At 38.5% G+C, this 57,671-nt stretch carries 51 protein-coding genes and 1 pseudogene (2 of these 52 only partly in view); 18 read left to right on the top strand and 34 right to left on the bottom strand.

The annotated features are described in order from the left end of the window. The 4 genes from EA772_RS00940 to EA772_RS00925 all read right to left on the bottom strand — a co-directional run. A protein-coding gene (locus tag EA772_RS00940; RefSeq protein ID WP_124910830.1) for a PAS domain-containing protein crosses the window boundary here: on the bottom strand, positions 1-1,964 show its 5' portion. 1,159 nt of this gene lie to the left of the window's left edge; 1,964 of the gene's 3,123 nt are visible here — the first part of the coding sequence; its start codon is at positions 1,962-1,964; the stop codon falls past the left edge of the window. Between the two features lie 302 nt (positions 1,965-2,266). Beyond that, on the bottom strand, positions 2,267-3,349 hold the full coding sequence (locus EA772_RS00935) for an AI-2E family transporter (RefSeq protein WP_124910829.1): 1,083 nt from the start codon (positions 3,347-3,349) through the stop codon (positions 2,267-2,269). Positions 3,350-3,576: 227 nt separating this feature from the next. Then, on the bottom strand, positions 3,577-4,146 hold the full coding sequence (gene infC / locus EA772_RS00930) for a translation initiation factor IF-3 (protein ID WP_010599961.1): 570 nt from the start codon (positions 4,144-4,146) through the stop codon (positions 3,577-3,579). A 197-nt stretch (positions 4,147-4,343) separates the two neighbouring features. Beyond that, entirely contained in the window at positions 4,344-4,637 is a 294-nt protein-coding gene (locus tag EA772_RS00925) for a hypothetical protein (RefSeq protein WP_010599962.1), read from the bottom strand. Positions 4,638-4,803: 166 nt separating this feature from the next. Between EA772_RS00925 and EA772_RS00920 the strand changes: the two genes are divergently transcribed. The 3 genes from EA772_RS00920 to EA772_RS00910 all read left to right on the top strand — a co-directional run bounded on the left by EA772_RS00920 (position 4,804) and on the right by EA772_RS00910 (position 7,693). Beyond that, the gene (locus tag EA772_RS00920; RefSeq protein ID WP_124910828.1) at positions 4,804-4,947 is read left to right on the top strand and encodes a DUF2256 domain-containing protein; all 144 of its coding nucleotides are present in this window, start codon (positions 4,804-4,806) and stop codon (positions 4,945-4,947) included. Between the two features lie 384 nt (positions 4,948-5,331). Then, complete coding sequence (locus tag EA772_RS00915) at positions 5,332-5,565, top strand: hypothetical protein (protein WP_010599964.1); 234 nt, start codon at positions 5,332-5,334, stop codon at positions 5,563-5,565. An 85-nt stretch (positions 5,566-5,650) separates the two neighbouring features. Continuing rightward, positions 5,651-7,693, top strand: a complete 2,043-nt coding sequence (locus tag EA772_RS00910; RefSeq protein ID WP_124910827.1) for an ATP-binding protein — start codon at positions 5,651-5,653, stop codon at positions 7,691-7,693. A gap of 247 nt (positions 7,694-7,940) precedes the next feature. On the opposite strand, the gene EA772_RS00905 is transcribed toward EA772_RS00910, so the two are convergent. Together EA772_RS00905 and EA772_RS00900 are read right to left on the bottom strand one after the other, a co-directional pair. Beyond that, on the bottom strand, positions 7,941-8,141 hold the full coding sequence (locus tag EA772_RS00905; protein WP_124910826.1) for a hypothetical protein: 201 nt from the start codon (positions 8,139-8,141) through the stop codon (positions 7,941-7,943). 4 nt (positions 8,142-8,145) lie between these two features. Further along, entirely contained in the window at positions 8,146-8,760 is a 615-nt protein-coding gene (locus tag EA772_RS00900; protein WP_246834015.1) for a DUF3667 domain-containing protein, read from the bottom strand. A 461-nt stretch (positions 8,761-9,221) separates the two neighbouring features. On the opposite strand from EA772_RS00900, the gene EA772_RS21950 reads away from it, so the two are divergent. The 3 genes and pseudogenes from EA772_RS21950 (at position 9,222) to EA772_RS00890 (ending at position 10,442) form a co-directional block, all read left to right on the top strand. Then, positions 9,222-9,506 (top strand): hypothetical protein, encoded by a 285-nt coding sequence (locus EA772_RS21950; RefSeq protein ID WP_162097939.1) that lies wholly within the window; start codon positions 9,222-9,224, stop codon positions 9,504-9,506. Then, positions 9,437-9,766: pseudogene (locus EA772_RS00895) on the top strand (OmpA family protein); the annotation flags it as partial. The gene EA772_RS21950 and the pseudogene EA772_RS00895, both read left to right, overlap by 70 nt. Positions 9,767-9,986: 220 nt before the next feature. Further along, entirely contained in the window at positions 9,987-10,442 is a 456-nt protein-coding gene (locus EA772_RS00890; protein ID WP_124910824.1) for an NUDIX domain-containing protein, read from the top strand. On the opposite strand, the gene EA772_RS00885 is transcribed toward EA772_RS00890, so the two are convergent. Continuing rightward, a complete protein-coding gene (locus EA772_RS00885) occupies positions 10,439-11,536 on the bottom strand; it encodes a DNA alkylation repair protein (protein ID WP_124910823.1) in 1,098 nt (365 codons plus the stop codon). The two genes, EA772_RS00890 and EA772_RS00885, sit on opposite strands and share 4 nt — an antisense overlap. Positions 11,537-11,700: 164 nt before the next feature. Between EA772_RS00885 and EA772_RS00880 the strand changes: the two genes are divergently transcribed. Further along, positions 11,701-12,543 carry an NAD(P)-dependent oxidoreductase gene (locus tag EA772_RS00880; protein ID WP_124910822.1) on the top strand — a complete coding sequence of 281 codons (843 nt, stop codon included), beginning with the start codon at positions 11,701-11,703 and terminating at the stop codon, positions 12,541-12,543. 25 nt (positions 12,544-12,568) lie between these two features. On the opposite strand, the gene EA772_RS00875 is transcribed toward EA772_RS00880, so the two are convergent. Beyond that, positions 12,569-13,930: a hypothetical protein gene (locus EA772_RS00875; RefSeq protein WP_124910821.1), complete on the bottom strand. Its 1,362-nt coding sequence runs from the start codon at positions 13,928-13,930 to the stop codon at positions 12,569-12,571. A 189-nt stretch (positions 13,931-14,119) separates the two neighbouring features. Here EA772_RS00875 and EA772_RS00870 point away from each other — a divergent pair, with 189 nt between their 5' ends. The 3 genes from EA772_RS00870 (at position 14,120) to EA772_RS00860 (ending at position 17,304) form a co-directional block, all read left to right on the top strand. Further along, complete coding sequence (locus tag EA772_RS00870; protein ID WP_010600913.1) at positions 14,120-14,509, top strand: BlaI/MecI/CopY family transcriptional regulator; 390 nt, start codon at positions 14,120-14,122, stop codon at positions 14,507-14,509. A gap of 26 nt (positions 14,510-14,535) precedes the next feature. Continuing rightward, a complete protein-coding gene (locus EA772_RS00865; protein ID WP_124910820.1) occupies positions 14,536-16,377 on the top strand; it encodes a M56 family metallopeptidase in 1,842 nt (613 codons plus the stop codon). 84 nt (positions 16,378-16,461) lie between these two features. Next, positions 16,462-17,304 (top strand): alpha/beta hydrolase family protein, encoded by an 843-nt coding sequence (locus tag EA772_RS00860; protein ID WP_124910819.1) that lies wholly within the window; start codon positions 16,462-16,464, stop codon positions 17,302-17,304. A gap of 1 nt (position 17,305) precedes the next feature. Here the strand turns inward: EA772_RS00860 and EA772_RS00855 are convergent, their stop codons facing one another. From EA772_RS00855 to EA772_RS00835, 5 genes are all read right to left on the bottom strand, one after another. Beyond that, on the bottom strand, positions 17,306-18,589 hold the full coding sequence (locus EA772_RS00855) for a gluconate:H+ symporter (RefSeq protein ID WP_124910818.1): 1,284 nt from the start codon (positions 18,587-18,589) through the stop codon (positions 17,306-17,308). A gap of 27 nt (positions 18,590-18,616) precedes the next feature. Next, on the bottom strand, positions 18,617-18,799 hold the full coding sequence (locus EA772_RS00850) for a hypothetical protein (RefSeq protein ID WP_124910817.1): 183 nt from the start codon (positions 18,797-18,799) through the stop codon (positions 18,617-18,619). 40 nt (positions 18,800-18,839) lie between these two features. Then, positions 18,840-19,382, bottom strand: a complete 543-nt coding sequence (locus EA772_RS00845; protein ID WP_124910816.1) for a lipocalin family protein — start codon at positions 19,380-19,382, stop codon at positions 18,840-18,842. Positions 19,383-19,806: 424 nt separating this feature from the next. Then, the gene (locus EA772_RS00840) at positions 19,807-22,341 is read right to left on the bottom strand and encodes an ABC transporter permease (RefSeq protein WP_124910815.1); all 2,535 of its coding nucleotides are present in this window, start codon (positions 22,339-22,341) and stop codon (positions 19,807-19,809) included. Further along, positions 22,334-23,023: an ABC transporter ATP-binding protein gene (locus EA772_RS00835; RefSeq protein WP_116170713.1), complete on the bottom strand. Its 690-nt coding sequence runs from the start codon at positions 23,021-23,023 to the stop codon at positions 22,334-22,336. Before EA772_RS00835 ends, EA772_RS00840 begins: the two co-directional genes overlap by 8 nt. Before the next feature lie 98 nt (positions 23,024-23,121). Here EA772_RS00835 and EA772_RS00830 point away from each other — a divergent pair, with 98 nt between their 5' ends. From EA772_RS00830 to EA772_RS00815, 4 genes are all read left to right on the top strand, one after another. After that, complete coding sequence (locus tag EA772_RS00830; RefSeq protein WP_124910814.1) at positions 23,122-23,805, top strand: arylesterase; 684 nt, start codon at positions 23,122-23,124, stop codon at positions 23,803-23,805. Between the two features lie 258 nt (positions 23,806-24,063). Continuing rightward, positions 24,064-25,536 carry an ankyrin repeat domain-containing protein gene (locus EA772_RS00825; RefSeq protein ID WP_124910813.1) on the top strand — a complete coding sequence of 491 codons (1,473 nt, stop codon included), beginning with the start codon at positions 24,064-24,066 and terminating at the stop codon, positions 25,534-25,536. A gap of 4 nt (positions 25,537-25,540) precedes the next feature. Then, positions 25,541-26,026, top strand: coding sequence for a DUF2271 domain-containing protein (locus tag EA772_RS00820; protein ID WP_168187451.1), 486 nt, complete (start codon positions 25,541-25,543; stop codon positions 26,024-26,026). Between the two features lie 14 nt (positions 26,027-26,040). After that, positions 26,041-28,230 (top strand): PepSY domain-containing protein, encoded by a 2,190-nt coding sequence (locus tag EA772_RS00815; protein WP_124910812.1) that lies wholly within the window; start codon positions 26,041-26,043, stop codon positions 28,228-28,230. A 93-nt stretch (positions 28,231-28,323) separates the two neighbouring features. Here the strand turns inward: EA772_RS00815 and EA772_RS00810 are convergent, their stop codons facing one another. The 4 genes from EA772_RS00810 to EA772_RS00795 all read right to left on the bottom strand — a co-directional run bounded on the left by EA772_RS00810 (position 28,324) and on the right by EA772_RS00795 (position 33,104). Next, a complete protein-coding gene (locus EA772_RS00810) occupies positions 28,324-29,355 on the bottom strand; it encodes an FAD:protein FMN transferase (RefSeq protein WP_124910811.1) in 1,032 nt (343 codons plus the stop codon). A 54-nt stretch (positions 29,356-29,409) separates the two neighbouring features. Next, a complete protein-coding gene (locus EA772_RS00805) occupies positions 29,410-30,534 on the bottom strand; it encodes an alpha/beta hydrolase-fold protein (protein ID WP_124910810.1) in 1,125 nt (374 codons plus the stop codon). A gap of 71 nt (positions 30,535-30,605) precedes the next feature. Continuing rightward, positions 30,606-32,012, bottom strand: a complete 1,407-nt coding sequence (gene dacB / locus EA772_RS00800) for a D-alanyl-D-alanine carboxypeptidase/D-alanyl-D-alanine-endopeptidase (RefSeq protein WP_168187450.1) — start codon at positions 32,010-32,012, stop codon at positions 30,606-30,608. Between the two features lie 102 nt (positions 32,013-32,114). Next, entirely contained in the window at positions 32,115-33,104 is a 990-nt protein-coding gene (locus EA772_RS00795; protein WP_010600928.1) for an aspartate-semialdehyde dehydrogenase, read from the bottom strand. 49 nt (positions 33,105-33,153) lie between these two features. Here EA772_RS00795 and EA772_RS00790 point away from each other — a divergent pair, with 49 nt between their 5' ends. Then, positions 33,154-34,173, top strand: coding sequence for a lamin tail domain-containing protein (locus EA772_RS00790; protein WP_124910808.1), 1,020 nt, complete (start codon positions 33,154-33,156; stop codon positions 34,171-34,173). 104 nt (positions 34,174-34,277) lie between these two features. Here EA772_RS00790 and EA772_RS00785 read toward each other — a convergent pair whose 3' ends face one another. The 14 genes from EA772_RS00785 to EA772_RS00720 all read right to left on the bottom strand — a co-directional run bounded on the left by EA772_RS00785 (position 34,278) and on the right by EA772_RS00720 (position 50,706). Beyond that, entirely contained in the window at positions 34,278-35,150 is an 873-nt protein-coding gene (locus EA772_RS00785; protein WP_168187449.1) for a sugar phosphate isomerase/epimerase, read from the bottom strand. Between the two features lie 9 nt (positions 35,151-35,159). Continuing rightward, complete coding sequence (locus EA772_RS00780) at positions 35,160-36,050, bottom strand: hydroxypyruvate isomerase family protein (RefSeq protein ID WP_124910807.1); 891 nt, start codon at positions 36,048-36,050, stop codon at positions 35,160-35,162. A gap of 2 nt (positions 36,051-36,052) precedes the next feature. Continuing rightward, positions 36,053-37,294 (bottom strand): nucleoside permease, encoded by a 1,242-nt coding sequence (locus tag EA772_RS00775; protein WP_029204528.1) that lies wholly within the window; start codon positions 37,292-37,294, stop codon positions 36,053-36,055. A 106-nt stretch (positions 37,295-37,400) separates the two neighbouring features. Beyond that, entirely contained in the window at positions 37,401-38,081 is a 681-nt protein-coding gene (locus EA772_RS00770) for a DUF1080 domain-containing protein (RefSeq protein ID WP_010603044.1), read from the bottom strand. 81 nt (positions 38,082-38,162) lie between these two features. Beyond that, on the bottom strand, positions 38,163-39,620 hold the full coding sequence (locus EA772_RS00765) for a Gfo/Idh/MocA family protein (protein WP_116170724.1): 1,458 nt from the start codon (positions 39,618-39,620) through the stop codon (positions 38,163-38,165). A gap of 29 nt (positions 39,621-39,649) precedes the next feature. Further along, positions 39,650-40,033: a c-type cytochrome gene (locus EA772_RS00760; protein ID WP_124910806.1), complete on the bottom strand. Its 384-nt coding sequence runs from the start codon at positions 40,031-40,033 to the stop codon at positions 39,650-39,652. A 12-nt stretch (positions 40,034-40,045) separates the two neighbouring features. After that, on the bottom strand, positions 40,046-41,104 hold the full coding sequence (locus tag EA772_RS00755) for a sugar phosphate isomerase/epimerase (protein ID WP_124910805.1): 1,059 nt from the start codon (positions 41,102-41,104) through the stop codon (positions 40,046-40,048). Between the two features lie 8 nt (positions 41,105-41,112). After that, the gene (locus EA772_RS00750) at positions 41,113-42,270 is read right to left on the bottom strand and encodes a Gfo/Idh/MocA family protein (protein ID WP_124910804.1); all 1,158 of its coding nucleotides are present in this window, start codon (positions 42,268-42,270) and stop codon (positions 41,113-41,115) included. An 80-nt stretch (positions 42,271-42,350) separates the two neighbouring features. After that, a complete protein-coding gene (locus tag EA772_RS00745) occupies positions 42,351-44,051 on the bottom strand; it encodes a GMC oxidoreductase (RefSeq protein WP_210405064.1) in 1,701 nt (566 codons plus the stop codon). 24 nt (positions 44,052-44,075) lie between these two features. Continuing rightward, entirely contained in the window at positions 44,076-44,660 is a 585-nt protein-coding gene (locus EA772_RS00740) for a gluconate 2-dehydrogenase subunit 3 family protein (RefSeq protein WP_010602251.1), read from the bottom strand. A gap of 278 nt (positions 44,661-44,938) precedes the next feature. Further along, positions 44,939-45,844: a TIM barrel protein gene (locus EA772_RS00735; protein ID WP_124910802.1), complete on the bottom strand. Its 906-nt coding sequence runs from the start codon at positions 45,842-45,844 to the stop codon at positions 44,939-44,941. A gap of 48 nt (positions 45,845-45,892) precedes the next feature. Further along, positions 45,893-48,823, bottom strand: coding sequence for a TonB-dependent receptor (locus tag EA772_RS00730; protein ID WP_124910801.1), 2,931 nt, complete (start codon positions 48,821-48,823; stop codon positions 45,893-45,895). 193 nt (positions 48,824-49,016) lie between these two features. Then, a complete protein-coding gene (locus EA772_RS00725; protein ID WP_124910800.1) occupies positions 49,017-50,039 on the bottom strand; it encodes a FecR family protein in 1,023 nt (340 codons plus the stop codon). Positions 50,040-50,145: 106 nt separating this feature from the next. Then, the gene (locus EA772_RS00720; protein ID WP_010602247.1) at positions 50,146-50,706 is read right to left on the bottom strand and encodes an RNA polymerase sigma factor; all 561 of its coding nucleotides are present in this window, start codon (positions 50,704-50,706) and stop codon (positions 50,146-50,148) included. A gap of 194 nt (positions 50,707-50,900) precedes the next feature. Here EA772_RS00720 and EA772_RS00715 point away from each other — a divergent pair, with 194 nt between their 5' ends. The 3 genes from EA772_RS00715 to EA772_RS00705 all read left to right on the top strand — a co-directional run bounded on the left by EA772_RS00715 (position 50,901) and on the right by EA772_RS00705 (position 53,067). Further along, positions 50,901-51,845, top strand: a complete 945-nt coding sequence (locus EA772_RS00715) for an NAD-dependent epimerase/dehydratase family protein (protein ID WP_124910799.1) — start codon at positions 50,901-50,903, stop codon at positions 51,843-51,845. Between the two features lie 78 nt (positions 51,846-51,923). After that, the gene (locus EA772_RS00710; protein WP_010602245.1) at positions 51,924-52,652 is read left to right on the top strand and encodes a YebC/PmpR family DNA-binding transcriptional regulator; all 729 of its coding nucleotides are present in this window, start codon (positions 51,924-51,926) and stop codon (positions 52,650-52,652) included. Positions 52,653-52,845: 193 nt separating this feature from the next. Continuing rightward, on the top strand, positions 52,846-53,067 hold the full coding sequence (locus EA772_RS00705) for a hypothetical protein (protein WP_124910798.1): 222 nt from the start codon (positions 52,846-52,848) through the stop codon (positions 53,065-53,067). Between the two features lie 49 nt (positions 53,068-53,116). Here EA772_RS00705 and EA772_RS00700 read toward each other — a convergent pair whose 3' ends face one another. The 3 genes from EA772_RS00700 to EA772_RS00690 form a co-directional block, all read right to left on the bottom strand. Continuing rightward, entirely contained in the window at positions 53,117-53,899 is a 783-nt protein-coding gene (locus tag EA772_RS00700; protein WP_124910797.1) for a prolyl oligopeptidase family serine peptidase, read from the bottom strand. Between the two features lie 188 nt (positions 53,900-54,087). Next, positions 54,088-56,385, bottom strand: coding sequence for a beta-glucosidase BglX (gene bglX, locus EA772_RS00695; protein WP_124910796.1), 2,298 nt, complete (start codon positions 56,383-56,385; stop codon positions 54,088-54,090). A 77-nt stretch (positions 56,386-56,462) separates the two neighbouring features. Beyond that, a protein-coding gene (locus EA772_RS00690) for a glucoamylase family protein (protein ID WP_124910795.1) crosses the window boundary here: on the bottom strand, positions 56,463-57,671 show its 3' portion. The gene runs 159 nt beyond the window's last position; only the last 1,209 of its 1,368 coding nucleotides appear in the window; its start codon lies off the right edge, out of view; the stop codon is at positions 56,463-56,465.

Below are 57,671 nucleotides of genomic sequence, written 5' to 3'. Positions count from 1 at the left end.
AAACGTTCTTCGGGTACGCCATCTCTAAGAATATATACCTTATTTTCAACTCCATAATAAGGCGTTTTGGTGCGCAGTACATCTTTTAAGAGATCGATAAAAGGCTGATTTTCAAGTTCTGGCAGGATGTCGACAAACTTCTGCCCTTCAACAGCATCTGTTTTGCCCCAAATCTCGAGCATTTTTTCATTGGCACTTTCAACAATTAAATCGGCAGTTTTAAATACGTTTATGGCAACGGGTGCGTGCTGAATTAATGACCGAAATTTCCGTTCGCTGCGCTCCAGGCTATCAACCATGGCAGCCATTTTTTTTGTAGAGCTGATCTGTTCGGTTACATCAATCAGCACACCGCTTAAGCGAATGGCTTGCTTTTCTTTATTAAAAATTGCTTTGCCTTTTGCCCGAACAACTCTTCCATCTGTTTCACCAGGCAATTGAATCACATAGTTGGTGTCATAATATCCTCCAGATTCATAATTTAAAGCATTCTGGATGGCGTTAACTACCCGCTCACGGTAAGATTCATGAATCACATCGGTAGCCTGAGTTAGCTCAATTTCATCTCTGGGCTGTAGGCCAAACCATAATTTTGTTAAGTTGTTCCCCGAAAAACGACCAGTTTCCGGATTAAGATCAAATGTACCTAAGCCGGCAGCGTCAATTGCCAGTTCCAGTTCATCCTGACTAATCTTTAGCTTTTCATAAAGTGCTGATAATTCAAAATTAAATCTGGCCTGCTCCTCATTGGATGCAGTTAATTCCTCATTAATGGCAACCATTTCTTCATTAATGGCGGCAAGGTCTTCATTTAGTTTTTGTTTTTCTTCTGCTGCAATCTCCAGGGCTTGTTTCGCCAATACCACATCGGTAACATCAGCGGCGGTATTCATTACGCCATAAATTTCACCAGCCGCATTTCTTAAGGGCGTAAAAATATAGTTGAAGTAAAAGATTTTCGGTACGCCGTTTACTATTAATTCTAAGCGCTGATTTCTGGCCTCAAAAACAACACCCGTGGTAAAAACCTGGTCGAGTTGCTGAAATACGGCCTGGTTGGTAAGCTCTGGTAAAACATCCGCATAGCGCTTTCCAATCACATCATCACCTTTTCCCCAAACCCCTATAATGGATGGATTGGCGAAAGTAATTCTCATTTCCTTACCTGTGTAAACTCCAATTGGGAATGGCGCATTTTCAATAATACTCCTGGTACGAAACTCACTTTCAGCAAGCTCAGTTAAGGTTTGTTCCAGTCTCCTTCTGTTTCGAACTAATTCCTCATTCGTTGCCGCAAGTTCCTCGTTTGAAGCCAAAATTTCTTCATTCGAAGCCTCCAATTGCTGGTATAGCTGTTCAATTGTTTTTACACGTTCTGCAACCCTGCCTTCCAAAACCTCGTTTAATTGCTGGAAGCTTTCTTTGCTCAACTGCAATTCTTCATTTGTGGTATTAAGCTCCTCCATTGAAGCAGCGAGTTCTTCATTTATCGAAGCCAACTGAAAATTTAATTGTTGTTCATGATCTAAAGCCTTTTGCTTTTCTTCGCGATCTGCTGCGATATTAAGGGCCCGGTTGAGTTCGGTCACATTTGTGGTCGTGTGGAGAATATAATCCGTTTTGCCATTTTTATCTTTTACGGCCTGATAGATAAAATCGAAATAGAAAGTTTGCATTTCGCCACTTACAAATAACGCTGCGGGTGTATTTTTGCTTTCATAACTGATGCCGCTACGCCAAACCTCTTGCAGTATGCCAATAAAAGGCTGTCCAACAATTTCTGGTAGCGCCTGGGCGATAGTTTTGCCAATCACCGACCGCTCTTTTCCCCACAATGCAATCATTGCATCATTGGCAAATTCGATATAAATTTCCTCACCAGAATAAATAGCAGTAGCATTAGGAGACTGGCTAAGAATATCCACTATTTTCGTTTCTGTAAACCGTGTCGGCAAAGGCTTCATTACTATATTATTTTTATACTAAATGGATTTCACGAATAAAGGTAACGGTATCAGCTTGATTTTGGTTTGCCAAAAAGTAAGATTTTAATTATTGCAGATGAGCCGTATCAGTCTTTTTAATGTAATAGGAAATAAAATTAAGCAGGCAATTGCGTAATATCCCCTCCATGAAACTCATCCTCCATGTACTGCTCGCTCATCATTTATCATATCGCTATCGACGCAGCCATTAATGGTTATTGAATATTGCAATTATTATGACGAATTATGTCGGATAAGTAACAGCCGCGTTCACTTATGGGTTAAGGGTAAATAATGTCGTGTGTTCGTTTTTCAAGTTGCGGATCATCTGGGAACTTGCTGATATAAAATTCTTCGTAATACGCTTTAATAATTGCAGCCAAAGGTGTGGCAAGTAATGCACCTGTAAGACCAAAAGCTGTTCCCATTGCTAGCAACAGGAAAAGAGACGACATGGGGTGGATGTTCATTGTTGAGGAACGAAGTTTAGGCATCAGAAAATCGGATACCAGCTCGTTCAGTAACAAAAAGAAAACCAGGCACCATAAAGCCGTTGCCGGACTAACCGAAAGTGCTACAAGTGTAGGTGGGATAGCCATGATGTAAAAACCTATTTTAGGAATGAGCTCTGAAAAAAAGGCCAGTGCTGCCCATACCAGTGCACCAGGAACATTCATTAAGGTTAAGAAACCGTAAACCAATACCGCTTCAATCGCTCCACCAATTAGGTTCGATTTCATCCAGCCCACCAACATTACCGAAGTATGCTTCATGGCATTTTCGGCTTTTTCCCGTTGCTTGATTGGAAATACAGTTAAATATAATTCTACTATAGGCTTCGGGTTCCCCACAAAAAAAACCACCATACAGATAAAAACAATGAACACGAAAATTCCACCGATAACAGAGAATGAGAAATTGCCAATCCCCATAACGGTATTGCCCACAGAAGGCATCGCAGATGTGATGGATGAGCCACCTTCTCTGACCTCTTTTCGCAGTTCAGGAAATTTGCTGAGCAGATTATCGAGGTATCCGGAAACACTTGCATAATATTTTGGAAGGTTGCCAATCAACACATCCAGCTGATTACTTAAGTGGGGTACCACCATCCAGCCGAGTAGAAAGGTAATTCCAAAGATGATTAAAAAAACAATCAGGCTGGCTACCCAACGCTTCATGCCTTTCTGCTCGAGTCGGCTTACCGGTGCGTTGATAATCACACCAAGTACAATTGCAAAAATTCCAAGTAGTACAACACTAAGAATTTTATATAGAAACCAAAGCAGGATGATTAATCCGGCAGTGTAAAGGATAATTGAGGTTACTGTTCGAAAGATACCCTCATTTGTTTTAATGTTCATGCCATGAAATAACTTAGTTAGGCATAAAATGTTTGTACGATTTAAAAGGATTAAATTATTTATCCGAAAAAAAACGGCATCATCATAACATACGATTTATGCCTGTAGTCTATCGCCTGGTGATTTTGTGTTACATTATCCTGGTTTTTTAGGCTCCCTTACCAGAAAATATTTTAATCTGAAAAGGGAGCCGATGATCACCTGAATGAATGATGAAGGTTTTAAATCTAACGTTTTGCAGCTTTCGGTGCTAAGGTTAAAAACATTCGCTTGCCTTCTAGTTTGGGTAGCAATTCTACTTTGCCCACTTCTTCCAAACCCTGAGCGAATTTTAATAATAGGATTTCTCCCTGATCTTTATATACGATCGACCTGCCTTTGAAATGTACAAAAGCCCTCACTTTTTCTCCGCTTTCTAAAAATGAAACGGCATGTTTCAGTTTAAACTGGAAATCGTGTTCGTCGGTATTCGGACCAAATCGTATGTCCTTAATGATGGTTTGTTTCGCTTTACTCTTAATTTCCTTTTGCTTTTTTTTCTGCTCGTAAAGGAATTTGCTGTAATCGATAATGCGACATACAGGTGGAGTAGCATTCGGGGATATTTCAACCAGATCTAAGTCAAGTTCTTCCGCCAGCTTCAGTGCCTCTGCCAGCGGGTAAATGTTGGTTTCAACATTGTCTCCCGTTAATCGAACCTCAGGAGAGGTAATCAGCTGATTAATTTTGTGTTCTGCTTCTTTCTTTCTGAAGGGCAAGCGTGGCCCTCTGTAAAATCCTGCTTTTTTTAATGCCAAATTTGAAAAGTATTAGTGAAAAAATATAAACCAGAGCGTGGTTAATAATGATGGATTGATAATATAGGACTTTTTGAAGGGATATCCAAATGAATGGAATAATGATGACTTTTTAATACTATTGATTCCCGTCCAAACGTATAACGGTGCAAAATGTATAAACAGTCAGATATTGGGAAGTCCTATTGATTTTTGCTTTAACCTACCGCCAGTTCAGTAGTAACATTGCTTTCTATTCTCAGCGCCTCAAAAGTGATAAGAATAAATCCAGACAAAAGTAGCAGCAAAGCAAGTACACGAAGGAATTTTTCTGTTGTTTTTGTATTAACCATCCTGTCTGCACAGGTGAATCCGTTTATTCCGCTCACCTTTCTTCGTTCATTTCTGCGCCTCATGGCAATTAGGAAAATAAATGTTCCAAAAACTAAAAGTAAGATCCCGCTAATTACGGGCATTGTAGTAAAATTAAATGTTTCTTGTGTTTCAATCATAATAAAATAGACCCTTGAGGCGCTAAAAAGTTTAAAAAAAAATATATTTAATCCGCAGTGCAAAACATAATAATCCCGTTTTGGTTTGTTTTCTAATACATTTTTTTGCTCTGGATCAGTTGGCATTATCTGAAACCATTTGCAATGAAATAAAGCTGAAGAGTGAATGAAAGGTGTAAAAAAGCAAAATCTACCTGTTAAAATATGTCCAATTTGTAAACTTTCGTTTACCTGGAGAAAAAAATGGGAACGAAACTGGAACGACGTGATTTACTGCAGCGTAAAATGCAGGAATAACAAACAGTCATAAATAGCTTAAAATCAATTTTGCATTGCTGATGGAAAATTTTTAGTTAACAATAAGTAATCACTATATTTATGTCAAGCGAGCTTAAAACCTCAGTATTAAATCTAATATTATTAAACGCGATCTCTTTATAGGTATTTTATCGCTGCTAATATGGTTTTTGAGAAATTGGGGAAGCATTATTTGAGTTAGCACAGCACCAATGGATTTGCAAATCCTTATACTTATACCAAATGGAAAAAAGTCGCAACATTCATTATATTTTCATTCCGATCCTGCTTACTCGCCTGATTTAAGCACCATTAATCTTGCTGCCGATTGAAAACCATTTGCATAGTAATAGGGTTTTATGATTGTCCCGTCATCAGAATTAAAATTTAGAATCTCATGAGAACGGGAATAATTATATCATATAACCACACAGCAGGAGTTGGCTTTATTAAAGACAGCAACAAACAAAGAATCAGGTTTTACAATGAAGATAAAACAGTAGTTTTTAAGCAGTTTGATGTCGTTCAATTCGATATCAGTTTTGTGCGGAACAGTTTACAGGCCGTAAACGTGATAGGCGTAAGGGATAAAAAGGGAAATATCGTCTCTATGACAACCAATATCAATTAGCAATCTCCGTTACCACATTATTAAATTCAATTTGCATTCTCAAAAAGATGTTACTAACTTGAGTTATTCCCATTCAATTTGGTACATGCCCAATATCAAAAAATTAATCTACGTTTATCTCTTTGTTTTTGCCTCATCGGTATTGTTCGCTTGTAAAGAAACCCCGAGGGATGAACCCTTGAAAATATCTGATAAGATTTTTGACATTAAAGCCAAATCGGGCATGATGTACAAACGGGGGCAGCAAGACTCAGCTATACGGTTTTTAGATAGTGCAATAGCTAAAATTCAGTTAACCTCCGTAGAAAAGTGGAGTGTGCTGAATACCAAAACTGCCTATTTTTTAAACTTTAAGAAGAGACCAGATACTGCATTAAAACTTGCTGACAGCATGGTTAAGGTGGTAGAAGCTAAACCTGCTCTAATTAAACATTATATTTCTGCATTACTGGTTAGGGGAGATGTGTTGATGGATTTTGGATTATATGAAGATGCATTTGACGCTTATGTGCGAGCCGGTAAAATTTCAAACTCTATTTCAAAATGTTATGCGCTTTCTCCAAAGCTTGGCTTTCTACGATACAAACAAGGCTTTTTTCAGGAATCGATACCCTACTTTAAAAAGGGTTTTAACGAAACTTTAGCTTGTGCGGATACCAGCAGTTTTGAACAATCTTTTGTATCCCCTCAGGGATTACTCAATACCATAGGACTCTGTTTTGAGAAGTTAAAGCAACCTGACAGTGCATTATTCTATTATCAAAAAGCCCTGCGATTTATAGATGAACGAAGCCTGATCTTCCCTAACCGAACAGAATTTGCCCTTATGGCAAAAGGAGTGATTTATGGAAATATGGCTACGGCCCTTATGCAGAAAGGGCAGCATCAACAAACGGAGAAATTTCTGTTAAAATCCATCCAAATCAATAGTCAAAAAGGTGCTGAAAATGGCGATGCGCAAACTGCCCGGATAAAGTTAATCAACCTCTACACGCTTAGTAAACAGTATAGAAAAGCCAGATTACTGATTGAAGAGATGGAAAACGCTGATTCCTCCTTCAAAAATTTTACTTCTCAGGAATCTATCATGAAGTTCCTCTATGCCAAGTGGAAATTTTATGATACTGTACAAGACACCAAAATGGCTTATATTAACTTAGAGAGGTTTCATTTTTTAAAAGATTCAACGGAAACTGCCAATAGATCACGTCAAAATGTTGATGTTGAGCATGGTTTAAGAGATGCTGATAGAGCCCAGATGCTGGAGTTGCTGAAGAAAGATGCACAGTCAAAACAGTTTTTGATAGTGGTCGCTGGTATAGTGATCGCATTAATTTTTGTCATTCTTTTTATTGTGCTGAAAAACTTAAAACGTTCAAAGGCAAATATTGAAAGCCTGAACGCAGCAAACAACCTCGTTCAGAATCAGTATGCACAGCTCACGCAGGTCTTTAGCGTTTTAGAAAAGAGCCATGTGGAAAATGCAACGATCATGAAAGTAGTGGCGCATGATCTACGAGGGCCTGTTTCAGGAATCGTTCATGCAGCTAAATTAATCCTGGCTGATGAGGATTTGTCGGAAAATAACTTCCGGATGCTGCAATTGGTGAAAGATGCTGGGCTGAATGCCATATCATTAATTAATGAGATGTTAAATACCCACCATGGCTTAGGTGAAAAGGAACCAACGGATATAGCCAGGTTATTAAACGACAGCATGAATCTCCTGCAGTTTAAAGCTGAAGCAAAGGCACAGAAAATTTCGGTGACTGCTGATCACATTATTGTATTAGTGAATAAAGATAAAATTTCACGTGTAATCAATAATTTGCTCACCAATGCGATCAAATTTAGTGGAGAAAACGATACCATTACCATCGCCGCGGTTCAGCAAGAACAGGAAGTGGTAATCAGTATTGCCGATCAGGGGATGGGAATACCAGCGCACATGGGCAATGGTATTTTTGATATGTTTTCGGATAACCGCAGGTTGGGAACCGCTTCAGAAGAATCTTTCGGGATGGGGCTGGCCATTTCAAAAGAAATCATCGAAAGCCATGGCGGTAGGATCTGGTATACATCTATCGAAGGGGTAGGAACCACTTTTTATTTTTCGCTGCCACTATAATTTAGATCAGTAGATTTGTTCACGCACCGCTTTATAGTATGATTGCCATGCGAAGTCAAAACATATAGTTGCAAAGACGGTTCCCACTTCATATGTCATCCTGAACTTAGTCGGTGCAAAAACCCTCTCGATAGCAGAGACTTTTAAATCCAATTTTTCAAGCTAAAATCGCTGTTCCGGATGACGTCGCTTCGCCCCGTTAAAAGTTAACTTTCAAAAAAACACATACATAATACTTTGGTGGTGACTATTTTTCTTGTGTCGGGCTGACGCTTTTTTTCTTCAGCATAAAGAAAATAAGGACAATAAATGTAATTAGATAAAGCATGCCCAGGGCCGGTTTTCTAAAGCTTAAGTTTTGGAAATCAAATTCCCGGAATATGGCTAATCCGATAGGAAAGGCTAACAATGCAAAGCCAATATTGAAACCTATTTTGTTTTTTACCATATGTTTAGTGCTTGATTAGTATATCAATGGTTATGGTGATTACTGTTGAGAGGATAAGGAAGGTTAACATCCCTAGAAGGTAAGATGCTAATGCTTTCAGGTAGCTGGAAACTTTGTTTTTATTGAAAAAATTGCCAATTGCCCAAACGGTATAGCCAAGCCCGATCATACCTGCGATTTGCATCACTTTGGTATGGGTTAATCCTTCAATGATACCGAAAACTGCATAAATTAACATGCTTATACCCATTACAAAACATAGCAGTATCAGCAGTTCGAAGAAATTGTATTCGAATTTTCTAAAAAAAAGCTTAGTCCAGAATGCAATAAAAATGCCTATTAAAATATTTGCATAACCATAATGTCCCTGTACCCACTTAAAAAAAGATGTGGTTACAAGCATTTTATCTGACAGCTCTCGGTCATCCAGATTTACATAATGGTCTTCTACATGAAAAAAATTCACAGCAATGGAGTAAACCAGTGAGGTGATTACAATAAAAGCAATAGGTTTAACTAACCTGCTCCTGTTTTCATTAAGGTATCTTTTTATGGTGCGGCCGGGGTGGACAACAAGTTCCCGGATTGTATGAAAAATGCCTCTCTCAAAGTGTAACACATGTTCGATCTCATGGACAATATAATATGCATTAATCCTTTTTAGTTTTGAAGGTTGCCCGCAATCCGGGCAGTAGTTCGAGCTTATCTCGGTGTTGCAATTGATGCAGTTCATTTAATCAGTAATAGTTTGCGGTTATCCTTAATGACCAGTAAAGTTGGTAATATTATTATTCAATTTCAATTAATATTGAATAATTTTTACTTGATATTTTGTATATAAAATTCTACAAAATGGGTAAAAAACGCCCCTTATTTAACTCCTGTGAATTTTATTGTTTGCATTCGACGCTGTATCAGATAATGATATGCTTGGATTGGTTTTTGAATAAATACCGGTGATTGGATCATATATTTCATTCATAACCAAGACTCAAATCATCATTACCGCTCTTTCGTACAGCCAACTTCATTAATGAGGCTGCTGCGTCATGCTGAGGTATGATGACATTCATCAGCAGTATGAGAAAACAACTACTATTAGGTTTTATCCTCAGTATGGGGGCAGTTACTACTTTTGCACAACAAAAGGTAAAAGATGGTTCTATTACCACGGGCAATTTACCCAACAAAGATGCAATTCTCGAGTTAGAGAGCAGCAACAAAGGTTTTTTGCATACCCGTGTGCGTTTGGTACGTACTACGGATGCGGCACCATTAAGTGCCCACGTGGCCGGTATGACTTTGATAAATCGAACATCAGACCTGATGCGGCCATTGAGCTTAATAAACTCGTTAAGATTATGAAGGATAATCCAACGATCTGGATTGAATTGGGATCACACACCGATAGCCGCGGTAACGACCAATACAATAAATGGCTGGCCCAAAGCAGGGCTAATTCAGCGGTTCAATATATCATAGACCATGGAATAGATAAAAACAGGATCACTGCGAAAGGTTATGGTGAAAGCCAATTGCTTAACAAGTGTGCAAATGGCGTAAAATGTTCAGAAGCTGATCACCAGTTAAACAGAAGAACTGAGTTTAAAATCACAAAACAATAATTGCAGAAACGAAGAAATTGCAAATACAGATTAAAGGCTGTTCCGAAAGGAATAGCCTTTTTGCTTTTACTCCGTTTATGTTAAGGATGATCAGTACGTGTTTTAAAATATCATTGATGTTTGAAAACGAAAAGCAGAACAAGCGGCTCTATATTTTGTTTCATGAAAACAGACAGGTTATTGGTTTGTCGAAAGTTTATTATCCGGTTTAATTGATATCATGAGGGTTAGCGCAGGCATATTACTATTTAGAAGGAATACTACAGGGCTGGAGTTTTTTCTCATTCACCCCGGCGGACCACTTTTTGCTAAAAAAGATTTTGGGGTCTGGTCTGTTCCTAAAGGGGAATTCGATCAGGATGAAACACCGCTTGATGCGGCCATAAGAGAGTTTGAGGAGGAAGTGGGTACCCGAGTTGATGGGCAATTTATTGAATTAAACTCCATCATTCAAAAAGGGGGGAAGAAAGTTTTATGCTGGGCCCTGGAAGGTGATTTAGATCCTTCAACTCTGCACAGCAATACTTTCGAAATGGAATGGCCGCCAAAATCAGGTAAAAAGCAACATTTCGTTGAAGTTGACCGGGGCGAATGGTTTAATTATCAGGATGCCTGTAAAGCAATCAAAGACCGGCAAATTCCATTACTAGATCAGCTGATTACCATTATCGGTTAGGGCAATAGTTCGAAATTAAATATTGCGCTTTCAGCACCGTTAACAATGAGTGAAATTTGATGTTCGCCAGCATGGAATTTGCGTGTCGTAATCAACACAAATTTTTGCTTGCGCAGGATGTTTGTCTCATAACCTCCAGGATATATCCGTTCAGATATTTTAAAGACCTTTTTCGTGTTTTGTCCGTTTTGTTTTTTATAGTAAATGGCATATTCCAGTCTGATTTTCTTATCGGTTTCATTCTCATTTTTGATGCGGAATGAAAATTCCAGGCTTTCTCCAATTTTTACTTCCGGTGTATGTACAACGAAATCCGTAACGAGTATCCCTTTATCATCCAAGCCATAATGTTGCAAAATTTCCAGGTGGCCTTGCTTTAGTAAAGTTCTGCTTCCATGTTTAATAATTGCATCTGTTTCTATACTTATTCCTGACCATTTTTTTGCGATATCCAAAACTACCGTTGGATGATCCTTGGCAATATCATTCAAGCTATTGGCTACACTTCTTCGAACGTATTCTGATGGATCTTGCTTCAAGTTATTCAGGATCGGTAAAATTGAAGCAGGGTCTTTTTTAAAAAATGGAATAGCCATTGCCCAAGGTAAACGCGGACGGCTTCCTTCGCTGGCTAATCTCCGCACTTTGTGATTTTCATGATGCGACCATTCCAACATTTTCTGTATCATCTCTTGCCCGTACTTTAAAATAAAAGGACGAACCGCAAATTCACAGCTTACAAATTGCGTTACGAATTCCAGTGCTTCAACTGATTCTTCAAAATAGTCAATACCGTATGTTTCTAAATAATCTGGCAGGAACATAAACGCCAATCCATCTTCTCCAATGCCCGCAATACGCAGCTGCTGAATGGTGCTTTTGATCAGAGATATTGTGTTTGAATAATCATCAGGCATAAACTGATGCAGTACGAATGTGGTGTGCTTCATTCGTTGCTTCAATTCCATTTGCTCAAAATCAACAACATAAATATTTCTAATGAATTTTTTCTGATCAAAGCCAGGAACGGCGACCATAAGTGCGTTACACAATCTATCGTAAAAAGCCTGGGAATATAAATCTTTTAAGAGCATACTAAAATTTTAAAACACAAATTTAATCTTTGAGGCGGAAAGATTTTTTTATTGTTTTACACAAGATTTGCGCTTAATATCAATAAAGCGGGCTTTTAAAAAATACTTGGTAAACAATGAGCTTTTCTTTGATAGATTTGTTTGTCAAAATAAAAAACATAAATATGAAAATCGGATGGATTGGTTTAGGTAACATGGGAAATCCAATGGCTTTGCAGCTCATCAAAGCAGGCTATCAGGTTACCGTTTACAACAGGGACAAAAATAAAACTGCTGATCTTGAACAGGCAGGTGCTTTGATAGCAGAGACGCCCAAATCACTTCTAGATGCAGTTGATGTTGTTTTTCTGATGGTTTCGGATGATCATGCAATCAAACAAATTTTCGAATCGGAGGAGGGTTTGTTGTTGGCAGAAACCAGCGGAAAGATTATGATTAATATGAGCACAGTTTCACCGGCCATTTCAAAAGAGATGTACGAGAAAAGCAAAGAAAAAGGCCATGATTATCTCGATGCGCCCGTTTCAGGAAGTGTGAAACAGGCAGAAACCGCACAGCTGGTGATTATGGTTGGTGGAGATGCCGATGTTTATGAAAAAGTCAAACCCTTTTTGGAAAAACTGGGCAAGCTAAACATCAGGGTAGGAGATATTGGAGCTGGAAACCAGGCGAAACTGGCTATTAATTCCTTATTGGCGGTATATACTCAGGGTTTAGCCGAAACGGTGTTATTTGCCAATCAAAATGGAATCAAAACCGATGATCTGCTCAATTTGATCAGCAATGCGGCCATTGGAAATACCTTTACCAAAATTAAGGGCGACGCCATTCTAAATGATCAATACAAAGCCGCATTTGCCTTAAAGCACATTGTAAAAGATTTAAGGTTAGCCAAAACCGAAGGTATTTCATCGCCATTGGCTCAAACCACCTTGAAAACCTTTGAAAATGCCGAAGCAAAATATGGGGAAGAAGATTTAATCGCCGTGTTTAAAGCTTTAAAGTAAGCACTCAAAAACCGGGTTCAACTGATTACATTTTCATTAGGTTAGGGTAAATTCTAATAAAAGCTTGAGCACCAACCGGATATTTTCCATAAAGCTGATCCATCATGGGGTTGGCTTTATAGAAAGTTACCTGAGCACCAATTGCGGTTTTAAATTTATTTAAACTTAAAACATCATAATTTAAACCTAGGGTTAAGCCATTAACGCCGAAAAGCCGTTGTCCATAAAATTCTTCATTAAGTGCAAGTTCTTCGGCTGATTTTTGTACCCATTCATAACGGGTATAGAATGAGAACTTATTGACACGATATGCGCCTTCCGCCAAAGCAGCATTTTCCGACTGATGTCCTTTTGTTTTATTCATTCCCCACAAAACCGTAGCATTCAAGCTTTGGGCTTCTCCCATTGGCAGCGAATAAATTGCAGATGCGATGGTTCGCTTAACATCTTCCCCCTCATGTAATACTTCAGGACTTTTGATCCAGCCTTGAGAGACTTGCAACGCCCAATTTTGGTTAGGGTTGAAGGATAACCTTGCACTGTAAGAGTCAAATCTAGGTTTATCAAAATCAAATCTGTTTTCATCCGGTTCCCGTCCGGTAAACGACGAAGCTTCAATTTTAAATTGATTATACCTAAAACCCAGGGTAGCGACACCAAATGTAATATGTGTTCCGTCATTCCAATGATGAGAGATTGGTGCATCGGGGTTTGCAAGTGCAGATGGCCGATGCATAAAAGCTACAGAGCCTAAAGCCGGTTCCCCCGGATATCCGAGATAGAAAGTCAGATCTGCTTTTTCTGAAAATGCATGGGTGTATGCAACAGAAAGTTCTGAGAATAAATCATGAGGATGTTGACGATCGACTAAGGGCTGACCTTTCCAGCTTTCTCCGGTTTGAAAAAGTAGTGGATAACCTGCACCACCTTCAGTCAGGCGATCAAGCGACAGCATTGAGCTAAAGTGGAACAGGCCATTTTGGCCAACTTTTCTTTGTCCCATGAACATGAACCAGTTAGGGGCATCAAATTTTTCCGCCCCTCGCGATCCTTTGTTTAAAATGTCTTGTTTAGTATATCGCAAAGCGATGTTTCCATGAAGCATGTACATCCAGTTTTTTGAATGCAACATCATTCCATACATAGGCGAGGCATCGGGTAACCAGGAAGTGCCGGATCCGTTTCGCTGCATAGGTAAGTTTAATGAATACGCATGACTCATCGGTGGCCCTGGTTTCATAGTTGCCATCTCTTGCATGCCCTTTGCCGTTCCTGAACTGTCTTTTTCCATGGAGTCTTTTGCAAGTTGATGCATTTCATGTTGTGCCTTGGCCGTAAGGGTTGATAATACAATCGAGAATATCAATACCTGTAATTTATATTTCATGAGTTAAGGGGGATTTATTTCTATGAATCAAAATTAGGCTACATAAAATTTTATGTATTACATCATTAGCGAAATTGTTTATATAATTTCTAAATTGATTATCAAGATTTTGTGTTAATCGCTATATCTATTTAAAAAAAAATATGAGGTAATATTTGTATCGTACGAAAAACATCGTACCTTTAATTTATGAAGAATAATCAAACTGATCATCATTTGCCAGAACCGACCAAAGCTGAGTTAGAAATCCTGCAGGTGCTCTGGGAATTTGGTCCAGCTACAGTCCGGTTTGTAAATGATAAGCTGAATGAAAACAGGGAGGTGAATTATACTTCAACACTTAAACAAATGCAGGTACTAGCGGAAAAAGGAATTTTAAAACGTGACGAAAGCCAAATGAAGCACATTTATATTCCAGTAGAAGCCGAGGAAAAAACTAAGGTTCAGTTGTTAGATCGTTTTGTAAACACCTTATACAAGGGGTCAGCATCTCAGCTCATGATGCAGCTTTTAGGCAATGAAAAAACTTCGAAAGCAGAAATTGAGGAAATTAAAAAGTTATTGGATAACATGGAGTAAAGCTGTTAAAATTCAAATAAACTATAATGGAATTTAAATTGATTAACTTTTTGCCTGAAAATTGGTTAAATGCACTGGGTACAATGCTTTTTCACTCTTTGTGGCTGGGTGTTGTGCTGGCTGCCTTTTCTGGTGCGGTGATGTTTGCTACCCGCAAAACAAGTGCAAAAGTTCGTTACAATCTGTTAACAGGTTGTTTATTGTTATTTGTTTTTACCGTTTCCCTAGTATTTTATTTAGCACTAACAGAAAAGCCAGATTCATCAGCGACTCCACTTGCAGGCGAGGTAAAGTTAAATTTAATTAAGCTGCAAAATGTTCAGACTTCTACTTCCGATTTGCAATTTATTATTTCTTCTGGCATCAATAAGACGCTAGGCATCTGGAATGATTATCAGACTCAAATCGTGTTGATCTGGTTTTTGATTATTTGTGCTAAAAGTGTGCAGCTTCTGTTAGGGGTAAAGCGTATTTATTATTTGCGAAATAATCAAGTTTATGCCGCAGGAACGATATGGGATGAGCATTTGGAGCTGCTTTCTGATAAACTTGGTTTAAGCCAGCGGATAAAATTGCTGCAATCAGGATTAGCAAAAGTGCCTATGGTTTTAGGACATTTTAAGCCGCTTATATTAATTCCACTCGGCTTATTAAATGGACTGGCTACAACCGAGGTGGAAGCGATACTGGCCCATGAACTGGCGCACATTAAACGACGGGATTATTTGATTAACCTCTTACAAAGCTTCATTGAAATTATATTCTTCTTTAATCCGGCGGTACTTTGGGTATCGCATCTTATCAAAACTGAGCGTGAACATTGCTGCGATGATTTGGCCATCCAATGTGTTAACGATCGAAAAAATTACGTTAAAGCCCTGGTTTTTTGTCAGGAGTTTGAGCAGCGTGCACCTGCTTACGCAATGGGCATTACAGGCAAAACCGGCAGCCTGCTGCATAGGGCAAGCAGGATGTTATTGAACACCAATTCAACTTTAAACAAAATGGAAAAAACAATATTAACCATCGCCCTGATAGGCACTGTGATGTGTACCGTGGCTATTAAAAGTGTAAGCAACGCGGCTACTGTGAGTAGCAAAACAATTGCTTCTTCAGTTTTTCAGGACACGACAAGAAAAACAAAATCTGCCGAGCAGATAGAAAAAGAAATTGATCAAAAAATGAAAGCTGCGGAACAAAGTAGTCAGTCTGGTAAAAAAGCCGATTTGGGTCAAAAAGCATTGAAGCAAGATCGAATTACCGCAAAGCAGATCGAACGTAATGCAAAGCAGTCTGCCGATGATGCCCGTTATGCTGCAGAGGAGAAAGAGTATGCCGAAAGCGAAAAGAAATACAAAGCGGCAGAAAAAAAGTATGCGGCTGATGGGGCAAAATATGCTCAGGCAGAGAAGAAATGGGCTGAAGAAGAAAGAGCCAGAGCGCAGGAGGATAAAAAAGGAAATAGAACCCCTAAGGTACCAAAACCACCAAGACCAGCAGGAGCGGTTGTTTCGCCAATGCCACCAACACCTCCAGCCCCGGGCATACGTGCTGTTCCTCCAACACCTGCTACACCGCCAACGCCTCCAAAAGTACATGGCAGCATTACTGTTAACGAAGGAAATACCGTACATGTAAACGTGGAGAATGGTAAGGATAATACGGATAAGATTAGTGCTGAATTGCTAAAGGATGGATTAATTTCTAATACCACAAATCTTTCATTTTCATTGGATAAAACTAATCTGGTGGTGAATGGGGTAAAACAAAACAAAAGTCTTCACACAAAATATAAATCTAAATACCTGGAAAGTGACAATCATTCATTGTCTTATGTGGTGAATGTTACTAAGTCAACAAAAAAATAAACTTTCCTTATCATGGTGCAATGCATATGATTTTGCTTTGCGGTGAAAATGTTCTAATTTCAATTTGAAAATCATCTTTCAGATATGAAAAAAGGAATATTCATTGGCCTGGCCATACTTATCTTTTCATTAACATCGGAATTTACTTTTGCAGCCATTGTTGATACAGTTGTTACGCAAAGTAAATCAATGAAAAAAGAAATTAAAGCTGTGGTGGTAAAACCACAGCTTTATGAAGGATCTGCTAAAAGATTTCCTGTTTTATATTTATTACACGGTGCAGGTGGAAAATACTCAGACTGGCTGCTAAATACTAAAGACAAGGAAGCAGTAAAAAAACTTGTAGATAATTTTGGAATCATCGTTGTTTGTCCGGATGGTGGCGTAACGAGCTGGTATTTTGATAGTCCAATTGATCCTACTTATCAATATGAAACTTATGTTTCAAAAGAACTGATTGACTTTATTGATGGCCGTTACCGAACAATTAATGATAAAACCGGAAGAGCAATTACAGGTTTAAGTATGGGCGGGCACGGAGGGTTGTATCTTTGCTTCAGGCATCAGGATGTGTATGGCGCCTGCGGAAGCATGAGTGGAGGGGTGGATATCAGGCCATTCCCTGAAAACTGGAACATTGCCAAACGACTTGGTCCTTACAATCAGTTTCCGGAACGATGGGAAGCCAATACAGTAATTAACTTAACGCATTTATTAAGCACGAATAAACTTGCCATCATTTTTGATGTAGGTAGAAATGATTTTTTCTATGATGTTAACGTGGCGCTGCATGACAAACTGATTGCTCGTAATATTCCTCATGATTTCACCGTTCGGCCTGGCGTACATAATTTCGAATACTGGGAGAATGCCATAGCTTATCAGATGATGTATTTCAGTAAATTTTTCGATAAAAATCAGAAATAGATTAAACCTGATTTAAAATTAAAACGCCAATTAAGCCTAAAATAGAAACGATGCTTTCCATTGCGGTCCAGGTACGAAAGGTTTCCTTCAGGCTAAGGTTAAAATATTCTTTGAACATCCAAAAACCTGTATCATTCACGTGAGAAAACATTAAACTACCCGCACCAACGGATAATACCATCAACTCTGGCGAGGCATTTGGGCCAATCAATGGTAAAACCATTCCTGATGCAGTAACTGCGGCTACAGTAGCTGAACCAAGCGTTACCCTGAGCGAAGCAGTAATCAGCCATGCTAAAAATAAGGGAGATAAATTCAGATTTCCAGTCAGGTTTTTTACGGTTTCGCCCATTCCGCTATCAATTAATATTTGTTTAAATGCACCGCCTGCAGCAATAATCAAAATGATCATGGCAATGCTTTTTACACCCTCTGTACACGATGCCATAGCCTTTTCAATATTCGTTTGTTGAACAAGTACAGTAATGATAATAGAGATTAATAGTGCTGCTGTAGGATCTGAAAGAAAATTGAATATGGATTTGGCCGGAAAATCTATATTGATGCTATTGCCTATCGTACCAGCAACGATCAAGAAAACCGGGAGCAAGGCCGTGATAAAACTTCTGCTGGCTGATGGAAGATCGCTACCTTCTTCAATGAGAAGATCTGTTACAATAGGCTGGTCTTTCTTAATAATTAGTCTCGGGAAAAATATGCCTGCGATTGCGGCAATTGGCAGCGTTAGAATCAGGCCATAAATCAGGGTTTTGCCAATATCCGCATGGAAAATTCCGGCAAGTGCAACAGGCCCGGGGTGGGGCGGCAAAAAGCCATGTGTAACCGACAACGCGGTGGCCATTGGAAGCCCAATATATATTTTCGAAAGTCCGGTAGCTGCAGAAATAGCAAAAATCAAAGGGATGAGTACCACAAAACCGGCGTTGTAAAATAGCGGGATGCCAACCATTAACCCGGTGATTAATACCGCCCACTGGATATTGTTTTTACCGAATGCCTTGATTAGAATAAAGACAATTTTCCTGGCCGATCCACTATCTTCGATCAATTTTCCCATCATGGCACCTAAGGCAAGCACCATTACCATTCCGCCTAAAGTACTGCCAATTCCGCTACTAATGGAGCTCATCACACTGCTTGCCGGCATACCCAAAAACAATCCGGTAAGGATGGCTACTGCAAGTAAGGCAATCATCGGATTAACCTTTTTCAGTATAAGGATAAAGAGTAAAGAAATGCCTAAAAGCAGGATAAGTAATGACATGGTTGCAGATGGGATTGGTAATGCAATTTACTTTTTTACCGTGATTGTTCTGCCTGTTACCAGATGAAATTCATAAATTCGATACAAACCATCATCATTAACTTCTATGCTTTCTACTAACCCTGTTTTACTAAAGGTATCTGTAACCATGTCGCCAACCTTTACATCCTGCAGTATTTCTCCTAGGGTTTCATTATTCAATCTGATCATGCTATAAAAGTATGATTAAAATGAAAAATAGCATTATAAATTATTGATCATGCTTCGTCCAAACCAGTTCAGCTGTTTTATAACCCAAACCTTGAGCTTTGGTTAAATAAGCTTGTTTAACCTTTTCAGGAATGGTTTTAGTTCTGGATAAAATCCAAATGTAATCCAGGTTATTGCCCACCACTAAAGCGTATTGGTAATCCTTATCGATCTCGATTACATTATAGCCTGCGTAAAATGGGCCAAAAAATGAAACTTTCAGCCTTGCTTCATTGCTGTCGTTTACAAATTTGGCTTTGCCGATACTTTGTTTCCATTCTTTTTTAACGAAGTTATAACCTTTATTATCAACTTTAATGGTACCATCTTCTTTTAAGGAATAGGTTGCGGTAACATTGTTCAGGTCTTTCTCAAATTTAAAATCCATTCGGGCAATTTCGTACCAGGTACCCAGGTATTTTTCTTTTTGAAACGGTTTTACAGCGGTTGCACCTTTTGGTATGGTTACGCTGCAACTCGCATAGCTAATGATAATTACGCCCAAAGTGGCCAGTAATATTGCGTTTCTTAGCTTATTATTCATTCTTATCTTTTTAGATTAAATGAACAGCCATTCAATAAAAAAGGTTTTTCGGACATCCACATTTAACGTAATGATAACCTAATTCCGAAATAATCAATGTGTTAAATTTGATTCCGGATCTGACGAGGCAATATTACTTCGTGAAGCAATTGATATGGTATAATTGGTCAATAATCCTATTACAAAATTAGCGGTTGGCAATTGCCAACCGCTTTTATTATATTTGAGTATCGACTAACGCTTTATATTATGCTATTTTTCCTCGTACCCTTTTATTTTGTTTTGTTTTTCGGATGGTTAATTTATGCTGGATTGATTAAAAAGGACTTAAAAAAACACATGCAAGTCGTGTATGTGGGTAGCGTATTCAGCATGATCTGGATCATTGTGTTTGCAATATCTTTGTGTCTGTAAATTAACTTTGTTAGCCTTCTGTTCTCAATATTTTCAGTGGAGGCTGGTTTAAAATACTTCTTGTACTTAAAACTCCAGTAATTACCACAATTAAAACAACAGAAAAGAATAATCCTATGGTTGGTAAAAAAGGAGGGATAAATGCTGCATCAAAACTGAATTTTGCCAATGCCCAACTTCCGCCAATGGCTAGGATTAATCCTGCGCCAGCGGCAAAAGCGCCCAAAAAGAAATACTCAATGGCGTTGATCGCCAGGATTTGCTTTTTGCTTGCACCCATCGTTCGCAATAAAATGCTTTCTTTTGTACGTTGGTTTTTACTGGTTAATACTGCTGAAACCAAAACAATCCATCCGGTTACCATACTAAAGCCAGACATAAACTGGATTACAAAACCAATCTTGTCGAGTATTTCATCGAGTAATTTCAATACCAGATCCAGGTCTACTACAGAAACGTTTGGAAAGTTTTTAACCACTTCGCCCTGAAATTTTGCAGAAAGTTCACTGTTCGGCACTCTTGTCATCAGCACGTGGAATTGTGGGGCCTCTTCTAAAACTCCAGCGGGAAAAACCACACGGAAATTGGTTTGCATGCGGCTCCAGTTGACTTCCCGCAAACTTCCCACAACCGTTGGAATCATCATCCCTTGTACATTAAAAAGGATTTTATCATTCAAGCCCACATTAATCTGATCAGCGTAACGCTGATCCAAAGAAATGTAAACGGTTTCCTTTGGCTTGATTTTTCCAACCCATTTTCCATTCACAATTTTTTCGGCTGCGGTTAGCGAATCCTGATAGGTAGCCCTGATTTCATTTCGATATGCCCTGCGGTTATTGGTATCTGCGCTAGCCTTTTTGCCATTAATTTCCTCAATACGCATCGTAATCACCGGCACCCGATTCATTAACGGTAGTTTGAAGGACTTGGTTAGGCTGTCTATTCTTTCTTTCTGTGTTTTCTGAATGTCGAACATTACCATGTTAGGTTGATTACTGCCGGATGAGAGCGTAACCCTACTCATTAAAATTCCTTGTACAAAAAACAGCGTACTGATAAACAAAGTCGACAAACCAATGGAAACAGTAAGCATCAGGGTCTGATTATTTGGACGGTACAGGTTTGCAAAACCCTGACGCCACAAGTAACTTGACGATTTTGGCAGCAGAACCTTAACCAAAAACATCAATAGTTTGGATAAGATAATCAGCAGCAAAAACGCGATACCGATACTAATGGTAAAAGCCAGCGTTTGGACCCAGGTTTTCATTTGCAAGTGAGTGAAGCCCACCACAAATGCAGCCATTAAAACATAAACCATCCAGGTTAAAGGATCAAATTTGCTTCCCGATTTTTCGAAAGATAAACGGATGGCGTTCAGCGGTGAAATTTTTCTTACAGAAAGCAATGATGGCAATGCAAAAAGCACAGAAATAATTAAACCCAATAAAAGGCCCTGGCCAACTGCCGACCATGATATCTGCATGGTAATTTCAACAGGGAGGAAATCCTTTAAAACCAGCGGCAGCAAGAACTGAATTCCAGTGCCCAAGATTACGCCAAAGGTTGCGGCAATTAAGCCAATAAAAAATATCTGGATCAGGTAAATCAGAAATGCATGCCTTGATTTTAAACCCAGGCAGCGCAAAGTGGCGATGGCACTTAATTTTTCCTGAATGTACACATGAATGGCGCTACCTACACCAACACAACCCAGCAGTAAAGCAATAAAACCAGATAAAGCCAGGAAACGGTTTACATCTTTAAAAGATCTGCCTGTTTGTTCTTTTCTCGATTCTACCGTATCCGCATCAAAACCTTCTTTTTCAAGTTTGACTTCATTTTTTTTAACCCACTCATCCACTCCCGATGGGTCATCATAACGGAAATAAAATTTATTATTGATCCGGCTTCCAGTTTTAATCAAATTGGTTTTCTCCAGGTATTTCAGCGGAAGATAAACCACCGGCGCAACACTTGATGCAATACCGTTTTGTCCAGGCGCTTTAATTAACGAACCTAATATTTTGAATTTTAGATCGCCAATTTGGACCGAGTCTCCAACTTTGGTGTTAAACTGAAGCATGAGGGTTTGATCTACCAACGCTGTTCGTCCTTCCTGAAAATGCGATGCAGCATTTGCAGGAACCGTTTCTATTGAGCCATAATATGGATAATTACCCTCCAGCGCTTTCATTTGAACCAATCTGCTTCCGCCGCTTTGCTCAAAATAAATCATAGAAGCAAAGGTTTTTTCCTGCGATCGCTCATTACCTAAACTATCAATTACCTTTTGCATGGCTTTGCTTACGCCTTTACGGCTATCTAAAACCAGATCGGCGCCGGTAAGCTCTTTTGCCTGGGCGTCGATATCACGCTGCAAATTATCTTTAAAAGAATAAACAGCCACTAAAGCCGCAATCCCTAAAACAATGGAAGAAATAAAAAGTAAAAGTCTTGATCTGTTTTTGCGGCTATCCCGCCAGGCCATTTTGAATAGCCATAGAAAACTGATGTTTTGTTTCGGTAGGTGATTAGGCATAAGTCGAGTTTTCGTCTGAAATAATCACACCACCTTTAATTTTTATAGTTCTGCTCGTTCGGGCAGCAAGCTCCAAATCATGGGTTACAATTACTAATGTCGTCCCGAAATCCTTGTTTAAATCAAACAGCAGTTTAATCACTTTTTCGCTCGTTTCAGCGTCGAGGTTTCCGGTAGGTTCATCCGCAAAAAGAATAGCCGGCTGATTGGAAAAAGCTCTTGCCAGTGAAACACGTTGTTGCTCTCCTCCGGATAATTGAATAGGATAATGATGGGAACGATCTGCTAAACCTACTTTTTCAAGCAGTTCCATAGCTTGAGCCTTGATGTTTTTGGCGCCTCTCAACTCTAATGGAACCATCACATTCTCCAGTGCAGTGAGCGTGGGTAATAGCTGAAAATTTTGAAAAATGAAACCTACATATTGGTTTCGCACAGCAGCCCGTTCATCTTCATTTAATTTTTCTAAAGCAATGCCTTTAAGTTCTACTGTGCCATGGCTCGCCCGGTCTAGGCCAGCGCATAAGCCTAATAATGTTGTTTTCCCGCTACCGGATGGCCCTGTAATGGCCACGGTAGAACCAGCTTCTATTGTGAAATTAATTTGATCCAAAACTGTCAGTTCTCGTCCGGCACTTTGGTAAATTTTACTTACATTTCGAATGTTTAAAATACTTTCCAAATTTTTGAAATAAAGGGTTTGTCAGATGTATTTGCCAAACATAACATGGCTTTGCCTGTTAAGATAATGGTTTTTATTTAGAGATAGAATTAGATATTATGTTACGAAAACGCTTTATAGGTTTATTTGTTTTGGCTTTGATGTTTGCAGCTTGTGGGAATGGGAAAAGCAGTGACAATGATCAAAAAACTTTAGATTCAACTGACCAAAAAAAATCAGCTACTACTACTGAGAAAAAAAATATACTTTTTTTCGGAACCAGTTTAACAGCGGGTTATGGTTTGGATCCAACAGAAGCTTTTCCGGCCTTAATCCAAAATCGCATTGATTCTTTGAACCTGCCCTATAATGTCATTAACGGAGGTTTGAGTGGAGAAACATCAGCTGCGGGAAAAGGAAGAATAAACTGGTTGTTGAAGCAGCCTATTGATATTTTTGTGTTGGAATTAGGTGCCAATGACGGACTGAGAGGATTACCGGTAAAGCAAACAATTAAAAATCTGCAGGATATTATTGATACCGTGAAAACGAAATATCCGAACGTGAAAATGGTAATTGCAGGAATGCAGATGCCACCAAGCATGGGCGCTAAATACACCAATGATTTTAAAAACATTTTCCCTGATTTAGCCAGGAAAAATAATATGGCGCTAATTCCTTTTCTATTAGATAAAGTTGGCGGCATTCCCAAATTGAATCAGGATGATGGCATTCATCCAACGGCTGAAGGTGATAAGATTTTAGCTGAAAATGTTTGGGTAGTATTGAAGCCCTTACTGTGAAAGTAATGATTGGTTTGGCTATAATGTACATCGGCAACTTAAGGCATTATTTTGGCCTGAGTTTTTCGTAAAAGATCAATTTTTCTAACCTGATTCTAATAATGGTAGGATATTGTAACAAAAACAACTACTATTTATATTTAATTTAAATAAAGTTCATTTCAACCTGTTTATTTAGAATGATTCTTGTTAACTTAGCCGAAATTCTTTTGGCTCCTAATGAGCAATGAATTATAAATCATAACGATCAGGTTTAAAATGAAAAAAATTCTATTTGCCGTTCTCGCAATGGCATCACTTGGTGCACAGGCCCAGAAAAATACTTTTTTTGATCAGGCTTTCTGGAAAGGAAACACAGATTTAGCAACCATTAAATCAGAGATTGCCAACGGGAGTAATCCTTCACAGTTAAACCAGATGTCATTTGATGCATCGGTAATGGCCATTAACAATAATGCGCCTGCTGAATCCATTTTGTTTCTTTTGGCTCAACCGGGAAATGATGTAAACAAATTAACCCATGATAGCAGAACCTATTTGTTCTGGGCAGCATCTAGGGGAAATCTTCCTGTGATGGAATATTTGCTAAAAAATGGTGCAAAAGTAAACATGCAGGATAGTCACGGATATTCTCCATTAACCTTTGCAGCCGTTGGCGGACAGGCTGATACTAAAGTTTATGATTTATTAATCTCAAAAGGAGCTGACTTAAAAAAAGACTTAAATCATGATGGTGCAAACGCCTTGTTAATTGCGCTTCCAAATGACAAAGATTTTAAATTAACAGACTATTTTGTTTCGAAAGGACTAAGCCTGAACAGTACTGATGCTGCGGGTAACACTGCTTTCAACTATGTGGCCAGAAGTGGAAACATCGAATTGATGAATAAACTGATTGCCAAAGGCGTGAAATACAATGATAATGCGATCCTGATGGCTGCTCAGGGTGGCAGAGGCAGCTCGAATGGTTTAGCTGTTTTTCAATATTTGGAAGGATTAAAATTAAAACCTACTGTGATTGGTAGCAATGGCGAAACCGCATTGTTTTCTGTTGCCCGCAAACCGAAGCAAGAAGAAATAATCAATTACTTCCTTTCGAAAGGAGTAGATGTAAATACCGCTGATAAAGAAGGAAATACCGCATTTATGGCAGCAGCAGGTGGTAACCGAGATTTGGCAACGCTTGAATTGTTGGCTAAAAATGTTAAAAACATCAATCAGGTGAATGCAAAAGGCGTTTCTGCTTTGGCTATGGCGGTTCGTGGAAATTCGGCAGAAGCAGTTAAGTTCTTATTGGATAAAGGTGCTGATTTGAAAACGGCAGATAAAGAAGGTAACAACCTGGCTTACTATCTTTTTCAATCTTATGGTCCACGCGGAAAAGAAGATTTTACCGCAAAGCTTAAATTGTTAACAGATAAAGGTTTCGATGTAGCGGCTGTGCAACCAAACGGCAATTCATTATATCACTTAGCTGTGGCTAAAAATGATTTGGCATTGGCTAAAATGGTTACGGATTATAAAGTAGACGTTAACCTTAAAAACAAGGAAGGCTATACTGCTTTACACAAAGCAGCAATGACTGCAAAAGACACTGAACTTTTAAAGTATTTAATCTCAGTTGGTGCTAAAAAGGATGTAGCTACTGAATTTAAAGAAACGCCTTACGACTTAGCTACGGAGAACGAATTTTTAACTAAAAACAAAGTATCAATCGACTTTTTGAAATAATAAAATGAATAATATTTATAAACTGTGCCTGGCTTTCGCGGTCATCCTTTCTGTACCCACATTATCTTCAGCACAAAAAACAACGAAGTACAAATGTATGGTGCAAATGACCAACTATACCGGTGAGGGTGCTTATATTGCGGTATCATTAATTGATGCAAAAGGTGCTTATGAAAAAACACTTTACGTCATGGGTTCCGATAAAAAATGGTATCCTGATTTAAAAGAGTGGCATAAGGCATATAAAAGCAAACCTACAAACATTAGTGCTGTAACTGGCGCTTCGGTTACTGGAGGTGATCGTAGTGTAACTATATTCGACATCGAAACTGCAAAAATTAACAAGGGATATAAATTACGTTTCGAAACAGCTGTTGAAGACAATAAATATTATGTTAAAGATGCTGAGATTCCTTTAACTACAGAAGGTTTGGCGGCTAAAACTGAAGGAACAGGTTACATTAGATACGTTCGCCTAAGCCCTAACTAAAAAGCTTCATTTCAATGACCATTTCTGTATGGAGATACAGCCATCTTGCACTGGCTGTATCTTCTTTTCTTTTTATCACCCTCGCATCCCTTACCGGAATCATCCTTTCCTTTAAGCCGGTAACTGAAAAAATCCAGCCTTATAAATCAAAGGATTTCAATCAGCTCACTGTAGCAGAACTGATCCCAACGCTTCAAAAATCTTATACAGATATTTCAGATGTGACCATTGATGCCAATGAGTTTTTGTTGGTTAATGGAACAGATGCTCATGATGAATCAGGAAATTTTTATGTTGACCCAAAATCGGGTAAAAACCTGGGCAAAGTAGCAAAGGAAAATGAATTTTTCCGCTGGGTAACCACATTACACCGATCTCTTTTTTTACATGAATTGGGTAGGTTTTTTGTTGGATTAACCGCTTTTCTTTTATTTCTGATTGCCACCTCCGGGACTGTACTGATCGTCCAACGTCAACGGAGTTTTAAAAAGTTTTTTGGCAAAATTGTTAAAGATGGTTTTGCACAATATTACCATGTGGTTTTAGGGCGATTGCTGTTAATTCCAATCATTATCATTTCGTTGAGTGGAACCTACCTTTCATTACAAAGATTTGGAATTGTAAAAGAACAGAAGATTACCCATAAAATTGATTTTGATGCTTTAAAAACCGATCCAGCAAAGAAGATTGCAGATTTCGAAGTTTTTAAAAATATTTCTCTCCATCAGCTTCAATCAATAGAATTTCCATTTTCTGAGGATGTAGAAGATTATTTTACCTTAAAACTAGATGATCGCGAAATTACGGTAAACCAAATCACAGGAGATATCATTACAGAACAAGCTTATTCCAAAGCTACCTTGCTTAATAACCTGAGTATGGATTTGCATACGGGTAGGGGCAGTGCGGTTTGGGCTGTTGTTTTAGCCATCGCTTCGGTTAATATTCTATTTTTTATCTACTCGGGTTTTGTCATCTGGTGGAAACGCAGAGCAAACGGAATTAAAAACAAATACAAGTTTGATCAGGCGGAGTTTATTTTGCTAGTAGGCTCTGAAAATGGCACTACATTCCGTTTTGCGAAAGCAATTCAGGATCAATTGCTGAAAAACGGTAAAACAGCTTTTATGGCTGAACTCAATAGCTATAAAAATTTTCCAAAGGCTAAACAAATATTAGTTTTCGCAGCAACTTACGGTCAGGGGGATGCACCAACCAATTCAACTAAATTCAAATCATTACTTAAAAAATATCCTCAATCAAATGCGGTAGATTTTTCTGTTGTAGCTTTTGGTTCGCATGCCTACCCTGATTTTTGCAAGTTTGGGTATGAAGTAAACAATGTATTATCTCATCAGGAATGGGCAAAACCATTGCAGGAAATCCATACGGTCAATGATCGTTCTCCAGAAGAATTTACGAGGTGGGCAACACTTTGGGCACAAAACTCAAATGTCGAATTGTCTCAACTTTCAAAACTTTTGGAGACAAAACCTGTAAAAACGCTGCCATTTAAGGTAATAGAAAAAACAGTTTCAAGCCAGGAAGAAACTTCGTTTATCATCCGTTTAAGTCCGCAGAAAAGGAAAAAATTTACTTCAGGCGATTTACTTGCGATTTACCCCGCAAACGATCATAGAGAGCGGTTATATTCAATTGGAAAAATCGGTAAAGATGTTCAGTTGAGTGTGAAATTGCATCACGGCGGATTGGGATCTGGCTTTTTACATGATTTGGAAGTCGGGCAAATTACCAATGCAGCTATTGTTCGTAATGAACATTTTCATTTTCCCAAAAAAGCAAAATCGGTTATCATGGTTTCTAATGGAACAGGTATTGCGCCATTTTTAGGAATGGTTGATCAGTTTGGTCGGGTGCAGGATATACACCTTTACTGCGGTTTCCGAAATCAGCAATCTTTTGCACTTTACGAAAATGCAATCAATAAAGAAACCAGTCTTTTAACTAAGCTTAACGTCGCCTACTCCAGAGAGGGAGAAAAGCATTATGTGAAAGATCTTTTGTTAAGAGATCAGGCTTTGGTATGCGAAGCCCTGAGGAATAATGGTGTCATAATGCTTTGCGGTTCATTGAGCATGCAAAAAGACGTCATTGCATTGTTGGAGGATTTATGTCAGCAGGATCAGCAGAAAAGCATCAGTTATTATCAATCCCGGGGGCAAATCTTAATGGATTGTTATTAAGCAGATCTTGTATCGATAGCTGATTAATCAGAAAATGCGGAGATTAGCTTGTCTATTCTCCGCATTTTTGCGGAGCATAAATTTAATCTACGTCTAAATACCCTTTTTCCATTTCGCCAGCATCTTATCAGTGATATTTTCAGAGTGATAAACCTTTCCATCATCGCCGAATAATATGCAACTGTAGGCTGGAAATGAACGGATAAATTTTAATGCTGCTTCTTTGCCCAAAACCATCATCGAAGTGCTAAAGCCATTGGCCAGCTCTGCATCCGGACCAAAAACAGTTACACTTGTTAAGCCTGTTGCCGGGTAACCTGTAGTGGGGTTGATAATGTGAGCATATCTCTTCCCATTAAAAACCACAAACTTTTCATAGCTCCCGGAAGTAACCACTGCGCCATTTTTAAGTGGGACAATAGCATAAAGACTATCTTTCTGAAAAGGATTTGTAATTCCTATTACCCAATTTTTTCCTTTGGGCGGTTTACCCCAGCTGCTCATATCACCTGATCCATTCACAATACCTGCTTTGATTCCTTTTGCCAACATCATGTCCCGGCATCGATCTGCTGCATAACCTTCACCCAAGGCACCAAAACCGATTTTCATTCCGGGTAATTTCAAGAATATGGTGTTATTCAGGCTATCCAAAATGATATTTTGGTAACCAACTTTCTCAACAGATTTTTTAATCGCTTCGGCAGTTGGCATTTCTGTCATTGAGCCATCAAACTTCCAGATCCGATCCATTGCTGCAAAACTGATGTCAAATGCGCCATTGGTAATTGTAGATAAATGAAGCGCTCTCTTGGTCAGCTCAAAAACTTCCTGATCAACCTTTACCGGTTTGATGCCTGCGTTTCTGTTTACTTCAGAGATTTGAGTTTCAGGCTTCCAGTCTGAGATTAAATATTCAATTCTTGTAATCTCCGCAATAACACTGTCGATGTTTCTTGATGCGGTTTCTGAATCTTTTGCAACAATGGTAATTTCAAACTTGCTGCCCATTAGTAAGGTAGTACGTTTTTTCAATACCTGTGCTGAACTTGCAAAATAGGTGAGGAGCAGAAAAATGGTAAACTTGATCTTCAAAGTAGGAGTGATAATATAAGTGATCTTCAAATTTAAGAAAGCTAACCTATTTGTGCTAAATATTCGGTTGAATTGAATGCTTGTTTATTTCGCAATAAACTGATAAAACTGCACAAACTCCCGATGCCAGAACCATTCAGTATGTTTACCATCCGCTTTCTCTAGTAATACAACGTTCTTATTGTCACCGTTAGGATTTAGCAGATCGTGAACCTTTTTCATATCTCGAACCATTGCAGGACCTTCTTTATCGCCAGCTACGAAAAAGATCTTACTGTTTTTTAAGGCAACAAGTTTTTCATTTAGCTCAGTGTAAATGTTTGGCGCAAGCCAGAAGGCGGGACTAAAAACGCCTGCCGAACCAAAAACTCTTGGATGTGCTGCTATCGCGTACATAGAAATTAATCCACCCATTGAGCTACCAGCAATGGAAGTATTCTTAGCATCTTTCAAAGTTCTGTATTTTGAATCGATAAAAGGCTTTAAAGTTTCTACCAGGAACGAAACATATTCTTTGCCTTCACCTTTACCATATTGACTATCCCAGGGATTATATTCTTTCAGCCGATCTTTCTCACCATGATTGATGCCTACAATAATCATTTCTTTCGAACCATCGCGAATCAAACTGTCCACAACCGAATCGACCGCCCATTCATCAGCACGTGGAGGATTTGCATGAAACAGATTTTGACCATCATGCATATAAATCACCGGATACTTCTTTTTTGATTTTGCATAGCTTTTCGGTAAGTAAATCCAAACCTGGCGATGCTTGTTCAGTTGTGGTATAAAAAAGGCGGAATCAACAATGTGAACATGGTCGCCGAAATGATACACCTCTTTCACCTGTTTAAAATGATCTGACCAACTGGCTACCCTTAAATCCATATTGGTATCAACATTTAAGTTTAAAGTTCTGTTTGCAATAGGTTTGCCATTTATCTGGCATTCTACCGTTTCCCAACTCCCGCGGGTAATTTTAAATTCGTGGATTTCCTTTGGCAAATTCAGCGAAATGACATAAGTCAAGTCATCCTTCCGTTTCAAATTGAAAGCTTTAGATTTTGGGTTCCAATCGTTAAAATTCCCTGCTACAAATAAGCTATCTGCTGTTTTATTTGGAACATGAACGCTGAACGTAACATTAACCTGAGCGGCTAAAGTCAGCGGAAATAGCATAAAAAGTAATACCAATCTTTTTAACATGGAAATATCCTGATTTTTAAAGTTTAAAAATCCTTCAGCCAGCGGGCCTGAATTTAAATAATGATTTCGCTTTATTTCAACTCATCTAAAACTCTAAATAATTTTTTATTGATGCCACTGCCGCTGTAATTATTAATGTTAATCACAATTATATATTTGTTTCCGGCGGTATCGGTATGGTAACCTGCAAATGCAGAAACGTCATTAATGGTACCACTTTTGATTCTCATGCCGTTGTATTCTGGCAAACCTTTATAAAAATCAGTGAACCAGTTTTCTTTCTGAATTTGAAATAAGATATTGGCCATAGCCGAAGTGGTTATTCGATCACCAGGAGATAAGCCACTTCCATCTATGATATTTAAAGCCGATTTATCAATTCCCTTGTTTGCCCAATAATTAACCTCTGTTTCAGCACCTTTTGAAGTTGTTGCGGTCTTTCCTGATTTCAAGGCAATGGTTTTAAGCAATGTTTCACCATATAAATTGATACTCTTTTTCAAAAACCAGTAGGAAATTTCACTTAAGGTAGGTGAACTGATGGTGTTTACTTTTTGGGTTGGTGATGGTACAGCTTGATTGTTTAGTGCCATTAATCTGGCTGTTGTCGCTTGCTGGCTGCTGGATATGCCGAGTCTTTTCAACGTATCCTGCAAACGATAGGCACAATCAAAAGCAGGATCAGGCGTTGCTACGGAAATTCCCGGTTTCGAAATGCCCATTCCCCAAGTGCCACGTAGGTAGGCCACATTGCTATAAGGTGGCAGAAAGGCATACGTTCTGTCTCCACTTCCAGCTGCCCCAGTTCTTAATTCATTTACAATTTGCACATACGGAGTTTCAGGAACCGTTTTTACAATTCTCACCTGATCGTTTGTCCCCGATCCAGGACGTAAATGGATGTCAAACTGATTTTCCCGCCAGGCTAAACCAGAAGTGCCTGCGCCGTAATAATTTCCAATGTCTTGCCAAACCCAGCCTTCGGGCGTTGTCTGGCTGCCAAAAATGCGGTCATCACCAATAATAGTACCCTCAATTTTTTTAATTCCTGCAGCTTGAATGGCCGAAACCCACTGTGATAAAACTGCATTTTCTTTATTTTGATATCGCCATGAACCCAAAGTCGGGTCGCCACTACCAATAATAATTAAATTTCCGGTTAATGTTCCGTCAGCAGCAATATTCCCCGAATATGCCAGCGTTGTTTGAAACTGAAAATCTTTACCTAAAATACTGAAGGCGGTTGCTGCGGTTATTGTTTTTAAAGTTGATGCCGTAGCCAGACCAATCTGCTCATTTTTGGCAAAAAGCGTCTTTCCGGTATTGGCATCCAAAACGCAAAGCGATGTAATTGCATGTTTGGACTGTTCATCAGCTAATAAATTATTAAAAGCTTTTTCGAGGTTTGGAATTCTATTTTGGGCAAAACAATTTATGGAGAGAAGAATGAGAAATATTGCGGCCTTTAAAAACTTCATATTGTAAAAATAAATTAAATAAAAAAAGTGATGTGTAACAAACACACCACTTTTACTAATCCTGGTGTCATGCTGAACTAAGCTCAGGATGACGTATAAGTATTACACTAATTCTTTCTGAATCAGATATTCTGCAATTTGAACTGCATTTGTTGCAGCGCCCTTGCGTAAGTTATCGGCAACAATCCAAAGGTTTAAAGCTTTAGGAGCCGATTCATCTCTACGAATACGACCTACAAAAACCTCATCTTTTTCATGCGCATCTTTTGGCATTGGGTATTTTAAGTTTGCTACATCATCAACAACGATTACCCCCGGTGATTTTTCTAAAACGCTGCGAACCTCAGCTAAATCAAATTCGTTTTCAAATTCGATGTTTACTGATTCTGAGTGACCGCCCATTACCGGAATACGAACGGTTGTTGCAGTAACTTTAATGCTGTCATCGCTCATAATTTTGTTCGTTTCCTTCACCATCTTCATTTCTTCTTTGGTATAACCATTCTCCATGAAAACGTCGATGTGTGGCAGTACGTTTAAATCAATTTCGTATGGATAAGCTTTTGGCCCATCAACACCACTACGTTCGTTCATTAATTGTTCAACGGCTTTAACACCTGTACCAGTAACCGATTGGTAAGTGGAAACCACTACACGTTTGATTTTATATTTATCGTGTAAAGGTTTTAAAACCACAACCATCTGAATGGTAGAACAGTTTGGGTTGGCAATAATTTTGTTGTCGATAGAAAGTTCGTGTGCATTTACTTCTGGTACGATTAATTTAATCGCAGGGTCCATTCTCCATGCCGAAGAGTTATCGATAACAGTAGTGCCCGCTTCTTTAAAACGTGGTGCATGCTCCAATGAAGTATTTCCACCTGCAGAGAACAAAGCAATATCTGGTCTCATGCCAATAGCAGTATCCATGCTAACGATTGGGAATTTCTTACCCTTAAAAGTAATTTCCTTACCAACACTCTTTTCTGAAGCTACGGGAATCAACTCTGTTAAGGGAAAATTTCTTTCCTCCAATACTTTTAACATTACGGTACCAACCAATCCGGTTGCACCTACAACTGCTACTTTCATTTTAATTTTTAATTATTATATTTATTAAACATTTGATATAAGCCCAAATATGGTAAAAATTACGCTTATATCCCTATTGTTACCCATTAAAATTGCATCCATTATTTTTAATCCTTTGAGTGAAACTAGAAAGGAAACAGGTGGTATATGCACATCCTCTCCAATAAGCTTTTGTTATAATTTTTTTGAAATTAAAAATCAAAAGGTTCGGCCTGCGCTAAAAATAATCAGTAAAGGCGATATTTTAATTTCAGAAGTTTTATTCAATCCCAGAACCGGAGGTGTTGATTTTGTAGAGATTTACAATAATTCAGGTCATGATATTGATTTAAGAGAACTACAACTGGCCAATGCAAATACTGCTGGCGAACCCGCTAATACTAAGAATGTTTCGGCAGCAAAACTGATGATTGCTCCGGGAAGTTATTGGGTAATTACGACCAATCAGGCAAATATCAAATTAAATTATCAGGTTAAATTTCCAAATCAGTTTGCTCAGATTAGCAGTTTACCCGCTTTCAATAACGATAAGGGCTCAGTTATTTTATTGAGTAATAACCAGGTGCTGGACAGATTAAATTACAATGCGAAAATTCATCACCCCTTAATCCAGGATGAAGATGGGATTTCACTGGAGCGTGTTTCGTTTTCGCTCGATTCGAATGAGCCAGGTAACTTTAGGTCTGCGGCGGCTACCGTCGGTTTTGCAACACCAACTTATAAAAATTCCCAGGAAAAAAGTGGCAATGAAAATTACGCCCGTTTGTTATCAAAAACATTTTCTCCGGATGGAGATCGTTTTGAAGACGTTATAACGCTGGAGTATCAGCTTGATCAGCCTGCAAGTTTAGCCACTGTTAATATTTATTCTGACAAGGGACAATTAGTAAAACGCTTATTGAAAAACCAAACCATTGGAACAAACGGGAATTTAACTTGGGATGGATTGGATGAGCAGGGCCAAAAAGCTGCTATTGGAATTTACATCATTTTATTTGATGTATTCGATTTGAATGGGAATACAAAACGCTTTAAAAATACATGCGTTTTAGCGGGAAAGTTAAATTAGCAATCTTAATCTAGCGTCTTGATGCGACCGTTAACTGGATAGGAGATCATGCAAAAAAAAGGTCGTAGCGATAGGCTACGACCTTTTATGTGAACTAACGCCTGTTATAAAATATTCTTTTTAATATAGTCACAGCTTGCTGCAACTGATTCGATAGGATTCGGCTTGTAATTGGTTTCATGCTCAACGAAAAAGTATTTCATGCCAGAAAGTTTAGCAGCAGCGAAGATTGGTTTCCAATCGATGCTTCCAGTTCCAACTTCTGCATTTAATTCAGGATTTGTTTTATCCATATCCTTCACATGCCACATGGTAAAACGTCCTGGATTTTGCTTAAATAATTTCAATGGATCATTTCCCGAACGAGCAACCCAATATAAATCCAGTTCAAAATCGACCAGGTTTTTATCAGTTTCGTTCAACAGAATCTGATATCCCGTGGTTTCACCAAATTTCTCAAATTCAAAATCGTGATTGTGGTAGGCTAAACGTAAACCTGCATCTTTACACATTTTGGCCGCAACATTAATTTTAGCAGCGATTTTTTTATAATCAGCAGCAGTTTTTCTGATGCTTTGATCCAAATATGGAATGGTTACATATTTGCTGCCTAAAACTTTTGCAGCTGCTATTGAGGCTTTCAGTTCACTGGTATTACCGTCTGAAAGGTAACTTCCCAGACTGAAGTGATTACTTACAGCGGTTAAGCCATTGGCAGCAAGAAGTTTCTTAAACTCAATGGGTGTTAATCCCCAAAACTGATCTTTGATTGAAAAGCCATAAGTTTCCACCTGGCTAAAACCCGCCTTGCCTACTTTTTCAATTGTTCCTTTTAAATCTTTTGGAAGATCAACTCTCAATGAATACAATTGAAGGCCTACTGCTTTTTTCTGTGCAATACAGGCAAAAGATGGCGCTAAAAGTAATGTTGCTATAGCTAAGCAACTGCTGATCATAAAACTTTTTCTTGATAACATATGATATAATTAAATGTCGCAAATAGAAATCGCCTGTTTTAACGAAGCTAATTTATTTGCATTTTTTGGTATAAACTCTTGTGCAACGAAACCTTTAAAGCCGGTTCCAACAATGGCTTTCATTATCGCCGGATAATTTAATTCCTGGCTATCATCAATTTCATTTCTGCCAGGAACGCCCGCGGTATGATAATGGGCAATATATTGATGATTTTCTTTGATTGTATGAATAACATCACCTTCATCAATCTGCATATGATAAATATCATACAGCAATTTAAAGTTTTCAGATCCTAAACGTTTACAAAGTTCAACACCCCAGGCCGTTTTATCACACTGATAATCTTTATGGTTGATTTTGCTATTTAGTAGTTCCATCACCAAAATCACGCCATGTTTTTCGGCCAACGGCATCAATTGCTTTAATCCTTTAACGCAATTGTTCAAACCAGTTTCATCATCTTTGCCCCGGCGATTACCGCTAAAGCAAATCAGGTGTTTATAGCCAGCAGCGGCAACTAACGGAATCATTTCTGAATAATTTTTGATCAGGGTTTTATGAAACTTTTCATCATTAAATCCATCAACTAAATTAATTTCTGCACCATTACACATGGTAGATTCCAAACCATGTTTTTTCAGGATAGGCCAATCTTTTGGACCAACCAAATCAATGCCTTTTATGCCGATTTTTTTGGCCTCTGTACAAAGCGTTTCTACATCAAGTGTACTAAAACACCACCTGCAAACGGAATGATTTACGTTTCCTTTCAAGCTGGCTGTATTTTCTTTATTTGATTGATCCATTGCAAATGTGGCTAAACCAGAAGAAACACCAATTGCAGCGGTTCCTGCAATGATGTTCTTTAGTGCATTTCTTCTATTTAGATTCGAAGGCATGATTATAAAGCTTTAGCTTCTATTTCAGATTTTGTTTTATCGTTAAATGTTAACGCAAATAGAATGAATACCACAAGCGCAATTCCTGCAGGAATTATCCAAATCATTTTCCAATCCATTGTGCCATCTACAGCTTTGTAAGCATCAGAAATTTTACCTGCTACCGCAAAACCAATTAACATACCTACACCGTAAGTAGCCAAAGTAATCAAGCCTTGAGCAGAACTTTTGAACCGCTCTCCAGCTTTTGAATTTGTGTAAATCTGTCCGGATACAAAGAAGAAATCATAACAAACCCCATGTAAGGCAATGCCTAAAATTAACATGAAACTTAGTTCTCCGGCATTTCCATAGGCAAACAAAGCATATCGAACTGCCCAAGCCAGCATACCTACCAAAATGGTCATTTTGAATCCAAATCTTTTGAAAAAGATTGGAATAAATAATAAGAAAATTACTTCAGAAGCCTGCCCAATGGTCATTTTTCCAGTAGGATTATCCATCCCAATATTTGAAAGGAATGGATTTGCATTTTGGTAATAGAACGCAAGAGGGATACAAATGAGAATAGATGAAATGAAGAAAATTAAAAAATTTCTATCTTTTAATAATTTTAAGGCATCTAATCCAATAAGATCGCCGATTTTTATTTTCTCTGTTGAAGAAACCTTAGGTGGTGTTTTTGGCAAAGCAAAACTAAATAAACCTAACACCAAAGACACAATTCCTGCCATTGCAAAAGTGTTTCTTAGCAAACCACTTTCAGTGCCTTCCTTTGAATCCCAATGGAAGAAGTAACTAATCAATAAACCCGCTGCAATCCAGCCGATGGTTCCCCAAATACGAATGGATGAAAATTCCTTTTCCGGATCATTCATCTGGTTAAATGATACTGAATTCACCAGCGCCAGGGTAGGCATAAAAATGATCATATAACCCAACACGTAAGGGTAAAACACACTAATATCGGTTGCGTTGTACATCTGGTACATCAATAACGCTCCAATGAGGTGCAAAACACCAAGAATTCTTTCTGCGTTGAAATATCTGTCGGCAATTAAACCTACAATAAACGGTGCAATAATTGCGCCCCATGATTGTGTTGAAAATACAGCTCCGGTTTCGGCGCCTGTAGCTTTTAAATTGTTCCCTAGAAAGGTTCCCAGTGTTACAAACCAGGCTCCCCAGACAAAAAATTCCAGGAACATCATGGTAGAAAGTTTAAAGCGAGTAGTGCTATTCATTTGGTTTATATAAGGTTAAGGTTTAGGCTTAGATTGAGGTTAAAGTTGAGGCTAAGACATAGATTGAAATTTAGCTTTCGACCTTAACCTAAATCTCGACCTTATTTTATAGTTCTTTTACAGTGATGTTTTTGTACCAAACTTCATCTCCATGATCTTGCAATGCAATTTTTCCAGATTTGAAAGTTCCCCAGTTTTCCCATTTAGCAAATTTGCTTCCTGCAACCAGGTTTTTCCAGTTTTCATCCCATAGCGTAGTTTTCACTACTTCAACACCATTTAAAATAAGTGTTAAATTTCCTTTTTTGCTGATGATTTCTGCTTTGTTCCATTCGCCAACTGCCTTAACAGGTTCTGATTTACTTTTAATTAAGTCATATAAATCACCAGCACGATGTTTGGTAATTTTGCCATCCGGATGCCCATCATTATCTAAAACCTGCATTTCTAAGCCGGTAGAGTAGGTGGCATGGTACTTTGGTTCTTCGTGAACATAAAATATAAGTCCGCTATTAGCTTTCGGAGCAACTTTCCAGTCATATTTTAAATGGAAATCTTTGTACTCTTTGTCGGTAACTAAATCGCCGCCGCCATCAGTTCCTTTAGTTTTTGGATCTAAGTGCAAAGCACCATCCTGAACCTGCCAGCCGCTACCTACTGTAGTTTTGTTGTAAGTATGCCAACCTGTTGTGGTTTTTCCATCGAATAAAGGTTTGAAACCTTTTTGTGCCTGAGATATTTGAGATACTGCCAGTAAAATGCAGGCAGAAAGAATCATTTTTTTCATGGTGTTTTATTTACAGCCAATGCGATATATAAAGCTACCATAGTATCAGGTTGCTTTACATATCGCAATGACGAAGTTGAATTAAAGAGTTAAGTTATTCCAGCCTTGACGATATTCGCGTTTTACGAATTGATTCGCTTCATCAAAATTTGTAATTTTCATGTTATCGTTATCCCAAAGCATTTTCATATATCTGCCAGGATAAGTGTTTTTACCGTTTACATTTTTCTTGATGTCGAAACTTCTGATGGCTAAGTTTGCCATCAATAAGGCTTCTGTCAATGGGCCAGCAATTTCAAATGGAGAACTTACTTCCTGTTTTCCATAACCTGCAATTGCAGCATCAACCCATTGTGCATAGTGTCCATTTGCACCATCTTTAACACGGGCATATTTTTCTTTTACTTTGATATCTTTATTTCTGCTTAAAGGCAATAATTTTGGATTCGCACTGTAAGTTTCAGACATCATTTTACCTTTTGTTCCGATGAATAATGTGCCATTACCACCATCACCAAAAGTTTCGTTTGCTTCCAATTCAACAGGACGTTCTGGTTGAATACCACCATCCATCCAGTGTAAGGTAACATCACCTTTGGTTTTATCTGTTTTAGGGAATTTTAAAGTAACGTGACTTGATGGAGGGCAGCTTTCTGGGAAATATCCACGTTTAAATTCATCAACGTAAACAGAACCTACACTTGCCTCTACTTCTTTCGCATATTTCAGGTTTAGTACGCTGAACGGAGCTTCAATTAAGTGGCAACCCATATCGCCAAGTGCGCCCGTTCCGTAGTCCCACCAGCCACGCCAGTTGAAAGGAACTAGTTTATCAACAAAATCTTTTTCAGGAGCGGTACCCAACCATAAATTCCAATCTAATTCTTTAGGAATTTCGCTTTTTTTAGCTGGCCATGGAATACCTTGAGGCCAAACCGGACGATCTGTCCAGGCGTAAACAGTGTGTACATCTCCAATTAAACCAGCTTCGTACCATTCTTTCATTTGGCGAGGGCCATCATTTGATGCACCCTGATTACCCATTTGAGTAACCACCTTATATTTTTTAGCCGCAGCAGTTAAAATACGAGCTTCGTAAATATCATGCGTTAAAGGTTTTTGAACATAAACATGTTTACCCAATTGCATCGCTGCTAAAGCCTGGATTGCATGGTTATGATCAGGAGTAGAGATAGAGACAGCATCAAAATTTTTGTGCTCTTTATCTAACATCTCACGATAATCTTTATAGTATTTCGCTTTTGGGAAATTTTTAACGCTGGTTGCTGCACGACGATCATCAACATCGCATAGATAAGCGATATCAGCTTTTCCGCTTTTAGCGAACATGGCAATATCACTTTGCCCTTTACCACCAACACCAATACCCGCAATAATTAATCGATCACTTGGGGCTAAATAGCCCGGTCCGCCCAAAACATGGCGTGGAACAATCATAAATGCTGCGGCAGCGATGGCACTCGTTTTAATAAAATCACGGCGGTTAGTCGTGCTTTTATTTTCTTGATCTGTTTTCATTAGTATTTGAAGTTTATAGGATGTTTAGCTTATTTTTTCTTCAACGAAAGAATATATTTCACCATCAACTTAGCATCAGCTGGTTTCAGCGTTGCATGTGCTGTCATTGGCATAGTACCCCAAACACCCGTACCACCTTTGATAATCTTATCAGCCAGGTAATTGATGTTTTTCTCTGTAGCAGGATATTTTTTAGCGATCTCGGTGTAAGATGGACCGATAATTTTGTTCACTTTGTTGTGGCAGCCGATACAATCTGATTTATTAATCAGTTTCTCACCTGCACTCATTTGAAACTCGCGATGGGTTGAAGTTGCTGTGGCAACCACCATTTTCTCCTTCTCTAAATCTGCTTTCGAAAAAGACGCCATAAAAATCACTATTGCGCCTAAACCTAAAAATGTCTTTTTCATTTGTGTGTGTTGTTAGTCTTGTAATCCTAATATTTTTTTATTGAAAGCGCTATCACTACCCGATGCTGCAAAATCATCAAATGCTTTTTCAGTTACATTAATAATATGTTTCTGAATAAACTCCGATCCTTCACGAGCACCATCTTCTTGATTTTTAATGCAACATTCCCATTCCATAACGGCCCAACCTTTAAAGTCGTATTGTGCTAATTTACTGAAAATGGTTTTAAAATCAACCTGGCCATCGCCTGGAGAACGATATCTTCCAGCACGGTTGGCCCAACTTTGGTATCCACCGAAAGTGCCCTGTTTACCTGTTGGATTAAATTCTGCGTCTTTCACGTGGAAAGCCTTAATTCTTTCGTGATAAAAGTCGATGTATTGAATATAATCCAGTTGCTGCAAAACAAAGTGAGAAGGGTCATACAATAAGCATGCCCGAGGATGATTATTAACCGCAGCTAAAAACATTTCATAGGTTTCGCCATCGAATAAATCTTCTCCGGGATGAATCTCATAGCAAACATCAACGCCATGCTGATCAAATTCATTCAAAATTGGTGTCCAGCGTTTAGCTAATTCAGCAAAGCCTTCTTCTACCAAACCTGCCGGGCGTTGTGGCCACGGGTGAAAATATTGCCACAATAACGAACCGCTAAAAGTGGCATGAGCGTTTAAACCCAGGTTTTGCGATGCTTTTGCCGCATATTTCATTTGTTGCACGGCCCATTCTGTTCTGGCCTTTGGGTTTCCATGAACTTTTTGTGGTGCAAAAGCATCAAATAAATCATCGTATGCAGGATGCACAGCTACCAATTGCCCCTGTAAGTGAGTAGATAATTCAGTAATTTCTAAACCGTGAGCTGCAATTTTTCCTTTAAGTTCATCTGCATAAGTTTTACTTTCGGCAGCTTGCTGAAGATCAATAAATCTTTTATCCAGCGTTGGCATCTGAATACCTTTGAAACCTAAATCAGCAGCCCATTTACAAATATTATCTAAAGAATTAAAGGGAGCTTCATCTCCAATAAACTGGGCTAGAAATACTCCTGGTCCTTTTAATGTCGTCATGCAAAGAATTAAATTTTATAATCGTGCCATTTCAAATCCGATTGGCTCGATGCTACTACATTTTCAATAAAAGCCATTCCACGAACACCATCTTCAGTTGTTGGAAAATCCAGCATTTCAGCAGTCGGTTCTTCGTTATTTAACTTGGCATTTACTGTTAACGCAAAGTTTTTATAAATATTAGCAAAAGCTTCCAAATAACCTTCAGGGTGACCACCAGGTGTACGTGTGTTGTGTTGTGCAAAGCTACCCATGAAGCCATTTCCTGTTCTATAGATCTGAGCAGGCGCATCTGACCATTTAACAATCATTGTATTTGGTTCCATTTGGTGCCATTCCAAGCCACCTTTTTCGCCATAAACTTTAATTTTTAAGGCGTTTTCTTCACCTGCAGCAATTTGTGAAGCAATTAATACCCCGTTTGATCCATTATCAAATTTCAATAGAACATTTCCATCATCATCAATTGCTCTTCCTGGAACAACAATGTTTAGATCTGCACATATTTTAGTGATTTTCAGACCAGAGATATATTCTGCTAAATGTGCGGCATGTGTGCCAATATCGCCCATGCTTCCGCTTTTGCCGGTTTTAGATGGATCAGTGCGCCAGGCTGCCTGAGCATTTCCTTCGCGTTCAGATAAGGTACTTAACCAGCCCTGAGGATATTCCACAATGATTTTTCTGATTTCACCTAATGCACCTTCGCGAACCATCTGTTTCGCCTGCTTTACCATTGGATAACCAGAATAGGTGTGTGTTAAGCAAAGTGTTAAACCCGTTTCTTTAACTTTAGCCTGAAGTTGTTTAGCTTCTTCTAAAGTCAATGTCATTGGTTTTTCAATCACAACATTGAATCCATGTTCCAAAGCCATCATCGCAGGGGCGAAGTGTGCAAAGTTTGGCGTTACAATGGTTACAAAATCGATTCTTTCTTCAGCAGAAAGTTCACTTTCTGCTTTGATCATTTCTTCGTAGGTTTTATATATTCTGTTATCAGGAAGGAATAATAATTTTCCAGATTCGTAACCTAATTCAGGATTGACACTTAATGCTCCGGCTGACAGTTCGATCAAACCATCCATGTTTGCCGCTAAGCGATGTACAGCACCGATAAACGCGTCTTTACCGCCGCCTATCATGCCCATTCTTAATTTTCTCTTCATTTTAGAGGTGTAGGGTTTAAGGAGTGAGGTGTAAGCTTTAAGAAAATACCTCAAACCTTACACCTTTTACCCGAAACCTTTTATATATTATTTTTTTTCAACTCTTTCACTGCATAATCTGCAGCACGAGCCGTTAATGCCATAAATGTTAAAGATGGATTTTGGCAAGCGATAGATGGCATACATGCTCCATCCGTTATGAAAACATTGCTTACCTCATGCATCTGATTCCATTTGTTAAGCACTGAAGTTTTAGGGTCATTACCCATTCTGGCCGTTCCCATTTCGTGAATTGCCATACCAGGATAACAGCCATTATCGAAAGTTTTGATGTTTTTTAAACCCGCTTTCTCCAACATCTCAGCCGCATCGTTCATCATGTCAACACGCATTTTCTTTTCATTCTCTTTGTATTCGCAATCAATTGCCAATACCGGCTGACCCCATTTATCTTTTTTGGTTTTGTCGATGTAAACCTTGTTTTCATAGTAAGGCAACATTTCTCCGAAACCACCTAAGCCCATAGACCATTTGCCTGGTTTAGTCATTTTCTCTTTCAAGCCCGAACCAAACGACAATTCTGCAACATCACTTTGCCAATTGCTTCTGTTTGCACTGCCCTGATAGCCGAAACCACGTAAATAATCTCGTTTATCGTTACCGATATTCTGATAGCGTGGAACGTAAATTCCGTTGGCACGTCGGCCGTACGTATATTTATCATCAAAGCCTTCTGCTTCGCCGTTGGCGCCACAACGGAAATGGTGATCCATTAAGTTATGTCCTAATTGGCCGCTTGCATTACCCAAACCGTTAGGGTGTGCATCTGATGTCGAATTTAATAAAATGAAAGTAGTACCTAATGTTGATCCGTTAACAAAAACGATTTTAGCATAAAACTCCATCGTTTCGTTTGTTTGCGCATCAATTACCATCACGCCCTTTGCTTTCTTGGTGTCTTTGTCGTAAATAATGTGGTTTACGATTGAATAGGGTCTAAGCGTTAAACGCTTTGTTGCCATGGCAGCAGGAAGGGTAGAAGACTGCGTAGAAAAGTAAGCACCAAAAGGGCAACCACGACTGCATAAATTTCTATATTGGCAGTTTCCGCGACCTTTGTGAGGTACAGTAAGATTAGCCACACGACCAATCATCATGATACGTTCTCTCTTGTAAGCCTCTTCTATACGTTTCTTTACCGTTTTTTCTACAATGTTCATATCCATTGGCGGCAGAAACTCTCCATCAGGACAAAGTGGCCAATTTTCTTTAGAGCCACTAATTCCAGCAAAACGTTCTGCATAATCGTACCAGGGAGAAAGTTCTTTGTAGCGTATTGGCCAGTCATTTCCATGGCCATCCTTTGCATTATCTTCAAAGTTGTGGTCACTTAAGCGATAACTCTGGCGGCCCCACATTAATGATTTACCACCAACATGGAAACCACGGTACCAGTCAAAACGTTTATCTTCGGTATAAGGACATTCCAAATCATTCACCCACCATTTTTCATTGGCTTCCTGATAAGGATAATCTCTTTTTTGCACCGGATGGGTACGCTTTTGCTCTTCAGTTAATTTACCGGCATGCTGAAATTCCCAGGGGCTTTTCATCGCATTTTCGTAACCTGTAATGTGTTCGATGTTCATTCCTCTTTCGAGCATGAGCACTTTTAAACCTTTTTCGGTAAGTTCTTTTGCAGCCCAGCCGCCACTAATCCCCGATCCTATCACAATAGCATCGTAAGTATTTTCAGCTTTTAAATTTGTATTTAAATTCATGATGTTTAGTCGTTGTTTAGGAAATTAAGTTGCCCATGATTTTTGACCTGGTTTTAATGGCGCATTGCCATCATACCTGCCCGGAACCAGAATGTACTCCCTTGCCTGGGTACAACCAATTTCTGACGCGTAATAACCCAGCAAAGTGAGGTCTCTTGCTGTAACAAAAAAGTAAACCAGATCTTGATTTTCCGGCGCTTTAGTTTCTTTTTGAGCAATTGACATCAATCGTAAATCAACCATTAGTTTGGTTTTTTCAGCAACAGTTAAACTCATGTAGTTTTTGCCGAAATCTTTCATTGCTTTCTCCTGTAACTGTTGAAAACCTCTTGCAAAAGAAGTTTGCATGGTTGCCGGATAACAATCCTTCATCATCATTGGAATAAATTTCCCTAAACCGGCAGCTTTAGCTCCAGGTGATGATTTAGTAGTAGGCACAATGATATTGGCAAATTCAGCAAAGATTTTTTCATCCTGAGCGGAGAATGAAACAAAGTTTTTTTCATTTTCAGGGAGCGTAAAACTTTCGAATAAAACGCCCATTGTACTCGCTGAGATGGCTCCTCCCAGCAAGAATGCAACGTTTTTGAGTGCTTCTCTTCTATGCATCGTTTTCGTTATTTTTTATATTGGTTACTTAAGCGTTGAATGAGTAATATTAGAAAAAATATGCCGTAAAAATCAAATCTGTTGCGTTAAAATGCAGATCTGCAATGCGATTGTTACCACATAGAATAATTCTAAATAAGGTAGTAATTAGCGTCTGAATAACGTTTATTATGGGTTTTTGTAATGCGATTTGTTCGTGTAATTATTACAATAACTATATATAAACGTGATATTTACTAATAAATACCGAATTTCATTTCTAATCATTAATCAGTCACTTAAATCAGGTTATTTTTTACGTAGTTATAACTTTCAGTAATGCTTTCGTAAGGATCTTTTTTTATCAAATCCTGTTCTGTAAAAATATAATCCAGGCCTGCCATTTTCGATTCGGCAAAAATACTTTTGAAATCTATTCGCCCTGAACCAACTTCGGCAAAAACAGCTTTATCTTGCTTGTCCATATCTTTAACATGGAACATTTTATAACGGCCCGGATTTTTCTTAAACATATCAACAGGGTTTAAACCTGCGTTTACCGCCCAAAAAATGTCCAGCTCAAAACCAACCAGTTTAGCATCAGTTTCTTTTAATAAAATATCATATCCAGTAATGCCATTTCCCTGATCTTTAAACTCGAAGTTGTGGTTATGGTAAGCCAGTTTCAAACCAGCTTTTTTACAAAGCTCTCCGGCAATATTAAAACGGGCTGCCATTCGTTTGTAATCGTCTAGCGTTCCGTTTGTTCTGATGTCAGTAGGCAGGGCAGGAATTACAAAATATTTTTGTCCGACACTGTTGGCCACTTCAATATGTGACTTTAAGATTTTTTCATCACCTGTAGATAAAAACTCAGTGGTGTTATAATGACCGCTTGGGCAAGTTAGATTATTATCTTTCAATAATGTATTAAAATCTTTTGCTTCCAATCCCCAAAAACCTTTTACCTCGTATTTACCTGGATAGCCATAGTAAGTTTCTACCTGGTTATAGCCAATTTTAGCTACATGGGCAATCGTGGCTTTTACATCCGCAGTTAATTGTTCTCTTAATGTAAACAGGCCAATTCCAATTTTGGAAACTTTTGCTTGTTGAGCCAAAGCTGATGTGATTACTGAGGGACTTAAAAATGCAGCTACTGCAGCCAAGCTTGTTTGTTGTAAAAATGATCTTCTTGTTGTCATGATGTAAATGGATTAAAAAAGCCGGTGGTTACCCCCCGGCTTCAGCTGTTAAAATGAATAAGCTAATGATCCCCAGAAAGTACGTTGAAGTAAAGTTCTACCAATCATTAATTGACCAGGAGTTACGCTTGCGAAGTCTCTGAATTGATCTCCACGAACATCACCCTCTGTCAACACTTTTGCATCTAGCAAGTTGTCTGCCCAGAATCTTATTGCTATTTTCTTAGTAAAGTTGTAACCAGCTCCTGCTTTCATTACCACATAACCTGGTAATTTGTAGCTTTCACTTGGAGAAGTGAAACGGCTGCCTACATAGTTTGCTGCTACATATAAATTGAAGTTCTTGAAATCATAGTTTGCACCAAGTTCAGTATTTAACACCGGAACACGTTCTGTTCTATTTCCTGTAAAGCTGTAAATACGGTTTCCAAATTCTGCGGCAACAGCGGTATTTCCACTGGTATTTGCTTCGTAGTCAGTGTATTTGGAATCTTGTAATGTTCCGGTAAATCTTAAACTCAAAGGCTTAGCGATTCTGTACGAAATTTCATACTCAGCACTGAAAGTTCGTGTAGAGCCAAATGCCACCAATGCTTGCGTTCCTGCAGCAGTTGTTGGTACATTGATGCTTAGTGATACGTTTTTGATAGCAGAATAACTTCCTGATGCGAAAATTGCCAGGTTGTTTTTAGCATACTTGAAACCAATTTCTCCCAAATAAACCGGACGTTTTTTAATGTTTGCACCATTATAAGCCGAAGCATTATAATCGCCAATATTAGGCGCATTGTAAGCTTTTGTAGCACGGGCAAACATACTGGCGGTAGCACTAATTTTGTAATTTGCACCCACTGACGCTGCCCAATTGGTTAGTGTTTCATCATAAGCGGTATAACCCAAAATATTCGGACTTGCAGCTGCTGTGATGTTTACCGTTCCGTTTGCATTTAAGGCATAGTATGGTCTGTCGCCTTTTACATTTTGATTATCAATCCTTGCTCCGATATCTAAACGCCATTGTTCAGATAATTTAATTTCATCTCCTGCATAAAGTGATAATGTTCTGGTATCGCCAATGAAAGTGTTTTTTGTTTGAATAGTACGCTCCAATGCGGTTGGCGATTGTAATATAATGCTCGGATGTTCTTTAAATTCAGTAAATGAACGGAAGGCAAAACGTAAATCATCACGATTGTATTGATGAATTCCGGCACCGATATTTAAGCTGTGATTTTTAATAGTTTTCTTCAAATCCAAATAATCAACAATTTGAACGTCACTGTTAATCTGTCCCTGAGCATTTGATGTGACTACATAATCGCCTGAAACAAAAGGTGCAACACTGCCACCCGGATAATAGTATGGCGTGGCTGCCGTTCTTGCGACAATGCCAGCTGGAGCAGTGTAGGTGCTGTTGGTATGCGTATTCTGGTAACGGAAATTGTTTACAATCTGCCATCCACCATCAGTTAAATAATTGAACTGAAAACCCGCTGATCCTAATTTTGTATGGATACCATCGGTTAAGCTAAAGTTATGTACACCTGTTGCCGGATCATTGTAACTCCATTCTGTTTGAATGGGAATAATCGACTGTGTAGCCATATTATAATCGCGGTAGGTAGTTGGTTTGCCTGTTCCATCGTAAGGGTAGTAGCTGGTAAGTAAAAATTGTACTTTATCATTCAGATATTTACCATACACGCGGATAAAACCTTTGTTATTTTTAAAATTAAAAGTCATGTTGCCTTTAATTTGCCCGCCTTGGTTGGCTGGGTTAAAACCTTGGTCTACTACGCCATTATCAGTACGATAGAAGCCGCCAATGTTATATTTAATCTGATCATTGATTTTTCCACCGGTATTTCCATCAAAACGATATAAACCCTGAGAAAAACCAGTGGTAAATTTTACCTGACCATACTGTTTATCGGCACCCACATAACTCAAATTGTTTACAACGGCGCCAGGTGTATTCGCCTGAATAATAGAAGCGTTTCCCCCTCTAACAGCCTCGATATTCTGAATGGTTAAATCTGTTTTGTAATATTGATCTACAGAAGGATTGGTGTTGAATCCAGTTGGGAGCAGGGGTAAACCATCTTCCTGGATTCCTAAGAAAATATAACCGCCTTGCTGTGGAAATCCACGCACCCAAACGTTACCCGGACCATCACCACCGGTACTTTCTACCGTTAAACCCGGAATTGCTTTCAACAAATCGGTACTGTTTAAAGGTGCCCTATTGGTAATATCTTTATTGCTTACAGAAGTTAAGGCAACGGAGCTTTCGAGTTTTTTCTTCGGATTTCCACCGGTAACCATTACACTTTCCAACTGTAAATTATCTTCCGATAAACTAATGGTGATGTTTTCATCCGCGTTTCCGGCAGAGAGATTTACCTCTTTCGAGATATATCCCACATAACGAACTACCAATACCCGGCTATCTACGGTTAATCCTCGCAAAGCAAAGTTTCCATTTTCATCAGTAGTGGTACCAATGGTTTTACCTTTCACCGTAACAGAAACGCCAGGAATCGGATTACCCTTGCTATCTAACACTTTACCGGTTACTACGCCATCGAAGGCTTTTAATAATTCGAGGTTGTTATTAGCGGGAATAGAATAGAGCAAAATTTGATCTTTAACTATCCTATATCCCACGTCATAACGTTTTAGCGAATTCTCAAGAAAGTATTTAAGTTTTTGGTTAACAACATTGATGGATATTTTTCTATCCGAATTAATTAACTGCGGACTGTACACAAACTTTACGTTTGCCAGCATTTCGGTTTTAGCAATAATGGTTTTTATATCGGTTTGATCAGCTTTGATCGAAATAGGTTTATTCAAAAATTCCTGGGCGTCGACATTTTTGGCAAATGCGCCACAAGTAAAAATTATTATTGTAAGTATTTGGTAAATCGAAACTCTCATTGCATATATCGCCAGCGAAATAAGTTGATTTTTTTTCATAAATTTGATTATTGTTCATTAAATGATTGGATTTATTGGACATAGAAATACCATGAATACATTCTAATGTATTTAACTCGCCGGCAATGCCCCACATTGTCGGCTTTGTTTTTTAGAAAATATTATGGATGAGGTAGCGGCTGCTACTGGCTGAAATAGGTCATTTCTCTCTTCATAATTTTATATATTTTGGTTAGTGTTTATTAGAAACCACAATGCTGGTTCCCTGGATGTAATATTTGCTGGAAATGGTTCCACAGATTAAATCGAGCTGCTCATATAGTCCTTTTTTACTTAAATCTCCGGTAAAAGTGTAATTTGAAATCAGCTCATGATCAGATTTTATTTCGATGCCATAAGCTTCAGATAAAGTTTCAAAAATATCTTTGATGCTTTTTTCTTTGAAGTTATAGCTTAGATTAGATGGAACATTGTAAGCTTCGGCCAATGGAATAGGTTTGCTTACTAAAGTTTTATTTAGTTTATGATCATTAAAAATACCTTTTTGATTTGGTGTCAGCAGAATAGGTCGTGCCAGTTTTTCGGTAGATAAACCAAAAAGCGAACTTTTTTCATTTTCCTGCACTTTAACCTTACCTGTTCTTACTGCAACCTGTGCAGGCATTTTTTCTGTTGATGATTTTACCCAAAAGCTGGTACCTAAAACACTAACCACCAGTTTCTGATCATACACATAAAATGGTCTCTTAGGGTTTTTGCTTACCGAGAAAAAAGCGGTTCCTTTTAAATAAACCATTCTTTTATTGGCAGCAAAAACCTTTGGATACAAAATATTTGCTTGCGGCTTTAAGGTTACAGTACTATTGTCGCTAAGCGATATAATGATGGGACGATCAGTGTCATTGGTTTTGCTGATGAGCGCTATGTCACCGTTTTCACTGATGAATGCTTCTTCAGCAGGGTTGTAATTGGCAAAGTATAATCCTCCAATTAAAAACGCAATGGTAATTGAGGCCGCGATTGCAAATTTAGGCCAGAGCTTTTTGATTTTTACAGGTTTAACAACTTCATCTTGGGCTCCGCTTATTTTAAGCCAGATATTATCCTGCATTTCATCTAACTCAGTTGATGATAAATCTTTAAAGTTTCTGTTATTTAAATTATGATACCACTTATCTACCCAAAGCTTTTCGGCTTCGGTGCAGTTCCCGGTTTGATAACGGGTTAGTAAATCGTTGAATGATTTCTGGTTCATAAGGAAAAATATTTGGCTCTATACAATACAAGTAACGCAACTAAGCACAAACCCTAAACCTTCAAATAAAAAAAGCTCAATATTTTTTTAATGAACTGAAAATCAGCTAGAAAAAGATGTAAAAATTTTTGATATACTCTTTAATTCTTTTGATGGAGCGGGTAATGTGGTATTCTACTGCCTTTTCCGAAATGTTCAATTCGGTAGAAATATCTTTTGTAGATTGATGCTGATACCGGCTCAAACGAAAAACCTCCTGTGTTTTTTCGGGTAAAGAATTAATCCCTTTCTCGATTATGGAAGATAGATCGTGCAGATCTACCTGGTTGGAAGTGTCATGATGATCTTCTGAATAGGTGAGTGTTTGGTACTCCATATATTTGTTCTCCATTACCAAGCTGCGTACATGGTTAATAACACTTAGCTTTAAAGCACCAAAAAGATAGGCCTGAAGGTTGTTAATTTGTAAATCGAGGCGTTTTTCCCAAAGTGAGATGAAGATATTCTGAACCAATTCCTCCGCAACAATTTTATCTCCGGTTTTTTTATAGGCCGCATACAGCAGCTCTTTGCTAAAGCCGAAATATATTTTCTCGTAAGCCTGCTTATCGCCTTGTTTTAGGCGGTTAAGTAAATCAATAGACTTTTCAGGCTCTTGGGGAGTCATTTATTTATTTGGTTATGTTGGGGAGACTAAAGTAAATGTAGGAATTTATTTCATTTTGAAAACCCATTACACTTTAAAATTAACAATATTCTTCCGTATTTATACTCCAGAGATTTTTAAAGATATGGCTTAGTGTAAATAATTTATAGCCCTTTTGTCTCATTTTTTTACCTTTGCTCAATCTCTAAAAAATTATGCAGGAAAAAATTATTGTTTTGGGCTCTAACGGGCAAATTGGAACCGAATTGGTTACCATGTTAAGGAAAATATATGGCGATGATCATGTTGTGGCTTGTGATATTCGCAGACCCGATTATGACATCAAAAATTCTGCGCCGTTCGAGTTTGTTAACGTTTTGGATAAGGAGATGATTAATGGCATTTTTAAGAAATACAAACCTACACAGGTTTATCTTCTGGCCGCTTTATTATCGGCAACAGGTGAGCAAAATCCTAAGTTAGCCTGGGACTTGAATATGAACGGGCTATTAAATGTTTTAGATTTAGCCTTGGAATATAAAGTTGCAAAAGTTTACTGGCCAAGTTCAATCGCGGTGTTTGGTCCAAATTCTCCAAAAGATAATACTTCACAGTATTGTGTTATGGATCCGAATACCGTTTACGGAATTAGTAAATTGGCTGGTGAGCGCTGGTGCGAATATTATAATCAAAAATATGGCTTAGATGTTAGAAGCATTCGTTACCCTGGTCTGATTAGCTGGAAGGCTGCTCCAGGTGGTGGAACAACAGATTATGCCATCCACATTTTTCATGAGGCGTTGAAAAAAGAAAGTTACCAAAGCTTTTTAAGTGCCGAAACTGAATTGCCAATGATGTATATGGATGATGCCATTCGCGGCACTATTGAATTAATGGATGCGCCGGCTGATCAGATTACTGTTCGCAGCAGTTATAATTTTGGTGGAGTGAGCTTTACGCCTGAGGTTTTAGCTGCCGAAATCAGAAAACATATTCCTAACTTTACCTTAACTTACGCAAATAATGATCCGCGTCAGCAGATTGCAAACAGCTGGCCACGCTCTATTGATGATAGTTTTGCAGCAAAAGATTGGGGATGGAAACCAGAGTTCGATTTATCGAAACTCGCAACAGATATGTTAAATAATTTAAAGAAATAAGGTAGATGGTTTAAGGTAAGAGATTTAGGGTGTTCAACCCAGTCTTGATACTTGATACTAAAAACTGAATACTAAAAAATGGGAAGAGCATTCGAATTTAGAAAAGAAAGAAAATTTAAGCGTTGGGCCAAAATGGCGGTTCAGTTTACGCGTATTGGTAAAGATATTGTAATGGCGGTAAAGGAATCAGGGCCTCACCCTGAAACCAACTCTCGTCTGCGTACAGCGATGCAAAATGCCAAAGCCGTGAACATGCCTAAAGATAGGGTGGAAGCTGCAATTAAGCGTGCATCCGATAAATCGATGGCCAACTATGAGGAAATTGTTTACGAAGGTTATGCACCACATGGCGTTGCGGTTTTAATTGAAACGGCTACTGATAACACCAACCGGACAGTGGCGAATATTCGCAGTTATTTCAACAAAACAGATGGTTCTTTAGGTAAAACTGGTTCATTGGATTTCGTTTTCAACCGTAAATCTATCTTCCGTTTTGTACCTGCCGAAGGTTTGGATTTAGAAGAACTGGAATTTGAACTAATTGATGCTGGTTTGGAAGAACTTTATGTAGAGGCTGATGAAGAAGGAAATGATATCGCGGTAGCACAGGGTGCTTTTGAAAATTTTGGTTCTTTACAAAAAGCTTTGGAAGAAAAAGGAATTGAATTAAAATCTTCAAAATTAGAACGTATTGCCTTATCTCATCACGAAGTTACAGAGGAGCAAGCTGCCGATGTATTAAAACTGATTGATAAATTAGAGGAAGATGATGATGTTCAGGCGGTTTATCACAACATGGCTGAATAGAAATTAATGAATATTATTGGAAAGGCTTGAGGATTTTTTCTCAAGCCTTTTTTGTTTTTTAACGATAATAAAATAACGATTAATTAAAAACGATTTTATTTAGCAGCACAAGTTTAGTGCTTTTCGGCATCAGCTGTCCCGCCAACATTTCAAGTCCTCACCCAATGAAAAATCGGTCTCCGGGCTTTTCATTATGTCGGGTCTAAATTATTCAGGCAAACCGAAGTTAACTAAACCTGGCAGCAGCGAACACGAACCCTATTTTTCTAGGGTGAGTAAAGCGAATGGCAGGGCTTTCGTAACCAATAAAATGCCTGCCTTTGCTTTCCAAATGCTTTATTTAAAATTCGATAGGATAGGCATTGCGCTTTTTACTACAGTGGAGAAATCTTTAAACCTGAAAATCCTGATTTAAAGATTTCGCTGTTTTGCTTTGCTCCGATCGAGATGAGGATAGGTCTAGACTAATTTTTCTGATGCCCAAACAGCCAAGGCAACAATTCAGGTTCAGCGAAAGCACTGTCCCAACTGTTGTGGTTGGCATTTGGGTAAAATGTAAATTTCACTTCTTTTCCAACAACTTTTAAACGTTCGGCAATAGCCATTGAAAAGGCAGGATCAACAATATCGTCCTTTCCACCATGAAATATCCACAGTGGAATGTTTTTGTATTTCTTAATGTTATTGGTGTTATCTCCACCACAAATGGCAAAGGCTGCAGCAAATGTTCTGCGTTGTCGCCTTAATAATTCGTAAGTACCCATTCCTCCCATTGATAATCCGCCAACGTAAACCTGCTCCTTATTTACATATGGCTTTTTTAGAAAATCCTTCACCATGCGGCGTAAAGCATGCATAGCTTTTGTCGGTTTGCCACCCTCTACAAAAGCGAAGTTCCTTTTGCCTTTATCATTGGTAGTGATGTTCACATTTGCCCAATAGCTATCTAGCGGACATTGCGGGAAAACAATAATTGAAGGGAAGTTCCGTCTGATATCATCCTTTAAAAACAATTTCGCTCCATGCGTGAGTTGCTTTTCATTGTCACTTCCGCTCTCTCCACGGCCGTGGAGTACAAATAAAACCGGATATTTTTGTTTGGGATTAAAATTTTCGGGAAAGAGAATCCGGTAATAAATCGAATCTTTACCTTTAATGAAGTTACCTTTATCGTATTTTTTTAAGTCCTGAGCATTTAGAATTTGTGCTGCAAACAGCAAACAAATGGCTAGAAAAAAATTCTTCATATCACAAAATTAAAAAACCCTGATTACTTTACAATAGTGCAGGGTTATATGATCGAGCCTAACCTTGATCATTTGTATATACCGTTTTATAGAATTGTCATCCCAGAGCTTGCCGATGGGTGCTTTTATAAACGTTTCGACAAGCTCAAAGTGACATGATTAATGAATCAATTTAAATTTATTGATCTCTATTTCAAAGAAAAAGATGCCGCTTTTGCATCTCTTGAATTGGTGCCAATAAACACTTGAAAATCTCCAGGTTCAGCCACAAATTTAAGATCAGAATTATAGAATTTGAGATCATTCTCCGAAATGTTAAAGCTAATCGTTTTGCTTTCACCCGCTTTCAGCGACACTTTCTGGAAACCTTTTAATTCCTTAACCGGGCGGGTAATGCTGCCAACCAAGTCGCGAATATACAACTGCACCACCTCTTTGCCATCATATTTGCCGGTATTGCTTAAGGTAACTGATGCGGTGATCGATTTACCTTTAGTTAATGTGTTTGCACTTAACTTCACATCACTATAATTAAATGTAGTATAGCTTAAGCCGAAACCGAATGGATACAATGGATCATTACTTACATCCAGATAATTCGAACGGAATTTCTCAAACCATTTACCTTCTGCCAGTGGTCTACCTGTATTTTTATGTGCATAATACAATGGCACCTGACCAACGTTTTGAGGGAAAGTTGCACTCAGCTTACCTGAAGGATTAACCTTTCCAAAAAGCACATCAGCAATTGAGTTTCCTGCCTCACTACCTGGAAACCAAACGTTCAAAATGGCAGGAATATTTTCCTCTTCCCATTTCAAAGCAAGCGGGCGACCAGTAAATAATACTAAAACCACTGGTTTTCCAGTTTTAGCCAATGCTTTTAATAGATTTTTCTGTGTTTCCGGAATTTGAATATCCGTTACACTACTTGCTTCTCCGGTAAATTCGGAACCTTCGCCCATGGTAGCCACAATCACATCCGATTTTTCAGCTACCTTAAGTGCTTCTTTAATCATCTCTTCTTCTGTTCTTGGGTCGCGTTTGTAAGTAGGGTTGTGAACGTTTACATAACGATGTTCCGCCACAGAATCAGCAAGGAAATTAGAACCACGGGCAGTTAATATCTTAGCATCATTACCTAAAGCATTTTTTAATCCTTGTAAAACCGTAACTGATTTATCGAACAAAGCCGCAACACTCCAGGTTCCATACATATTAGCCGTATTGTCGGCCAATGGACCAATCAAACCAATTGTACCTGACTTTTTTAAAGGAAGAATATTGTTTTTGTTTTTAAGCAGTACAAAACTCTCCGCCGAAATTTCGCGAGCAATCTGACGGTTTTCTGCGTTAAATACCTCTTTTTCTGCTCTTGTTGGGTCGCAAAATTTATATGGATCGGTAAACAAACCAAGTTTATATTTTGCTTGAAGCACTAAACGGCAAGCTCTGTTGATTTCATTAATACTAACTTTTTTCTCAGCTAATGATTTTTTTAAAGTGCCTAGAAACCCTTCGCCAACCATATCCATATCAATACCAGCATTCATTGCTAGAGCCGAAACGGTTTGTAAATCGCCCATGCCATGTGCAATCATTTCAGGAATGCCAGTATAATCGGTTACCACAAAACCTTTGAACCCCCACTGGTTACGCAACACTTCAGTCATTAACCATTTGCTTCCCGTAGCAGGAATACCATCAACTTCATTGAAAGATGCCATAATGCTTGCTGCACCGGCATCAACAGCAGCTTTGTATGGTGGGAAATACTCGTTGTACATGCGCACCTTGCTCATATCAGTAGTATTGTAATCTCTACCTGCTTCTGCAGCACCATATAAGGCATAATGTTTCACGCAAGCTAAAATTTCGTTATTGGCTTGCAATTTACCTTGATAACCTTTTACCATGGCGGCAGCAATTTGCGAGCCCAGATAAGGATCTTCACCACTACCTTCAGAGATTCTTCCCCAACGTGGATCGCGTGAAATATCAACCATAGGAGAGAAAGTCCAGTTGATGCCGCTTGCGCTGGCTTCGATGGCTGCAACTCTTGCCGATTTTTGTACAGCGGTCATATCCCAGGTGGCACTCATGCCTAAAGGAATTGGGAAAACGGTATTGTAACCGTGGATCACATCCATGCCAAAAAGCAAAGGAATTTTTAACCTGCTTTCTTCAACGGCAACTTTCTGAACCGCTTTGATTTTATCAACCCCTTTAATGTTGAACAAACCACCAACCTGACCGTTTTTAATTTTTTTACCGATGTCGCTGCTGTTAGCCTGACCGGTTGTAATATCACCAGAGCTAGGTAGGTTTAACTGGCCGATCTTCTCATCAACAGTCATCTTCGCCATCAGGTTAGTGATAAATGTATTCATCTTTGCCTCTTCAGCGGATATAGGTTTTTTGATTTGTGCTGTTGCATTTAACACGAGTGATGTTAAACAAACAACCAGGATTTTCGCTCTATTCATTATATATGTGTTTATTCTTTTAAAATTTAAAGTAACACCAACCATTATGGGTTTGATGTTTGAAACTTCTTATTTAATTATTTTCTTATTTCCGGACTCTCAAATCCCAATTTTGTTAAACCGGTCTTAACTTCTGGTGCACTCATAAATAACTTCCACAATAAACCGGTTCTGCCGTTTTCGATCATGACTACAATTGGACCCTGATCTATTCCAATATATCTTTTTGGAAACCAATTCTCTGTTTCACTATAAGCATCGTAAAAACCAAATTCGCCCCAAACTTTATCATTTAGGTTTTCATATAAGTTTCTGATGACCTGCATACTTTCTTTTTTCGCATAAGGATATGAAGAAAGGGCTGCGGTAGGCGCAATTACACCAAAATCTTCTTGTGGATTGTGTGCCGCATAACCCTTAACAGAGTAACTTGCCGTTAAGCCCCATGAATTTTTACCATAACCTTTAAAGCCTTTTGGGTTTTTGATGGCATAATCGTAATTAATTAGCGTCTGGCTTTTATTTTCTTCCCAATAATTAGCATATCTATCTTTTAGTCCGGTTGGATTTAAGCCTAAATAGGAATAGTGTGCCCAAAAAAGCGGACCCACATTTTCACCTACCACATTATGTTTTAACTTAACAGGATGTCCATAAATTGAAATATTGGTATTAATCTTACCGCTTTTAGCCCATCCTTCATGATAAACTTCGGCAGGTACGCCATGTGTTGGTGAACATGCTGCCAAAACATAAGTAATTAAACATTCATTATACCCGGTAATGGCAAAGTTCATTTTCCAGCCGGAGTTTGGCGACCAGTGCCAATACAACACATTCTCATTGTTTTTTCTGAAAAAATTCCAGTCAATGCCTTTCCATAATTCATCAGCTTTTGCAGCTAATGCCTTTTCCTGTGGATTGCCATTTATATAATATTGACGAACACAAATTAAAGCTTGTGCCAGGAATGATGTTTCAACTAGATCGCCGGCATCATCATTTTTGCCAAAGGCTTTTGCTTTTCCTGAAGGTAACATCCAATGAGGCCAAACACCGTGAAAACGATCTGCCTTAGCTAAAAAAATTAAACCCTTCTCAAGGTGTTTAAATCCTTCTTCTCTGGTAATAAATTTTCGTTCAATAGCAGCGATGGTGCCCATGATGCCAAATCCACTTGCACCAGTGGCGATAACGTTTTTATCATTTTGCGGATATACATTATCGCTGTGATAACGCTCTCTTGAAAGACCAGAAGTTGGTTCAGCACCTTCGTAAAAATACTT

Origin of the sequence: Pedobacter sp. G11, assembly GCF_003860265.1 — a bacterium.
Classification (GTDB): domain Bacteria; phylum Bacteroidota; class Bacteroidia; order Sphingobacteriales; family Sphingobacteriaceae; genus Pedobacter; species Pedobacter agri.
The sequence above is the reverse complement of the archived record's forward strand: the minus strand, read 5'-3'. Positions and strand labels throughout refer to the sequence as shown.

Excerpts from the sequence above, each read along its gene's own strand:
- EA772_RS00935 (WP_124910829.1), bottom strand. The coding sequence starts at position 3,349 with ATGAACATTAAAACAAATGAGGGTATCTTTCGAACAGTAACCTCAATT.
- EA772_RS00925 (WP_010599962.1), bottom strand. The coding sequence starts at position 4,637 with ATGATTGAAACACAAGAAACATTTAATTTTACTACAATGCCCGTAATT.
- EA772_RS00920 (WP_124910828.1), top strand. The coding sequence starts at position 4,804 with ATGAAAGGTGTAAAAAAGCAAAATCTACCTGTTAAAATATGTCCAATT.
- EA772_RS00915 (WP_010599964.1), top strand. The coding sequence starts at position 5,332 with ATGAGAACGGGAATAATTATATCATATAACCACACAGCAGGAGTTGGC.
- EA772_RS00910 (WP_124910827.1), top strand. The coding sequence starts at position 5,651 with ATGCCCAATATCAAAAAATTAATCTACGTTTATCTCTTTGTTTTTGCC.
- EA772_RS00905 (WP_124910826.1), bottom strand. The coding sequence starts at position 8,141 with ATGGTAAAAAACAAAATAGGTTTCAATATTGGCTTTGCATTGTTAGCC.
- EA772_RS21950 (WP_162097939.1), top strand. The coding sequence starts at position 9,222 with ATGAGAAAACAACTACTATTAGGTTTTATCCTCAGTATGGGGGCAGTT.
- EA772_RS00890 (WP_124910824.1), top strand. The coding sequence starts at position 9,987 with ATGAGGGTTAGCGCAGGCATATTACTATTTAGAAGGAATACTACAGGG.
- EA772_RS00885 (WP_124910823.1), bottom strand. The coding sequence starts at position 11,536 with ATGCTCTTAAAAGATTTATATTCCCAGGCTTTTTACGATAGATTGTGT.
- EA772_RS00880 (WP_124910822.1), top strand. The coding sequence starts at position 11,701 with ATGAAAATCGGATGGATTGGTTTAGGTAACATGGGAAATCCAATGGCT.
- EA772_RS00875 (WP_124910821.1), bottom strand. The coding sequence starts at position 13,930 with ATGAAATATAAATTACAGGTATTGATATTCTCGATTGTATTATCAACC.
- EA772_RS00870 (WP_010600913.1), top strand. The coding sequence starts at position 14,120 with ATGAAGAATAATCAAACTGATCATCATTTGCCAGAACCGACCAAAGCT.
- EA772_RS00865 (WP_124910820.1), top strand. The coding sequence starts at position 14,536 with ATGGAATTTAAATTGATTAACTTTTTGCCTGAAAATTGGTTAAATGCA.
- EA772_RS00860 (WP_124910819.1), top strand. The coding sequence starts at position 16,462 with ATGAAAAAAGGAATATTCATTGGCCTGGCCATACTTATCTTTTCATTA.
- EA772_RS00855 (WP_124910818.1), bottom strand. The coding sequence starts at position 18,589 with ATGTCATTACTTATCCTGCTTTTAGGCATTTCTTTACTCTTTATCCTT.
- EA772_RS00850 (WP_124910817.1), bottom strand. The coding sequence starts at position 18,799 with ATGATCAGATTGAATAATGAAACCCTAGGAGAAATACTGCAGGATGTA.
- EA772_RS00845 (WP_124910816.1), bottom strand. The coding sequence starts at position 19,382 with ATGAATAATAAGCTAAGAAACGCAATATTACTGGCCACTTTGGGCGTA.
- EA772_RS00840 (WP_124910815.1), bottom strand. The coding sequence starts at position 22,341 with ATGCCTAATCACCTACCGAAACAAAACATCAGTTTTCTATGGCTATTC.
- EA772_RS00830 (WP_124910814.1), top strand. The coding sequence starts at position 23,122 with ATGTTACGAAAACGCTTTATAGGTTTATTTGTTTTGGCTTTGATGTTT.
- EA772_RS00825 (WP_124910813.1), top strand. The coding sequence starts at position 24,064 with ATGAAAAAAATTCTATTTGCCGTTCTCGCAATGGCATCACTTGGTGCA.
- EA772_RS00820 (WP_168187451.1), top strand. The coding sequence starts at position 25,541 with ATGAATAATATTTATAAACTGTGCCTGGCTTTCGCGGTCATCCTTTCT.
- EA772_RS00815 (WP_124910812.1), top strand. The coding sequence starts at position 26,041 with ATGACCATTTCTGTATGGAGATACAGCCATCTTGCACTGGCTGTATCT.
- EA772_RS00805 (WP_124910810.1), bottom strand. The coding sequence starts at position 30,534 with ATGTTAAAAAGATTGGTATTACTTTTTATGCTATTTCCGCTGACTTTA.
- dacB (WP_168187450.1), bottom strand. The coding sequence starts at position 32,012 with ATGAAGTTTTTAAAGGCCGCAATATTTCTCATTCTTCTCTCCATAAAT.
- EA772_RS00795 (WP_010600928.1), bottom strand. The coding sequence starts at position 33,104 with ATGAAAGTAGCAGTTGTAGGTGCAACCGGATTGGTTGGTACCGTAATG.
- EA772_RS00790 (WP_124910808.1), top strand. The coding sequence starts at position 33,154 with ATGGTAAAAATTACGCTTATATCCCTATTGTTACCCATTAAAATTGCA.
- EA772_RS00785 (WP_168187449.1), bottom strand. The coding sequence starts at position 35,150 with ATGTTATCAAGAAAAAGTTTTATGATCAGCAGTTGCTTAGCTATAGCA.
- EA772_RS00780 (WP_124910807.1), bottom strand. The coding sequence starts at position 36,050 with ATGCCTTCGAATCTAAATAGAAGAAATGCACTAAAGAACATCATTGCA.
- EA772_RS00775 (WP_029204528.1), bottom strand. The coding sequence starts at position 37,294 with ATGAATAGCACTACTCGCTTTAAACTTTCTACCATGATGTTCCTGGAA.
- EA772_RS00770 (WP_010603044.1), bottom strand. The coding sequence starts at position 38,081 with ATGAAAAAAATGATTCTTTCTGCCTGCATTTTACTGGCAGTATCTCAA.
- EA772_RS00765 (WP_116170724.1), bottom strand. The coding sequence starts at position 39,620 with ATGAAAACAGATCAAGAAAATAAAAGCACGACTAACCGCCGTGATTTT.
- EA772_RS00760 (WP_124910806.1), bottom strand. The coding sequence starts at position 40,033 with ATGAAAAAGACATTTTTAGGTTTAGGCGCAATAGTGATTTTTATGGCG.
- EA772_RS00755 (WP_124910805.1), bottom strand. The coding sequence starts at position 41,104 with ATGACGACATTAAAAGGACCAGGAGTATTTCTAGCCCAGTTTATTGGA.
- EA772_RS00750 (WP_124910804.1), bottom strand. The coding sequence starts at position 42,270 with ATGAAGAGAAAATTAAGAATGGGCATGATAGGCGGCGGTAAAGACGCG.
- EA772_RS00745 (WP_210405064.1), bottom strand. The coding sequence starts at position 44,051 with ATGAATTTAAATACAAATTTAAAAGCTGAAAATACTTACGATGCTATT.
- EA772_RS00740 (WP_010602251.1), bottom strand. The coding sequence starts at position 44,660 with ATGCATAGAAGAGAAGCACTCAAAAACGTTGCATTCTTGCTGGGAGGA.
- EA772_RS00735 (WP_124910802.1), bottom strand. The coding sequence starts at position 45,844 with ATGACAACAAGAAGATCATTTTTACAACAAACAAGCTTGGCTGCAGTA.
- EA772_RS00730 (WP_124910801.1), bottom strand. The coding sequence starts at position 48,823 with ATGAAAAAAAATCAACTTATTTCGCTGGCGATATATGCAATGAGAGTT.
- EA772_RS00725 (WP_124910800.1), bottom strand. The coding sequence starts at position 50,039 with ATGAACCAGAAATCATTCAACGATTTACTAACCCGTTATCAAACCGGG.
- EA772_RS00720 (WP_010602247.1), bottom strand. The coding sequence starts at position 50,706 with ATGACTCCCCAAGAGCCTGAAAAGTCTATTGATTTACTTAACCGCCTA.
- EA772_RS00715 (WP_124910799.1), top strand. The coding sequence starts at position 50,901 with ATGCAGGAAAAAATTATTGTTTTGGGCTCTAACGGGCAAATTGGAACC.
- EA772_RS00710 (WP_010602245.1), top strand. The coding sequence starts at position 51,924 with ATGGGAAGAGCATTCGAATTTAGAAAAGAAAGAAAATTTAAGCGTTGG.
- EA772_RS00705 (WP_124910798.1), top strand. The coding sequence starts at position 52,846 with ATGTCGGGTCTAAATTATTCAGGCAAACCGAAGTTAACTAAACCTGGC.
- EA772_RS00700 (WP_124910797.1), bottom strand. The coding sequence starts at position 53,899 with ATGAAGAATTTTTTTCTAGCCATTTGTTTGCTGTTTGCAGCACAAATT.
- bglX (WP_124910796.1), bottom strand. The coding sequence starts at position 56,385 with ATGAATAGAGCGAAAATCCTGGTTGTTTGTTTAACATCACTCGTGTTA.